At 69.2% G+C, this 56,344-nt stretch carries 51 protein-coding genes and 7 pseudogenes (1 of these 58 cut by a window edge); 26 read left to right on the top strand and 32 right to left on the bottom strand.

Annotated elements, in window-relative coordinates:
• Positions 1-415, top strand: partial view of a helicase associated domain-containing protein gene (locus tag ACZ7FF_RS40455; protein WP_470819162.1) — the end only. It extends 2,249 nt beyond the left edge of the window; 415 of the gene's 2,664 nt are visible here — the last part of the coding sequence; the start codon falls outside the window, past its left edge; it ends in the stop codon at positions 413-415.
• An 87-nt stretch (positions 416-502) separates the two neighbouring features.
• Here the strand turns inward: ACZ7FF_RS40455 and ACZ7FF_RS40450 are convergent, their stop codons facing one another.
• The 8 genes from ACZ7FF_RS40450 to ACZ7FF_RS40415 all read right to left on the bottom strand — a co-directional run bounded on the left by ACZ7FF_RS40450 (position 503) and on the right by ACZ7FF_RS40415 (position 11,420).
• Positions 503-1,060 (bottom strand): hypothetical protein, encoded by a 558-nt coding sequence (locus ACZ7FF_RS40450; protein WP_470819160.1) that lies wholly within the window; start codon positions 1,058-1,060, stop codon positions 503-505.
• Positions 1,057-1,611 (bottom strand): hypothetical protein, encoded by a 555-nt coding sequence (locus ACZ7FF_RS40445; protein ID WP_470819158.1) that lies wholly within the window; start codon positions 1,609-1,611, stop codon positions 1,057-1,059. Before ACZ7FF_RS40445 ends, ACZ7FF_RS40450 begins: the two co-directional genes overlap by 4 nt.
• Positions 1,596-3,287 (bottom strand): tyrosine-type recombinase/integrase, encoded by a 1,692-nt coding sequence (locus tag ACZ7FF_RS40440; RefSeq protein WP_470819156.1) that lies wholly within the window; start codon positions 3,285-3,287, stop codon positions 1,596-1,598. Before ACZ7FF_RS40440 ends, ACZ7FF_RS40445 begins: the two co-directional genes overlap by 16 nt.
• Before the next feature lie 272 nt (positions 3,288-3,559).
• Entirely contained in the window at positions 3,560-4,717 is a 1,158-nt protein-coding gene (locus tag ACZ7FF_RS40435) for a tyrosine-type recombinase/integrase (RefSeq protein ID WP_470819154.1), read from the bottom strand.
• 146 nt (positions 4,718-4,863) lie between these two features.
• Positions 4,864-5,226 carry a hypothetical protein gene (locus ACZ7FF_RS40430; protein WP_470819153.1) on the bottom strand — a complete coding sequence of 121 codons (363 nt, stop codon included), beginning with the start codon at positions 5,224-5,226 and terminating at the stop codon, positions 4,864-4,866.
• Between the two features lie 112 nt (positions 5,227-5,338).
• A complete protein-coding gene (locus ACZ7FF_RS40425) occupies positions 5,339-7,462 on the bottom strand; it encodes an NACHT domain-containing protein (RefSeq protein ID WP_470819151.1) in 2,124 nt (707 codons plus the stop codon).
• 431 nt (positions 7,463-7,893) lie between these two features.
• The gene (locus ACZ7FF_RS40420) at positions 7,894-9,288 is read right to left on the bottom strand and encodes a protein kinase domain-containing protein (RefSeq protein ID WP_470819150.1); all 1,395 of its coding nucleotides are present in this window, start codon (positions 9,286-9,288) and stop codon (positions 7,894-7,896) included.
• A gap of 11 nt (positions 9,289-9,299) precedes the next feature.
• Positions 9,300-11,420 carry an AIPR family protein gene (locus ACZ7FF_RS40415; RefSeq protein WP_470819148.1) on the bottom strand — a complete coding sequence of 707 codons (2,121 nt, stop codon included), beginning with the start codon at positions 11,418-11,420 and terminating at the stop codon, positions 9,300-9,302.
• A 388-nt stretch (positions 11,421-11,808) separates the two neighbouring features.
• Here ACZ7FF_RS40415 and ACZ7FF_RS40410 point away from each other — a divergent pair, with 388 nt between their 5' ends.
• The gene (locus ACZ7FF_RS40410) at positions 11,809-13,725 is read left to right on the top strand and encodes a hypothetical protein (protein ID WP_470819146.1); all 1,917 of its coding nucleotides are present in this window, start codon (positions 11,809-11,811) and stop codon (positions 13,723-13,725) included.
• 239 nt (positions 13,726-13,964) lie between these two features.
• A pseudogene (locus tag ACZ7FF_RS40405) lies at positions 13,965-15,182 on the top strand (helicase associated domain-containing protein); the annotation flags it as partial.
• 159 nt (positions 15,183-15,341) lie between these two features.
• On the opposite strand, the gene ACZ7FF_RS40400 reads toward ACZ7FF_RS40405, so the two are convergent.
• Positions 15,342-15,827: a DUF427 domain-containing protein gene (locus ACZ7FF_RS40400; protein WP_470819144.1), complete on the bottom strand. Its 486-nt coding sequence runs from the start codon at positions 15,825-15,827 to the stop codon at positions 15,342-15,344.
• Between the two features lie 297 nt (positions 15,828-16,124).
• On the opposite strand from ACZ7FF_RS40400, the gene ACZ7FF_RS40395 reads away from it, so the two are divergent.
• The 4 genes from ACZ7FF_RS40395 to ACZ7FF_RS40380 all read left to right on the top strand — a co-directional run bounded on the left by ACZ7FF_RS40395 (position 16,125) and on the right by ACZ7FF_RS40380 (position 18,248).
• Positions 16,125-16,400, top strand: a complete 276-nt coding sequence (locus ACZ7FF_RS40395) for a hypothetical protein (RefSeq protein ID WP_061926294.1) — start codon at positions 16,125-16,127, stop codon at positions 16,398-16,400.
• Entirely contained in the window at positions 16,400-16,798 is a 399-nt protein-coding gene (locus ACZ7FF_RS40390) for a PIN domain-containing protein (protein ID WP_470819141.1), read from the top strand. The genes ACZ7FF_RS40395 and ACZ7FF_RS40390 overlap by 1 nt, the downstream gene beginning before the upstream one ends.
• Positions 16,799-17,200: 402 nt before the next feature.
• Positions 17,201-17,659, top strand: a complete 459-nt coding sequence (locus tag ACZ7FF_RS40385; protein WP_470819139.1) for a cupin domain-containing protein — start codon at positions 17,201-17,203, stop codon at positions 17,657-17,659.
• Between the two features lie 106 nt (positions 17,660-17,765).
• A complete protein-coding gene (locus ACZ7FF_RS40380) occupies positions 17,766-18,248 on the top strand; it encodes a MarR family winged helix-turn-helix transcriptional regulator (protein WP_470819137.1) in 483 nt (160 codons plus the stop codon).
• Positions 18,249-18,636: 388 nt separating this feature from the next.
• On the opposite strand, the gene ACZ7FF_RS40375 is transcribed toward ACZ7FF_RS40380, so the two are convergent.
• Positions 18,637-19,287, bottom strand: a complete 651-nt coding sequence (locus tag ACZ7FF_RS40375) for an FMN-dependent NADH-azoreductase (RefSeq protein WP_470819135.1) — start codon at positions 19,285-19,287, stop codon at positions 18,637-18,639.
• Positions 19,288-19,432: 145 nt separating this feature from the next.
• Here ACZ7FF_RS40375 and ACZ7FF_RS40370 point away from each other — a divergent pair, with 145 nt between their 5' ends.
• The 3 genes from ACZ7FF_RS40370 (at position 19,433) to ACZ7FF_RS40360 (ending at position 21,694) form a co-directional block, all read left to right on the top strand.
• Positions 19,433-20,101, top strand: a complete 669-nt coding sequence (locus tag ACZ7FF_RS40370; protein WP_470819133.1) for a nitroreductase — start codon at positions 19,433-19,435, stop codon at positions 20,099-20,101.
• Between the two features lie 98 nt (positions 20,102-20,199).
• Entirely contained in the window at positions 20,200-20,928 is a 729-nt protein-coding gene (locus tag ACZ7FF_RS40365) for an SDR family oxidoreductase (protein ID WP_470819131.1), read from the top strand.
• Positions 20,929-21,028: 100 nt separating this feature from the next.
• Positions 21,029-21,694 carry a nitroreductase gene (locus tag ACZ7FF_RS40360; RefSeq protein WP_470819173.1) on the top strand — a complete coding sequence of 222 codons (666 nt, stop codon included), beginning with the start codon at positions 21,029-21,031 and terminating at the stop codon, positions 21,692-21,694.
• A 328-nt stretch (positions 21,695-22,022) separates the two neighbouring features.
• Here the strand turns inward: ACZ7FF_RS40360 and ACZ7FF_RS40355 are convergent, their stop codons facing one another.
• From ACZ7FF_RS40355 to dapA, 3 genes are all read right to left on the bottom strand, one after another.
• The gene (locus tag ACZ7FF_RS40355; protein WP_470819129.1) at positions 22,023-22,991 is read right to left on the bottom strand and encodes an alpha/beta hydrolase; all 969 of its coding nucleotides are present in this window, start codon (positions 22,989-22,991) and stop codon (positions 22,023-22,025) included.
• A 326-nt stretch (positions 22,992-23,317) separates the two neighbouring features.
• Positions 23,318-23,812: a hypothetical protein gene (locus ACZ7FF_RS40350; RefSeq protein ID WP_470819171.1), complete on the bottom strand. Its 495-nt coding sequence runs from the start codon at positions 23,810-23,812 to the stop codon at positions 23,318-23,320.
• 357 nt (positions 23,813-24,169) lie between these two features.
• Complete coding sequence (gene dapA / locus ACZ7FF_RS40345; protein ID WP_470819127.1) at positions 24,170-25,096, bottom strand: 4-hydroxy-tetrahydrodipicolinate synthase; 927 nt, start codon at positions 25,094-25,096, stop codon at positions 24,170-24,172.
• 71 nt (positions 25,097-25,167) lie between these two features.
• Between dapA and ACZ7FF_RS40340 the strand changes: the two genes are divergently transcribed.
• Positions 25,168-25,926: a LysR substrate-binding domain-containing protein gene (locus tag ACZ7FF_RS40340; protein WP_470819125.1), complete on the top strand. Its 759-nt coding sequence runs from the start codon at positions 25,168-25,170 to the stop codon at positions 25,924-25,926.
• A gap of 535 nt (positions 25,927-26,461) precedes the next feature.
• Here ACZ7FF_RS40340 and ACZ7FF_RS40335 read toward each other — a convergent pair.
• Positions 26,462-26,725, bottom strand: a complete 264-nt coding sequence (locus ACZ7FF_RS40335; protein ID WP_470819123.1) for a hypothetical protein — start codon at positions 26,723-26,725, stop codon at positions 26,462-26,464.
• Between the two features lie 50 nt (positions 26,726-26,775).
• Entirely contained in the window at positions 26,776-27,612 is an 837-nt protein-coding gene (locus ACZ7FF_RS40330) for a helix-turn-helix domain-containing protein (protein WP_470819121.1), read from the bottom strand.
• Between the two features lie 318 nt (positions 27,613-27,930).
• On the opposite strand from ACZ7FF_RS40330, the gene ACZ7FF_RS40325 reads away from it, so the two are divergent.
• Both ACZ7FF_RS40325 and ACZ7FF_RS40320 read left to right on the top strand, forming a co-directional pair.
• Positions 27,931-29,100, top strand: a complete 1,170-nt coding sequence (locus tag ACZ7FF_RS40325; protein WP_470819119.1) for an MFS transporter — start codon at positions 27,931-27,933, stop codon at positions 29,098-29,100.
• Between the two features lie 443 nt (positions 29,101-29,543).
• Positions 29,544-30,415: pseudogene (locus ACZ7FF_RS40320) on the top strand (IS701 family transposase); the annotation flags it as partial.
• A 233-nt stretch (positions 30,416-30,648) separates the two neighbouring features.
• Here ACZ7FF_RS40320 and ACZ7FF_RS40315 read toward each other — a convergent pair.
• Positions 30,649-31,158, bottom strand: a complete 510-nt coding sequence (locus tag ACZ7FF_RS40315; RefSeq protein ID WP_470819117.1) for a LytR C-terminal domain-containing protein — start codon at positions 31,156-31,158, stop codon at positions 30,649-30,651.
• Between the two features lie 601 nt (positions 31,159-31,759).
• Here ACZ7FF_RS40315 and ACZ7FF_RS40310 point away from each other — a divergent pair.
• Entirely contained in the window at positions 31,760-33,049 is a 1,290-nt protein-coding gene (locus ACZ7FF_RS40310; protein ID WP_470819115.1) for a M48 family metallopeptidase, read from the top strand.
• Positions 33,050-33,193: 144 nt separating this feature from the next.
• Here ACZ7FF_RS40310 and ACZ7FF_RS40305 read toward each other — a convergent pair whose 3' ends face one another.
• The gene (locus ACZ7FF_RS40305; RefSeq protein ID WP_470819113.1) at positions 33,194-34,246 is read right to left on the bottom strand and encodes an Lrp/AsnC family transcriptional regulator; all 1,053 of its coding nucleotides are present in this window, start codon (positions 34,244-34,246) and stop codon (positions 33,194-33,196) included.
• Positions 34,247-34,419: 173 nt separating this feature from the next.
• On the opposite strand from ACZ7FF_RS40305, the gene ACZ7FF_RS40300 reads away from it, so the two are divergent.
• Entirely contained in the window at positions 34,420-35,136 is a 717-nt protein-coding gene (locus tag ACZ7FF_RS40300) for an SDR family NAD(P)-dependent oxidoreductase (protein WP_470819111.1), read from the top strand.
• Positions 35,137-35,508: 372 nt separating this feature from the next.
• Entirely contained in the window at positions 35,509-36,753 is a 1,245-nt protein-coding gene (locus ACZ7FF_RS40295) for an FAD-dependent oxidoreductase (RefSeq protein ID WP_470819109.1), read from the top strand.
• A gap of 694 nt (positions 36,754-37,447) precedes the next feature.
• Here ACZ7FF_RS40295 and ACZ7FF_RS40290 read toward each other — a convergent pair.
• Positions 37,448-38,506 carry a PP2C family protein-serine/threonine phosphatase gene (locus ACZ7FF_RS40290; RefSeq protein WP_470819107.1) on the bottom strand — a complete coding sequence of 353 codons (1,059 nt, stop codon included), beginning with the start codon at positions 38,504-38,506 and terminating at the stop codon, positions 37,448-37,450.
• Between ACZ7FF_RS40290 and ACZ7FF_RS40285 the strand changes: the two genes are divergently transcribed.
• The 3 genes from ACZ7FF_RS40285 to ACZ7FF_RS40275 all read left to right on the top strand — a co-directional run bounded on the left by ACZ7FF_RS40285 (position 38,478) and on the right by ACZ7FF_RS40275 (position 40,820).
• Positions 38,478-39,047 (top strand): hypothetical protein, encoded by a 570-nt coding sequence (locus tag ACZ7FF_RS40285; RefSeq protein WP_470819105.1) that lies wholly within the window; start codon positions 38,478-38,480, stop codon positions 39,045-39,047. The genes ACZ7FF_RS40290 and ACZ7FF_RS40285 overlap by 29 nt on opposite strands.
• A gap of 44 nt (positions 39,048-39,091) precedes the next feature.
• Entirely contained in the window at positions 39,092-39,355 is a 264-nt protein-coding gene (locus ACZ7FF_RS40280) for a hypothetical protein (RefSeq protein WP_470819103.1), read from the top strand.
• Positions 39,356-40,328: 973 nt separating this feature from the next.
• On the top strand, positions 40,329-40,820 hold the full coding sequence (locus ACZ7FF_RS40275) for a hemerythrin domain-containing protein (RefSeq protein ID WP_470819101.1): 492 nt from the start codon (positions 40,329-40,331) through the stop codon (positions 40,818-40,820).
• Positions 40,821-41,112: 292 nt separating this feature from the next.
• On the opposite strand, the gene ACZ7FF_RS40270 is transcribed toward ACZ7FF_RS40275, so the two are convergent.
• Both ACZ7FF_RS40270 and ACZ7FF_RS40265 read right to left on the bottom strand, forming a co-directional pair.
• A complete protein-coding gene (locus ACZ7FF_RS40270; protein ID WP_470819099.1) occupies positions 41,113-41,457 on the bottom strand; it encodes a MerR family transcriptional regulator in 345 nt (114 codons plus the stop codon).
• A 984-nt stretch (positions 41,458-42,441) separates the two neighbouring features.
• Positions 42,442-43,101 (bottom strand): type III effector protein, encoded by a 660-nt coding sequence (locus ACZ7FF_RS40265; RefSeq protein ID WP_470819097.1) that lies wholly within the window; start codon positions 43,099-43,101, stop codon positions 42,442-42,444.
• Positions 43,102-43,228: 127 nt separating this feature from the next.
• Between ACZ7FF_RS40265 and ACZ7FF_RS40260 the strand changes: the two genes are divergently transcribed.
• From ACZ7FF_RS40260 to ACZ7FF_RS40250, 3 genes and pseudogenes are all read left to right on the top strand, one after another.
• Positions 43,229-43,660, top strand: a complete 432-nt coding sequence (locus ACZ7FF_RS40260; protein ID WP_470819095.1) for an Hsp20/alpha crystallin family protein — start codon at positions 43,229-43,231, stop codon at positions 43,658-43,660.
• A 108-nt stretch (positions 43,661-43,768) separates the two neighbouring features.
• A pseudogene (locus ACZ7FF_RS40255) lies at positions 43,769-44,130 on the top strand (DUF2267 domain-containing protein); the annotation flags it as partial.
• A pseudogene (locus ACZ7FF_RS40250) lies at positions 44,126-45,222 on the top strand (transposase); the annotation flags it as partial. The pseudogenes ACZ7FF_RS40255 and ACZ7FF_RS40250, both read left to right, overlap by 5 nt.
• 48 nt (positions 45,223-45,270) lie before the next feature.
• On the opposite strand, the gene ACZ7FF_RS40245 reads toward ACZ7FF_RS40250, so the two are convergent.
• Entirely contained in the window at positions 45,271-45,723 is a 453-nt protein-coding gene (locus ACZ7FF_RS40245; protein WP_470819170.1) for an ATP-binding protein, read from the bottom strand.
• A 400-nt stretch (positions 45,724-46,123) separates the two neighbouring features.
• Between ACZ7FF_RS40245 and ACZ7FF_RS40240 the strand changes: the two genes are divergently transcribed.
• Genes ACZ7FF_RS40240 through ACZ7FF_RS40230 form a run of 3 tightly spaced genes read left to right on the top strand, consistent with a single transcriptional unit; the run spans position 46,124 to position 48,548 of the window.
• Positions 46,124-46,927, top strand: a complete 804-nt coding sequence (locus ACZ7FF_RS40240; protein WP_470819093.1) for an alpha/beta fold hydrolase — start codon at positions 46,124-46,126, stop codon at positions 46,925-46,927.
• Complete coding sequence (locus tag ACZ7FF_RS40235) at positions 46,927-48,216, top strand: PP2C family protein-serine/threonine phosphatase (RefSeq protein ID WP_470819091.1); 1,290 nt, start codon at positions 46,927-46,929, stop codon at positions 48,214-48,216. Before ACZ7FF_RS40240 ends, ACZ7FF_RS40235 begins: the two co-directional genes overlap by 1 nt.
• Entirely contained in the window at positions 48,213-48,548 is a 336-nt protein-coding gene (locus ACZ7FF_RS40230) for an STAS domain-containing protein (protein WP_470819089.1), read from the top strand. The genes ACZ7FF_RS40235 and ACZ7FF_RS40230 overlap by 4 nt, the downstream gene beginning before the upstream one ends.
• Positions 48,549-48,845: 297 nt before the next feature.
• Here ACZ7FF_RS40230 and ACZ7FF_RS40225 read toward each other — a convergent pair whose 3' ends face one another.
• The 10 genes and pseudogenes from ACZ7FF_RS40225 to ACZ7FF_RS40180 all read right to left on the bottom strand — a co-directional run.
• Positions 48,846-49,691 carry an RNA polymerase sigma factor SigF gene (locus ACZ7FF_RS40225; protein WP_470819087.1) on the bottom strand — a complete coding sequence of 282 codons (846 nt, stop codon included), beginning with the start codon at positions 49,689-49,691 and terminating at the stop codon, positions 48,846-48,848.
• A gap of 166 nt (positions 49,692-49,857) precedes the next feature.
• Positions 49,858-50,502: a DinB/UmuC family translesion DNA polymerase gene (locus tag ACZ7FF_RS40220; RefSeq protein WP_470819085.1), complete on the bottom strand. Its 645-nt coding sequence runs from the start codon at positions 50,500-50,502 to the stop codon at positions 49,858-49,860.
• 444 nt (positions 50,503-50,946) lie between these two features.
• Positions 50,947-51,087 carry a hypothetical protein gene (locus tag ACZ7FF_RS40215; protein WP_470819083.1) on the bottom strand — a complete coding sequence of 47 codons (141 nt, stop codon included), beginning with the start codon at positions 51,085-51,087 and terminating at the stop codon, positions 50,947-50,949.
• The gene (locus tag ACZ7FF_RS40210) at positions 51,084-51,620 is read right to left on the bottom strand and encodes a hypothetical protein (RefSeq protein ID WP_470819081.1); all 537 of its coding nucleotides are present in this window, start codon (positions 51,618-51,620) and stop codon (positions 51,084-51,086) included. Before ACZ7FF_RS40210 ends, ACZ7FF_RS40215 begins: the two co-directional genes overlap by 4 nt.
• Complete coding sequence (locus tag ACZ7FF_RS40205; RefSeq protein ID WP_470819079.1) at positions 51,598-52,881, bottom strand: WXG100 family type VII secretion target; 1,284 nt, start codon at positions 52,879-52,881, stop codon at positions 51,598-51,600. Before ACZ7FF_RS40205 ends, ACZ7FF_RS40210 begins: the two co-directional genes overlap by 23 nt.
• 6 nt (positions 52,882-52,887) lie before the next feature.
• Positions 52,888-53,178 (bottom strand): DUF6317 family protein, encoded by a 291-nt coding sequence (locus ACZ7FF_RS40200; RefSeq protein WP_400133719.1) that lies wholly within the window; start codon positions 53,176-53,178, stop codon positions 52,888-52,890.
• The gene (locus tag ACZ7FF_RS40195; protein WP_470819077.1) at positions 53,175-53,426 is read right to left on the bottom strand and encodes an SAV_915 family protein; all 252 of its coding nucleotides are present in this window, start codon (positions 53,424-53,426) and stop codon (positions 53,175-53,177) included. Before ACZ7FF_RS40195 ends, ACZ7FF_RS40200 begins: the two co-directional genes overlap by 4 nt.
• A 442-nt stretch (positions 53,427-53,868) precedes the next feature.
• Complete coding sequence (locus ACZ7FF_RS40190) at positions 53,869-54,303, bottom strand: lipoate--protein ligase family protein (protein ID WP_470819075.1); 435 nt, start codon at positions 54,301-54,303, stop codon at positions 53,869-53,871.
• On the bottom strand, positions 54,294-55,307 hold the full coding sequence (locus ACZ7FF_RS40185; protein ID WP_470819168.1) for an aldo/keto reductase: 1,014 nt from the start codon (positions 55,305-55,307) through the stop codon (positions 54,294-54,296). The genes ACZ7FF_RS40190 and ACZ7FF_RS40185 overlap by 10 nt, the downstream gene beginning before the upstream one ends.
• 59 nt (positions 55,308-55,366) lie before the next feature.
• Positions 55,367-55,513, bottom strand: a pseudogene (locus tag ACZ7FF_RS40180) (sugar kinase); the annotation flags it as partial.
• A gap of 216 nt (positions 55,514-55,729) precedes the next feature.
• Between ACZ7FF_RS40180 and ACZ7FF_RS40175 the strand changes: the two are divergent.
• Positions 55,730-55,849: pseudogene (locus tag ACZ7FF_RS40175) on the top strand (serine hydrolase); the annotation flags it as partial.
• Between the two features lie 45 nt (positions 55,850-55,894).
• Here the strand turns inward: ACZ7FF_RS40175 and ACZ7FF_RS40170 are convergent.
• Positions 55,895-56,344, bottom strand: a pseudogene (locus ACZ7FF_RS40170) (transglycosylase domain-containing protein); the annotation flags it as partial.

Genomic DNA, 56,344 nt, shown 5'->3' with positions numbered 1-56,344 from the left:
CCCCCACATTGCCCCTGGCGTGCAATTCGAAGGCGACGACCTCGGGAAATGGCTCCAGCGGCAACGCCGCGACTGGGCCCAGCTGTCCGATGAACAGCAGCGGCGGCTGTCCCAGCTGGGCGTGAAGCCCGCCGAACGGTCTACCCTGGCACCGGCGTCCAAGGCTGCCGGGAAGACGGCGGGAAAGGCGTCAGCAGGCTTCCAGCGAGGCATTCAAGCTCTCGCCCAATACATCGCCCGTGAGGCCCACCACCGGATTCCCAGGGACCACGCAGAAGAGATCACGGTCGACGGTGAGGCGGAGCCAGTCTCCGTAAGGCTGGGAGTGTGGATCTCGAACATCCGCGCGAGACGCGAGAAGCTCACCCCCGAGCAGCGCGCTGCACTCGCCCAACTCGGCATCGAATGGGCATAGCAGCAGCGTGCCCTTGAGGCGCTGATCAGCGACTGCGTGTGAGTCACAGTCGTGTGCCGCGCGGAACTGTGGCCCCGGGAGCCCGATTCAGCGGCTTGTGTTCTCCTCTCGGATCATTCGTCGGAGGCTGGTCCGTGCTGCGGCCAGGTCAGCTTCCAGAGTCGTGAGACGGGACTGGAGAGCATGGTTGTCCTCGGTTGCCTGCTGGAGCCTGTCTTTAAGTCGTTGGTTGTCCCGGGTGAGCTCGTCGACCCGTTGGGTCAGGTGCGCGGTGCCGAGGACGTCGAGTTGCTGTCCGAGCTGATGCTGGATGGCCTGCCGCATCCGGTCTCTGTCTTTCCGCAGGGTCCGGATCTCCTGCCTTGCCAGCTCGAGGTCTGTGCGCAGCGCTGCGGTCGTGCGCCGTGTGTCGGCGGGTGGGGGGATGGTGGGCTGGCGTTGCTGAGCGGCTTGAATGTGCTCGCGGATGCCTTCGGCGTAGGTGAGCCATGTGGAGACACCGGCGGTGCGGGCGACCGCGGTGTGGGTGATCTTCTTGCCTTGCTGCTCCAGAGCCGTGAGCGCGGTCAGGACACGCTGGCGTTTGTCGAGGCTGGCGCGGCGGCGGGCCTGGGCGAGGGTGTGCGGGTTGCCTCGGGGGTTCATGCCGGGTCGGTCCTGGAGACGGGTGTGAGCGGCAGGAGGGTGTGGGCGTTGCCAGCGCGGGCTTTGCGCAGGACGGTGCTGGCTTCCTCGAGCTGCTGGCGCTCTTCGGCGGGGAGGGCGGCGAGACGGCGGCGCATGCGGTTGGTGACCTGCTCGAATGCGGTGATCTGTGCGGTGAGGGCGGTGATGACGAATTCGGCGGCGTCCATGGCCTGGGCTGTTTCGCGGTCGGCGCGTAGTTCGTTGATGTGCTGTTCGATCGCCGGAAGGTAGGAGGGGTCGGGGCGGTAGAAGCCGCAGCCGGCGCACTGGAAGCGGATCGGACAGGAGCTCCCTCCGGCTTTGACGTTGCTCGGTTCGGTGCATCCGCCGTAGGGGACGGCGACGGAACGCAGTTCGTAGGCGGTGTCGGAGCACGGGCTGGGACGGCCGTTGTTATCGACGACGTGGGCGGCGAGCTTCGTGACCGCGTCACGTTTTCGTTTGAGGGAGACGGTGTAGTAGCGCTGGGTGGTGCTGACGGACTTGTGGTCCATCAGTTCGCGCAGCACGTCCAGGGGGTTCCGGCGTCGGCGTGGCGTTGTGCGTAGGAGTGGCGGAAGGCATAGGCGTAGATGAGGGTGCGGTCGAAGGGCAGCGGATTGCCCTGTGCGTCTGCGCCTTCTGCGTGCAAGTGCGGGATGGAGTCGACCCAGTGGCGGAGGGTCTCGCTGAGGTAGCTGGTGTGTAGGTAGGGGCGGGTGGCGAGGTGGGTCAGGGCGGGGAAGAGGTAGTCGGCACCGCCGGACGGGAGGCTGTGCTGAAGCTGATCGCGGCGGGTTCTCCAGTCGTGGATGGCCTGGGCCGTGGAGGCGGTGATGGGCAGGCGGCGGCGGTGGCGGCGGGCCTTGTGGTTGTGCCAGACCAGTGAGGTCTGGTCGTGGCGGGTCTCCAGGCAATCACGGGGCAGGGAGAGGGCTTCCAGAGGCCGCCGTCCGGTGTCTCTGAGAACGATGTACAGCGTGCGGTACATCAGCTGCAGGTCCGCAGAGCCGAGGGTGCGCCGGCCACGGGCGCGGCCCTGGCCCAGGAGGTGAAGGTGGGCATCGAGCTGGCGGATCACCGGTTCGGGGATCGCCTTGCCGATCTCGTCCTCGTTGGCTTCTTCCTGGGGGATGCGGTGGGCGGCGGGATCGCGGACGAAGGCGGCTGAGAGATCATCCGCGGCTCCGGAACGGCGGCCGTAGTCGATCAGAGCGAAGAAGTGGCCGGCGATGGACATGCGGTAGTTCCAGCCGGCTGGTTCGCCATCCAGCTTGAGGGCGGTGCGGAACGCGTCGACCACGGCGGTGACATCGTCGTAGCGCAGCCGCGTCGGATCATTGGTTCCCGGGCGTGGTGCAAGGGCGCGGGAGGCGAGCTCGACGCCGCGCAGGGTGCGGCCGAACTCGTCTGCGTCGGGGCGCTGCTGGATGGTCCAGGTGCGCAGCAGGTCGCGGAGCCACCGTTGCTTGATGGTGCGCAGGTCGACGGTCTTGGGAGTTCTGATGCCGGCTGGTGTGCGAGAGCGCTGCCCCAGGGCACGCAGGTCCAGGATGTCGTGCTGTGCTGGAGCGGTGCCGGTGTATTGGGCGTGTCCCGTCTTCACTGCGGTGCGCACGCGGCCGAGCATCCTCAGCACGTCGCGGGTGGAACGCGGGCACAGCTGCTGGTCTGTGATGTCACTGATGAACGTGGTGACGCCATTGAGGTCGCGCACCATACGGCGAACTTGCGGAGGGTCGAAGATGCGCAGCCACGGGTCCGCCTGCTGCAGGCCGTAGAGGACTTCTTCACGCAGCGGCTCGGGCAGAGGAAGAAGGCTGAACTGGTGCGGGGCGAGATAGGGGTGCTGCTGGGCGGCCCACGGTGCCACCGAGGCGTCCGGGTGGGTGCGGCGGTGTTCGCGGAAGCGCTGCGCGTGGTGCCGGCACAGGCCCCGGACCTGAAAGCTGGGCAGTGGGCAGGCGGGGACCGGGCAGGCAGGGGTGTCGGTGAAGGCGACGGCGGTGTCTTCCCACCGGCCGGCGAGCTTGCGGGTGGTGTGGGTCTTGAACTGGGTGTAGTGCATGACGCACAGCCCTTTGCAGTGGCGGGGCCGGACGCAGCGCTGCGCGTTCTTTGTGAAGCTGCATTGCTCCGGAATGCCCCCGAAGGGCACGCGGGTGCGCGCCGGTACGAAGGTCCGCGCGAACTCTGCGGCGGGCATCGGCGATCTCTTGTGCTCCTCCCGGCAGAAGGGGCAGAAGATGTTGGCCGGGGAAACCACGGTGTCGCACGCCTCCGTACGGCACAGAGACACCGAGCTGCGCGGCTCGTGAACACTGCCGGTGAACAGCCAGCAGTCCTGCCGCCACTCACTCGTCCGCCAGGCGGGATCGAGATGGTCCCGCAGCCACCGCACCCATCCCCGGTCACCGAGAGCTCCTGCATCTTCGATGCGCGGTGCGGGCAGCCGAGCGAGAGCGGACGGCGGCATCCTCATGGGCGCCCCTGCAGGGAGTCCACGCGCTCGACCGCCGCCCGTGCTTCGGCCTCGTCGACGTGCCGGTAGCGCTCCATCGACAGCGGGGAGACGTGGCCCAGCAGCCGCTGCACCACATCCCGGTCGACGCCGTCGCGCAGCCAGCGCGTCGCCGCCGAGTGACGCAGCATGTGCGGGCGGCACGCATGCCCCACCGTGCGGGCCAGCCGATCGAACATCTCCTTGGCGTTCGGGTACGACACGGCACGCCCCAGCGGCGGGCGGAACAGATTCACGAACACCATCTCCGACTCCGCAGCCTCAGCTACCTGGTCGCGTTCGTACTGGTAGTCGGTGTAGAGCGCGACGAGGTCGGCGGTGACCGGCACAAAACGATGATGCCGGGATTTCGCCAGGGCGCGGTTGGGATTGTCGGTACGGCGGCGGACATGCACGTGCGGGCCCTCGATGCCGCAGCCCACGGCGCGGGAGGAGGCCAGCAGGTGCATGTCACTGCGGTGCAGCCCGATCGCCTCGCCGATCCGCAGCCCGGTACACGCCAGTAACGCGATCAGGGAACGGTCCCGGGCTCTGGGCGCACGAGCGATCATGCGGCGGATCTGCTCATCGCTGAGGTCCTCATAGCCGGGCTCGGTGACCTGGAAGCGGAACGCAGCCGCCTCGATGCGGCGCCGCCGGCCCGACTCGCCGGTGTCGAAGCCGGGCGGGGTGAAGCGCAGCAACTTCGGCTGGGACAGCAATGCCGTCGTGGCGGCCGGCACCCAGTCGTGCGCAGCGCCGAACCGCAGGAACTCCCCCACCACTGTCATGATCGCGTTCGCCGTTTCCCGCGACCGGTAGCGGGCAGGACCGGGCCGCACCCGGCCGGTCCGGGGCGGAAGGGGAGTCTCGATCAGCCACTGCTGCAGACCGGCCAGATCCAGGAAGCCGGGAGTCCGCCAGTCCAGCCGCCGCATCCGGCAGTAGTTCAAGTACAGAGCGACCCGCCCGGCATACGCGCGCTCGGTGTTCGGCGAACACCCCCGCGCCCGCAACGAAGCCAGGAACGCTACCGCCTCCGGCTGCAGATCAAACGAACCGGCGTCGACCACCACCCACCGCACCACACCGGTCGCCGGAGAAAAAGCACGCTCCGCCATAAAATCGGCATCCACGTGACAAACACAACCACCACGCGCAGCGACGCGTACGGCACTCACTCGCAGGCCATCCCTGCAGGCGACAACCCAAACAAACATCCCTCACCCCTGGCACGCCCCGAGATAACTCTCGGCGGGGCCAGGGCCAGGGTTCAGTGTGGTCAGCGCTCGTTTTCCAAGGCAGCGGTCAATCCGTAGGCGCCTGCTTGCGAGAGCCTGTCGATGATGTCCAGGCACCGGATCCGTTCGGGTTGCGGGCTTTGCCGATAGAGACGGAGGACTGCCGAGACCAGGTGGTGGCCGTCCGCCGCGCGATGGGTTCTGAGGTCGCCGAGCTCCCTGCCCGCGTGCTGGACGATGCGTTCGCAGGCATCAATAGCGACAGTGGGAAGGGGGCCAGCGTGGTCGTAGAGAGCGAAGGTGAGCTGTTCGAGGTGGTCGGGGAACGCCTTGCTGTCGAGGAATGCTCTGACGAGTTCGCCGGCTTGTGCAGATAGGAGTCCGAACACCTGCCGCATGCCCAAGGAGGCGTTCTTACGGACCTCGGGGTCGCCATCGCTGAACAGCGGGACAAGGTGAGAGTAGCGGTCGACGTTGCGGGCGAAGACTGCTGCCGCGCCGCGGCGGGCGCTGTCACTAAGTTCTCGCGCGGTTTGGGGTAGGTCTGGGGTGAGACACCCTTGAATGGCGGCAACCGCCCAGGTCTCTCCTGCGAGTTCGGCCGTGCCTGCGGGTCCTTGTAGCGCGCGGGCCCAGCCAGCGTTCCCACCTCTGATCGTGATCGGAGGCGTCGAACCACTGCGGCAGGGCGAGCAGACCGCGTACCTTGCCCGCCACAGGCGCCTGGCCCCAGGCGATAGGTTCGATGGCCTTCCAGTCAGGCAGAGCGGCATCGAGCTGCCCGAGGACAGCAATGATCACATCATGCAGGTGCGGGCGGATCCGGTCAGAGCCCAGGAGCCGGGCAACCGTGGTGCGGAAACGTTCGGGGTCCGTGCCGGCGAGGTGCTCGAGGATCTGCCGGGTTTGGGCGCGGCGGAAAAGGTACTGACCCGAATCGGCCAGAAAATCGTGGATGTCCTCTCCGGTGGAGATGAAGGACCGGGCGAAGAGGAAATCAAAGTACGTCTCGTGGAAGAACCCGATCTGTTCCCCGTCGCGCACCAGCACACCGTGCGACTCGAGCACCTTGACGTGCTGGCGGGCGAAACCATCGAGGAGAGCCACGGGCGCCTGGAGGGTTTCACGTTCACTCATGGAGGCACACAGCGTGCCTGTGATACCCCGCCAGTCCAGGGCGGTGACCTGCCGCTCGATCTCCTCGCGCCGTTCATCGGTGTAGCGCGCGTACAGCTCCTGCAAAGTCCGGTAGGAAGCGGCGCGTGCGGAGGGCGACAGGCGGCTGAAGATCGACAGGTGCAACGGAGTCCGCAGCAGCTCAAGCGTCACCGGTTCCAAGCCGTCGGGATTCGTCCCGTTGGCGGACAGGACAGACCTCACCTGTTCCAGGTCCAGCACGCTGAGGGGGAACCGGACTGTCCGAGCACGGTCGGCGACCAGCCCGGACAGCCTCCGGTCGTTTTCGATGTCGGCGGTGCGTACTACGAGGATCACCTTGACGTTCGGGGCGATGACCAGCTGCGCGAGTACGTCTTCTACGGCCTCGTAAGCGTCGGACATCCTGCCGTTGTAGGTGCTGACCGCATCCAGCTGGTCAATCACCAACAGTGCCGGCGCTTCGTCCGCGACCCCAGTCAGCAGCAGCGCCGGTGAGTCCGGCAGGGTCATCTTGATCCCCAGGTCCTTGGCCGTCTGCACGCTCGCGTCGGCGCCGTCCATCCGGACCGCGGCCGCCGGCCATCCCTGCTCGGTCAGCCGGACCAGGACATCGGTGACGACGGCTGACTTGCCCAAGCCAGCGCCGCCTTCGCAGACCACGATCTGTGGACCGTCCGCAGCTACCAGGCGCTCGTACAGCTGCTCCACGTGCGGCCGAGCGGCCATACCGAACGCAGGCCTTTCCCGCCGCACGCGCCGCACAAAGCGCTCAACGGTCCCGGCCAGCGCCGTAAGCGTTCCGGTGTCACCGGCCAGCAGCCGTGGGCGTACTCCCGGCACGGTCAAAAGGTGGCTGCGGATCTGGGAACTGGTGAGGCGCTGGTGCAGGTGCTCATCGAGATAGCCGCTCAACTGCCTGACGATCACTTCCGGATCGCCGATGAACAGCAGCTCATACTCGGAGACCACCAGGCGGCGCAGTGCCTCCGGTGAGTAGTGCTCCACGTGCACAGCCTGCAGATACCGCCAGCCGACCTCCCGGTCGACCGGCACCCCGTTCACAGACCAGTTCCCAAGTACCTGTACGAACTGGGGAATCTGAGCCTTGGTGATGATGCTTTCAAACTCGGCGAGCGTTTCGGCGGCACGGGCTCGCTGAGAAAGATCATGCAGTTCAGGGGCCCCTGTGGACAGCACGAGGCGCACCTTCTTGCCCTCCGCGAGATGACCCGTGACCGCCTTGAGGATCTTCCCCGCAGCGTCCAAGGTCCACGCCCCCTTAGACGGGACGTCCTTCACCTGCTCGCGCCACGTCGCGTCGGCCGCCTCGAGTTCGAACTCGATCCCGGCGCCCGCCGGCCCCGGGGGCTCCAGGCGGATCCGCGACGCCCGTCCTCGCAGCAACTCTGCCACCCGCAACGCGGTCCACCAGTCCTCGTACCGGTTACCCGCCTTGTCCGCAGCCCCACCCGCCAGCCCCACCCAGCCTCACTCCCCCGGGACATCACATCGGCCCCCACCCATCGGGAACCGCGCCACGCGACCCTACTCCCACACACCGACAACCACGCAGACCAGCACAACAGAACCAAACCGTGATCATCTACGACTGCAGGCTCCAGCAGGCCGCACCACAACAAACATGCCTGCCGGATGGCCCTCCCTGAGATAAAGGCGCGAACGTGGCGACCTCCTTCACCCGCTGGTGATACGTCGTGACCGTCTAACCCGGCGAGGATGCCCCGCTCGATCGCCTCGCTCGGCCATCCACGGCCCACATATCCCGTCTGGATCGTCGGCCATGCTCGCGATCTCCAGCTCGCGTCCGTCCTTGCTCTTCTGCGGCCGAGGAGCGGCCAGGCCCCGCGCGGCGCGGGCGCCGTCTCCTCTCCTGGGGAGCGGCGCTCGCGCCGTCATTCGCCTGGCCGCAGCTGTCGTCGCAGCCGGTTCAACGCTGCGCGTACGCGACCGGTCTCCGGCGACTCCGCCCCTACGGTGCGGAGCAGGTCGGGGTAGAGGGCGACCAGCACGTGGAAGGCCTCCGACAGCCGACCGGCCGAGTGCAGCAGCAGCCCGTGGCGGCGACGAGCGGTGAGGAGGAACGGGTCGGTCGGCGAGAAGGTCTCTCCCGCCGCCTTCAGCACGGCTTCGAACGCTTCCAGTGCCTGCGTCACCTCGCCCAACTTCATCAGGCAGTAGGCGATCTGTCCACGGAGCTTGAGACCCTCCTCGCCGTCCTCCGCCCTCTGGGCGGCGAGCTCGGCCACGCGCTTCTGGTACAGCGCCAGTGCCCGCCCGTACTCCTCCTCCTCGAACAGCGCGTCCGCCTCCCGGAGACGGTCCGCGTCCAAGGCAGGGATCCCGCCACCCGCGGAGGGCGCAGTGAACCACGCGGAACCCGGATGCACGAGGGGACTGAGCCCCTGTGGCCACCCTTCCGTCGCCCCCGCGTCGACCGACCGGTGCCCCTGCTTCGGAAGGAACGGGACGAGTCGTCCGAGGACCTCCTGAGCGGACGCGGGCCGGTCCTCCGGGCGCTTGGCGAGCAGGTCCCGTACCAGGCGGCCCAGCTCACGCCCGGCCTCCGGGCGCCGCTCCCACAACGGAGCGGGAAGCTCGTGCACATGGTGGTAGAGGAGGCTGGGGACGTTGTCCTGCGTGAAGGGCGGCTGACCTGTGAGGAGTTCGTACAGAACGCAGCCCAGCGCGTAGAGATCGCTGCGCGGTGTTACCTCGCCCGCCAGGGCCTGTTCGGGGGACATGTACCGGGGTGTACCGACGGGACGGCCCGTCGGGGTCAGGGTGGTGTGGTCGCCGTCGAGCAGCGCAGCGATGCCGAAATCCAGCACCATCGGGAGACCGTCCTCCGTGACCATGATGTTGGCGGGCTTCAGATCGCGGTGAACGAGTGGCACGCTCCCGGTGTAGGTCAGCACCGAGCACAGGTGGACCCCCAGGCACGCCGTCCATGAGACGGGCAGGCGGCCGAAGGCGCCGCAGATGTCCTTGAGTGAGGAGCCGTACAGCCGCTGCATGACGATGTAGAGGCGCTCACCGCCCGTGGGATCGGGGACGACGTCGTAGACCTGCGGGACGCCCGGGTGGGCCAACCGCGCCATGATCTGGGCCTCGCGGCGGAAACGGGCGATCCTGATTCCGGACTCGGAGCGGGTGGAGCCCTCTCGGGGTTGGATGAGCTTGATGGCGACGTGTCGGCCCAGTTCGGGGTCGCGTCCCGCCCAGACCTGCCCCATCCCGCCCCTGCCGATGAGCTCTCCGAGTTCGTAGCGCCCCACGTGACGGAGCACGCCCGGCGCGCTCACTCGCCCGTGTCCCGGAGGGCCTTGGCATCCCAGAGCGCTTCGGCGAGGTCCGCGAGGCTGCCTTCGCCCGGGATGATCCAATACCGAGGACCTTGGACGGCGCTCCATGCCTCACGCCACTCGGCGCTCTGCCAGATGTGCCGGATCAGTCCGTTGACCGAGTACAGGTGTCCGTCGGCGGCCCAGCGCAGCGGATGCCGGGCGTCGTTGCTCCAAGTCGCGAGGTAACGACGGGGGTCCTCGTCGAGCCAGCGGCCGATGGCCCGTTCTTCAACGCGCCCCGGCTGGTACAGCACCTGCGTTCCGTCCGGGATCCGCCGGTGTTCGACGAGGAGCCGGGCCGAACTGGGCTTCCGCGGTTGTTGCGGCGGGGACACGACCACGAGTTGCGGGGTCCGCTCCGCGTCCGTGAGGGTTCGTACGGCCGTCTCCGCGAGCAGCCGGCACCGCCCAGCCTCCCGGAAGATCGTCGCCACGAACGAGTTGCTACCGAAGAGGTCGTCCACCAGCGGAATCAGCACTGCCAGCACCTGGCGTACGTGGCCATGCACGTCGCCCAGCGCGTGCTCCCACTCGGCGTCGGGATCGTCGATCCCTGCGGCTCCGTCGAGCCGGAATACCAGGTGAGCGACGAGCAGTGCTCCGCGCTCCGCGATGGCAGCCGCGCGCCCGGTCAGGCCTGGCTTCAGCTCGTGGAGGGCCTCTCGGACGGCACGGAGCAGGAGGACGGAGCGCCAGATCTGCAGGGCGCTCGGCCGGCGGCCGAACAGGCGGGTGTACGTCCCCTCCGGCGTCGCCTCCCACAGGTGCTCGGTTGAGGCATTGGCCAAGGCGCTGAGGGACGCGTCGGGGTGGCCGCAGGCGAGCGCCACGGCCGCCTCCTCGAGCGAGCAGCCCGCCGCGGGCGTGGGGACCAACTCGCCCCGTCTGAAGACGTACTCCTTGTCGAGGGTGGCCCGGAAGTCCTCGCGGATGAGGCTCTGGACCTCGTCGAGTGCGACGAAGTCGCGAGATCCCATGGGATGTTGGGTATGGGTGGCGGCGACGACGGACCTGGCGAAGCCCTCGGGTGCGTTCGCTATGGAGATGAATCGCACCGGGACAGCGGCCAGCGAGACCTTCTCGGGATGCTTCTCGTACGCGTAGTAGACGGAGGCGACGGTCTGGGCGCCGTTCACGACGGCAGCCCCTTTGAGCCTCAGCCGCACCGGGGCGCCTACGACGGGGCGGGAGAAGAACTCGGTCTCGACGGAGTCGCACAGCACCGTGATGCCGTTGTGCAGGTACGAAAAGGTCTCGGGGGTAGTCCGCAGCGTCTCCACGAGACCGAGGTTGAGCGCTGTCACGCCGAGGTGACTCCGGAGGTTCCGGTCGAACAGACGGGCCCCGTGCTCCTGGTACCAGAGCGCGACCTCGTCGGCCCCGACCAGCCCACTGAACGTCCGGTGCGGGATGTCCTGCGTGTACCAGCTGCCGGGCAGGGTGGCGACAAGTTCGACGTTCTGGGGCAGGCCACCTCGGTGGGCGGCGGCGTGGAAGTCGGGGAGCGCCAGGACGTGGCACTCGACCGCGGCGCCGAAGTCCGCGGCGGCCTGCTCGATCACCTGGCGGGCCTGGTCCTTCGACGCCTGTTCGCCCATGACCGCTACGACGAGGTGCACCCGGCACTCCGGTGATTCGAGGATGTCGCGCACTCGATCGGCGTGCTGTCGCACCCGGTGGTTGAACCGGTCGAAGTCGCGGTTGTCCAGCTGCCGCAGACCGTGCAGCAGTTTCAGGGCGCCTTCCACACCGAAGCGTGCCTTGCCCTGCTCACTCCACTTGGCCTGGACGAGCCACAGTTCCGGCGCCGAGGGAGAGCAACCGATGGCGTCGATCCCCTGATCGTCCCGGCCGTCGGTGACCGAAGCCGCGGCCTCCGCCGACGGGAAGCCGGTGAGCAGTTGGAGTGACATGGCGGCCAACGCGCGGGTGGTGAAGACCAGTTCGGTCTCGCTAACACTCCGCCCCTCCAGGTCTCCGAGGTCGATGAGGCCGTCGTACTCCCGCCTCAGGGCGTCCCGGATGATCCCGACCGCCTGAGCACGCGTCGCCTCCGCGTCCTCGCCCTCACTCATAAATGCCCCCCGCATCGTCCGATCGCCCCCATCGTACGTTCGCGGGAAACGGCCTCTAGGTCAGCGGGCGACGGCAGCGGAGAGTGCGTGGAGGCGCAGGGCCAGCTGGACCTCCAGGACACCTGCGGAGCTGTCAGCCCGGGCTGAAAAGGCGGCCGATCCGACGGACTTCGACCAGCGTTCCCACCCAATCGATGACCGCTAATATAAGCGGCGGTTCCGCGTGGTACGTCCCGTACGGTGCGGGGCCGTTGCGCCCGCTCAGGGCCGCTGACACCACAGGCGGTTGGTCACGATTGCCACCTGAACAGCGCACTGCAGGACCGGTCCAGATTCCACTCCGGATGCCCGTGCGCCTGGAGGTGCGGCGGATCACGAAGGTGGGGAGATGGCTGATCAGTCGTCGGACGCCGCGGGACTCTTCCTTCCTGCGAAGATGTCCAGCGATCCTCCGTTGAGCTCGGGGCTGGTCCGTCCGGATCTGTCCTGGGCCGCCCGGCAGCTCGGGCTGACCCCGGTGACCGCCGAACGGACCTGGATGGATCTGACTGGCGTCTACGTCATCGCCCGCGAATATCTGGAAGAGGCGGAACGCGCCCGTGGCCGCACCTTGGACTGCGCGGCCTGGATGGACGTCCTGCTTGCCAAGTACTCGCGCGAGCAGTACCTGTGCGCGTTGGCGGCGCTCAATCACGCGACCACCCGCGACGACCTGTTGCAGTCCTACCTCAAGCGTTTCCTCATACGGTTGGCGCCTGACGCCGGGCTCCGGCTTCAGGCAGCGCTGGCCGGCAGCGTCGACGGTCAGCGCCGCCGGTTCCTGGCCCGGCAGATCGTGCTCCGAGCCATGCGGGCGGTGATACTCGCCGATCGCACCGCGGGCGTCGCAACCCCGGACGCGGAGATCTCCACCGCCCTGGCGCCACTCGACCTGGAGACGAGCGCGGTGCTGCTGATCCACCTCGTCGCCGACAGCCTGAGCAGCCGGCGTCCGCCAAACGAGCCGCTACTGGGCGGCATCGCGCAGTCTCTCGCGATGGAAATGATCGCGAACAATCTGTTCAACGAGGCGGAGGACCCTGGCGATCTCCTGGCACGCCACCGACTGCTGTGGACCCGCTACAGCGACAACATTCCCACGGCACGCAAGCATCCGCTGGAGATGCTCGAGGAGGCCACCGGCCTGACCCTGAACGACATCACCGCGCTCGGGTTCGCCTACAACTCGGGCATCATGACGCACATGCCCGATGCGCCCGTGGCCATACAGGCGTTCACGGGCATCGGCATCGACCACGCGGTGGTAGAGCGGTTCCTCGGGCGCTTCGCCATCGAAGCGGACGATCTCGCCACGCAGCTGCGGGACTGCCCCCTGCCGTGGCAAATGCTCCCGATCCAGAACCGCCCCCTGCTACGCCTGGGCGAACACATCGTCGTCCTGGACGAGCGCTATCTTCACGAGCGGGTGACCCAGGGCCTGTTCTGGCTGGTCCACGACCACGAGCGGGACCAGTACGGGGAGCGGGCCCGGCTTCACTGGACGCAGGCCTACGCCGAGATGGTCGAGCGGCGAGTCAAGGACCAACTGCGCCGCCTCGCTCCGCACGTGCTGGGTGGCGGGAGCAGCTTCTTTACTGAAGTGGACCTCGCTAGGGCGTTTCCCGGCTCCAAGTCCGCGGACGTCGGCCTCGACTTCGGTTCGAGCATCGTCCTGGTCGAGGTTGTCAGCGCCACGGTCGGCATCGCCGCCCGGGAGCAGGGGGACATCGCCGCGTTCCGCAGGGACACGGAGAAGGTGGTGGTGAAGAAGGCGCGCCAGCTGTCGCAGTCTGCCCTTAACCTCCTCGCTGACCCCCAACCGACAGGCTCGCCGCTGGGCAAGGTCTCGGCAAAAGAGGTGTTCCCGGTGGCGGTCCGAGGCGGGCACTACCCGGTCAACCCGATCACGCGGCGCTACCTGGAGGAGGAGTGGTTCACGACGGAGGGCTTGTTCGCGCACCCGAGAATCCGCAACCTTGCGCTGCTGGGCCTGGAAGAGTTGGAAGCCTGCGAGGCCCTGAACCGCCACCGACATCTGACCCTGCCCCAGATCCTCGCCGACTGGCAGACCTCCCCCTACCGCGACGGCTCGCTGCGGAGCCATCTGGTCCTTACCTACGGTGGGCAAGAAATCGGCCGCCCCCAGGACATCGAGGACGCGCTCCACGAAACCACCACGATGATCGCGCAGCTCCTGGGCTTCAGCACCACCGCTGACAACAGCCAGCCAGAAGGAAGCCAGGACGAGAGCGGTGAACTTGCCTGAACCGTCCCTCTTCCCGGTGCCGACCCGGGACGGCCGGAGCCACACTAAGCAGGAACCAGGACGGCCGGTGCGGCCCAGGCCGGCCAGGCCCGGGGGCACGGCGGGGCGAGATGCGTAGAAGTGCACGATCCCGGCCCCGAAGACCGCGTCAGCAGTAGCGCACGGCGCCAGCCATAACGAGGCCCGTCCACGCACGTAACAAGCTGAGCAAACGTCCCCCACACTCCCCCCGCCTCTAGATAAAGGGCCTGCGCTCCCACTCCGAACACCTCACCGAACAACTCGCCAACCGCGCCCACACCCGAGGAACGCGTAAGATCCACATCCGGCGCGGCGACGACGGACACATCATCACCGGCGCCACCGCCAACACCGGCCCGGAAGGGCCACAGGCCGAGAGCGGCGCAGCAGAGTCGGAGCTGCTGCAGTTCTCCAGCCCCCGCGACCCGGCCACCATCGCCGCGTTCCTGCGCACCCGCGTCTACCGGCCCGAGTCCCTGGTCTGGCTGGAGGGTTACCAGGCGCTGCTGCGGTGGCGGAAGGAGAACGAGATCACCGGCCTGTACGCCGTCCCCTATGACGTAGAGGTCGAAGTCGGGGCGACGAAGACGTTTCCGCTTGGCCGGTGGGTCCACCAGCAGCGCAAGGCACTGCGGGCCGGGGAGCTGGAGGACCGGCGCAAGGAGCTCCTGGACGCGCCCGAGGCCGGGATGGTGTGGGAACCCGGCGAGGAAGCCTGGGAGAACAAACTCGCCGCACTCCGCTCCTACCACCGAGCCACCGGACACCTCGCCCCCCGCCAGAACGCCCTCTGGGACGACCCCGACGGACAACCCGTCGCGATCGGACAACTACTCGCCAACCTCCGCCGCCCCCACGGCCTCGGCAAGAACCCCGACCGGGCGGAGCAACGCGCAGGACAGCTGACCGCGATCGACCCCGACTGGAACTGCCCCTGGCCACTCAACTGGCAACGCCACCAGCGCCACCTCGCCGACCTCGCCGCCGACGAACCAGACGGCCGACTCCCCGACATCGCCCCAGGAGTACTCCTCGACGGCGACGATCTCGGACAATGGCTCCAACGACAGAAACAGCCGGCCACCTGGTCGCAGCTCACAGGCGAGCAGCAGAAACGGCTCACCCGGCTGGGCGTGACACCGAACGAGGCGCCGTCCCCGGCACCAGCCGCCACGAGCGCGACGAAAGGCCCGGGAAAGGCCGGGAGCAAGACACAGCAGGCATTCCAGAGGGGCCTGGCGGCCCTGACGCAATGGGCCGAGCGGGAAGGCGCCCACCGGCCCGTGCCGAGGGGACACGTCGAACGCGTCGTCCTCGACGGCCAGGAGCACCACCACAAGCTCGGCATATGGACATCGAACGTCCGCGCGAGACGCGACAAACTCACCCCCGAACAACTCACCGCACTACGAGAACTCGGCATCGACTGGGCCTAGACACGCGCCCGGGCCGCCTCGCCCGCGGCGTCTTTGCGGCGCCGATGTACTCCGGACCGATTGAGGCACGGCGAGGCCGCGCGGAGAGGGGGCAGGCCGTGCCGGCTCTCCGCGCGAGCGGTGCGTGGGTTACGGCTCCAGGACCATCTCCTGGTCCGGTCACCAGCCGTGGGTTTTGACTCCTCCCTTGAAAGGCCCGCTGACCTCGGGAGTGATCCAGCCTCCGTAGAAGTCACCCTCCTGTGGCTGCACCGTGCAGCCGTCGACGGTGCAGCGGTCGACCCTCCCGGCATAGAAGGCGACGTGGTCTTTAAGTTCTGCGTAGGGCGGCCGCGGATCGGGGTAGCTCCACGCAGCGAGGGCGCGGATGTCGGACCCCACCAGGACGTCCCAGTAGTCAGAGACGCCCTTCCACTCGCACCAGGTGTGGCGGGAGGCAGACCGCAGAAGGTCCATACGGACATCGGCCGGAGGCACGTAGAACACCGGCGGGTGGCTGGTCTCCATGATCTTCCAAGCGCCGGTCGTACGGGCGAGCACCTCGCCGGCACACTCGACAACGATCAACCGCGCATCTCGGCGCAGAGCGGGCGGACGCGGATAGTCCCACACCGACTCCATCGCAATGGTCTCGTGTGACGGCATCGAGGCACCTCTCCACCTTACGCAGTCCCTACACCCACCCTTCGCCTCAAACGTCCGCCGCGGATGCGGTCCCCACGAACCCACGCAACGCGTCTCATCGCCCCAGCGCTCACCCGACCGGACCGGAGTCATCCGATGACCAGCGTCTTCACCGACCGAGCGCCGCCCTCACCCCCACACCGCCCCTGCCCACACCGCCCCACATCCCAGCCCCGCAGGCGCGCGAGCGCGCCGACCGCGGACCTGCGACCCTTCGGATCCTCTACTTCCAGTAGAGGGGGGCGGCAGTGTCGGGGTATGGCAGCAGACGAGACGAGCATCAAGGTGAGCACGGCAGCGCGGGACCGGCTCGCCCAGCTCGCGGCCGAGCACGGCACCACCATCCGCAGCCTGGTCGAGGACCTCGCGCAGAGCACGCCCACGCAGGCCGAGTACGCCGAGCGGGCCGAGCTGGCCCGCGCCGAGCTCGCCTCCGCCCTCGGCAGCGCGCCGAGCCCGGAGGCCGAGGCGAAGGCCCGGGCACTGCTGGAGCGTCTGGGCGGCGCCGCGCACGGTCCGCGGGCGGCCGCGTAGTGGCGGCGACCGCGGTCGTCCTGGACCACACGACGGCGGGTGCGTTGTACGACCCGAAGGATCCGTTCAACGAGGCGGTGGCCGCGTTCTACGTCCAGGCCTCCGGCGGGCTCGGCGACCTGTACGCGCCGGTGCTCTCCCTGACGGCCGGGGACGCAGAGCGGCCCGGGCTGCTCGGCTACCTCAAGGGGCTGCGGTTCATCCGCATCGAGGCGTTCGACACCGACGCCGCGGTCACCGCCACCGAACTGCTGCGCTACGGGCACTCCTGGGCCGCCGTCCACGCCATCAACGCCGCCCGCCCCTGCGCCGCCCACCCCGCCGGCCGGTACCTGCTCACCCTGACCCCCAAGGCCTACGCGGGCACCGGCGTCCAAGCCGTCCACCCCGACCAGTAACCGGACAGCCGCCCGGCCGCAGAAGACGGTCACCTCCGCCTGCCCTGCCGTCAGCAGAGACGTGGCTGGGGAGACGGTGCCGTGGATCCACCACACCCTGGTCACCGCCCCGTTCACCGACTTCACCTGGCAGCACGCCATGCGGTCTCGAGACCGCCGGCTCCCGAATTGTGGCGGCCGCCGACGGGAGGCAGGGTGGTCTCGAGACCGGTCGGGCGAAGCGGAACATGCAGCACGACCCGTCACGGATGCGGGCTGTGGCCTGTCCTCACGGAGCGAGTGGTGTGAGTCGGGAACCGGCAGACTGAATCATCGCTGGGCGAGTGCGTCTGTAGACCGGTCGGGAATGCGATGGCCGACGCAGGATCATCCGTACGGGGCTGGCCTACGGAGGTGTGGTGCATGTCAGAGAAGAACCCAGTGCACGGGACAACCGAGGTCTCTTTGCCGCCCGAAGTCAAGTTGCTGCAGGAGGTCACTCCGCCCTTCTTTCCCGAAGGTGGTTCGGGCATGACCATTCTCGTCGATTGGCCTCCCGGTCACCCCGGGCTCCCTCCCCATCGCCACTCGGGCCCGTCGTTCGGCTACGTCATGGAGGGCGCGCTCCGGTTCGAACTCGAGGGCGAGCCCGAGCGTGTCGTCGAGGCCGGTGGGACGTTCTGGGAACCAGGCGGTGACGTGATCCACTACCAGGACGGCAACGCACTCCCCGACGCACCGACCAAGTTCGTGGTGACCATGCTCTGCGCGCCGGGCCGGCCGATGCTCACGTTGGTGGACGAGGAGGAACTGAAGGGACGGGCGCACCTGCGTGCCCCACGCCCCTCCGGAGCCTGGCCTGCGGGGTCGACGACGGTGTAGGGCCCGGGAACACCGATCCCGGTGCCAGGCGGAGGACACGCCGGACGAGCATACTTAGTTTCATTTGATACCATATCGAACGAGCGGATGGCGTAATGTTGGCCGCATGACCGCCGACGCCCCTTTGCGAACCCCCGCTCGTGTGACCGACCGCCCCGGGGACACCTCGCCCTTCGCTCTCGGCTTGCTGCTGCGCCGGGCGCACTGGCGTGCGGCCGCCTTGATGGAGGAGGCGCTTCGGCCGCTCGGCATCGAACTGCGGCACTTTGCCGTGCTGATGGTGCTTGTCGACCGTGGGCCTACGGTGCAGCGGGACTTGGTGGCGGCGACAGGGTCTGACAAGGCGGGTGTCGTGAGGATTGTGGACGATCTCGAGCGCAGGGGGCTGGCGGTACGCAGGAGCGTTCCTGGGGACCGGCGGGTGCGGGCGGTGGAAATCACGCCTCAGGGGGTGGAACTTTTCGATGCGGCCCATGTGGCGGCGGATCCTCTGGCCGAACGTCTGGTTGCCGAGTTGAGTCCCGGCGAGCCGGAGAAGCTGACGGATCTGCTCGCTCGAATCGCCTATCCCGCAGACGGTGAGGCGTAAGCCCTGCACACAGGGTGCCCTGCCGCGTGGGCAGGGCATCGCCCCCATGCGGCTTTCGCGACGACCAGGCTTGCGGGTCGCGAACACAGTCGCCGCGCCCCGGCTCTGACTGCCGGCTCCCCGACCGCCGGCCGCGGTCGGGGAGCCGGCCGCTCGCCGTTCGCACCGCCGTCGCGTGGCATACCCGCCTGGCGGTCCACCGTTCACCCCCTCACGCAGCGCCGTCGTCTCGGGGCGCGCCGCACCGGCAGCCGGGACCCCAGCCGCCCCCAGTGCGGGGCCACCGGCCGCCAGCGGTTGAACGCCACTGTTCCTGCCAGAGAGAGCACCACCGACGAGGATGCCGTGCGGCGCCCCGGCCCAGGACGTCAGCTCTGACGCCACGGGGTTACACGGTCAGGTGCTGTGCGAGTTCCTCGGCCTTGGTGGTCGCGTCCTCGAAGGCGCGCTTGCGGGAGGCCTCGTAGAGGGGGACCAGTTCGGACATGGCCGGATTGCGGGGAGCCATGGTGAGTTCCGGGACGATGAAGTCGAGGTCCAGGCCGAGGATGCCCTCGAGGACAGCCTGGAGGTAGTTCCGTACGAACTCGTAGCCCTCGCGCGGGGTCCCCGGCACGTAGGAGCCGCCGCGGCTGGCAACGACGACCACCGGGGTTCCCTGGGCGGAGGGATCCTCGCCGGCAGTGCGGCCGAGCAGGAGGACACTGTCCAGCCACGCCTTGAGGGTCGACGGGATCGAGAAGTTGTACATGGGGGCACCGATCAGCACGGCGTCCGCCTGCTCCAGCTCCTCGATGAGCTCCACACGCGCCGCGAATGCAGAGGACTGCTCCGGGGTGCGGTCGGCGGGGGCGGCGTATCCGGCGGACCAGGCGTCGGCAGTGATGTGCGGGACAGGGGCGGCGGCGAGGTCACGGTAGATCACCGTGCCCTCCGGGTGCTCCTCCTCCCACGCCCTGCGGAAAGCGGCCGTGATCGAACGCGACGAGGACGCCTCGTGAGGAAACACGGACGAGTCGATGTGCAGCAGCGTGGCCATGGTCCATCTCCAAAGTGCAGTGCCCGGGGCGGGGAGACAGGGGCAGGGATTCGTGCCCGGCGGTAGTCAAACACGAGATAGTATTGAGTGATACTATCTCGCTTGTAACGATAGTGGCGACATCGAGTGCACGAGGAGTCGGACGATGGACGTCTACGAAGCGGTCACGAGCCGACGAGCGGTGCGCGGCTTCACGGACCGGGAGGTCCCGAGAGAGGCGCTGGAGCGCGTGGCGTCCGCCGCGGCCTGGGCGCCGTCCGGATCGAACCTCCAGCCGTGGCACACCTATGTGGTGACCGGCGTGCCGCTGGCCGAGATCAAGAAGCGTGCCGGCGAGCGCCTCGCCTCGGGCGACCCGTGGGACGAGCCCGAGTACGAGCAGTACCCACCGGCACTGAAGTCTCCCTACCGCGAGCGCCGATCCACCTTCGGTGAACAGCGCTACGGCGCACTCGGCATCGCTCGTGAGGACTGGGAGGCGCGTCAGCGGGCCGCTTCCGCGAACTGGGACTGTTTCGGCGCGCCCGCCGCCCTGTTCTGCTACATCGACCGCGACATGGGGCGGCCGCAGTGGTCCGACGTCGGTATGTACCTGCAGACCGTCATGCTGCTGCTCCGCTCCGAAGGACTGCACAGCTGTACACAGATGGCCTGGGCGAAGTTCCACAGGACCGTTGCGGAGGTCCTGTCACCCCCGGATGAACTCGTCCTCTTCTGCGGCATGTCGATCGGGTTCGAAGACGCCACGGCACGTGGCGCACGCACGGGCCGGGCCCCGCTCGGCGAGACGGTCACCTTCGTCGACGGTCTCTGACGGCACCGCTCCTCAGCCGATCGAGGCGCATGTTGCCGCACTCACACAGTGCCCCCACATGTCATATTTGCCCAGATATTCCCGAAGAAAGGCACTCAATGAAGATCGCAGTCATCGGCGGTACCGGGCTGATCGGATCGCAGGTCGTCGCGGACCTGAACGCCGCCGGGCACGAGGCGGTACCTCACTCGAAGTCCACCGGGATCGACGTCATCAGCGGACAGGGACTGGACGACGCGGTGGCGGGCGCCGATGTCGTCGTCAACCTGACGAACTCCCCGACCTTCGACGAAGCCTCCCCGGCGTTCTTCCAGACCTCGATGGACAACCTGCTGGCCTCGTCCCGGAGGGGCGGCGTCGGCCACTTCGTCATCCTCTCGATCGTCGGGACGGACCAGGTACCCGAGCTGGACTACTACAAGGCCAAGCTGCTGCAGGAGCAGATCCTCGCGGCCGGCCCGATCCCCTACTCGATCGTCCGGGCCACGCAGTTCATGGACTTCATGGACGCCGTCCTGTCCTGGACCGCCGACGGCGACACCGTCCGGCTGCCCGCCACACCGATCCAGCCCATCGCCTCCAAGGACGTCGCCCAGGCGGTGGCGGATGTCGCCGTCGGCGCACCGCTGAACGGCATCCACAACATTGCCGGCCCCGAGATCTTCCCCCTGGACGAACTGGGCCGCATCACCCTGTCCCACAAGGGTGACAACCGCACCGTCGTCACCGACCCCACCGCCGGCATGTTCGCCGCCGTCCAGGGCGACGTCCTCACCGACAAGAACGCCCACCTCGCCCCCACCCGCTACACCGACTGGCTCTCCTGACCCGCTCCCACCCCGTGAGGTGTGCAGACCGCAGCGAGCCACTTGTGCCCACGCCTGGCCACGAGGGGTCACCCGGAGCAGACGAGGGAGGCGGATGATCCTGGACGTCTACGAGGCGGTCACGAGCCGACGAGCCGTTCGCGGATTCACCGACCGGGAGGTCCCGAGGGCTGTGCTGGAGCGTGTGCTCTCCGCCGCGGCCTGGGCGCCGTCCGGATCGAACCTGCAGCCGTGGCGTGCCTACGTGCTGACCGGCCGGCCGCTGGCCGAGCTCAAGAGGCGCGCCGGTGAGCGCGTGGCCGCAGGCGACCCCTGGGACGAGCGGGAGTACGAGATGTACCCGGCCGCACTGAAGTCCCCGTACCACGAACGCCGATCAGCCTTCGGCCATGAGCGCTACAGCGCCCTCGGCATCGAGCGCGAGGACTGGGAGGCGCGTCAGCGGGCCGCTTCCGCGAACTGGGACTGTTTCGGCGCGCCCGCCGCCCTGTTCTGCTACATCGACCGCGACATGGGCCGGCCCCAATGGTCCGACCTCGGCATGTACCTGCAGACCGTCATGCTGCTGCTCCGCTCCGAAGGACTGCACAGTTGCCCGCAGATGGCGTGGTCGGTGTACCGCAGGACCGTTGCGGAGATTCTGGCGCCCCCGGACGAGCTCATCCTCTTCTGTGGCATGTCGATCGGGTTCGAGGACGACACGGTGGGCTACAGGCATACGGGCCGGGCCCCGCTCGGCGAGACCGTCACCTTCGTCGAAGACTAGGATCAGCGCTCTCCGGCATGCGGGATCGGTCACCCATGGGCGTTGGGTTGACCGCCCACGTCCAGATGACACCACTCACGGCACGCACACCAGGGCACAAGGGGCGAAAAGCGGCCGGAGCGGTGGTCAAAGGTGCCGGACCTTGCCTAGGCGCCATGTACGCCAGAGTGCCGATCAGGCGCGTACCCGACACGCTACGCCCGGACAACGACCTTCGAACATGTCGATGTGCCACTGCCGAACATCGGGTCCAATCGGGCAGGAGATGTTGCAGAAACTCGCACCTCTTGGGGCCGGTTCGAACGTAAAGCTTCCGCGGCCGCAGCATTTAGGCCTGGTCGGTTCCGAGGGCGTTGCGCAGGAACACCGTGGCCTGGTCGATGGCTCCGCGGGCGGCTTCAGACTGACTGAGGGAGTTGAGCATCATGAAGTCGTGGACCGTGCCGTCGTAGCGCACTGTGGTGACCGGGACGCCGGCTGCTCGGAGCTTGGCGGCGTACGCCTCACCTTCGTCGCGCAGCACGTCGGCCTCGTCGACAATGAGCAGGGCGGGCGGCAGGCCGGAGAGCTGCTCGATGGTTGCCTGGTTGGGAGACGCGGTGATCTCAGCGCGCTGCTTCGCATCGGTCGTGTAAGCGTCCCAGAACCACTCCATCAGCTTGCGGCTCAGGTAGTAACCGGTGGCGAACTGGTCGTAGGAACCGGTGTTCATGGCTGCGTCCGTGACCGGGTAGTACATGGACTGCTGTATGAACTTGACGTCACCGCGCTCTTTGGCCATGAGGGCGAGTGCAGCGGTCATGTTCCCGCCAACTGATTCCCCGGCCACCGACATGCGTCGTGCATCCAGCCCCTTGGACGCTCCCTCGCGGATGATCCACTGCGCAGTGGCGTAGCCCTGCTCGATGGCCACGGGGTAGTGGGCCTCGGGTGACGGCGTGTACTCCACGAAGGCCACTGCCGCGCGTGCGCCAACCGCCAACTCCCGCACCAGGCGGTCGTGGGTGCCGGCATTGCCCAGCACCCAGCCACCGCCATGCATGTACAACACGACGGGCAGCATTCCGGTGGAGCCCTGCGGTTTGACGATACGGACCCGTACGTCGCCTACGGCGGCTGATACGGTGACCCACTCCTCGTCAACCGACAGCTTGTCGACCGGCGCGGCCTGGAGGTCGTCGAGGACCTTGCGCGCTGCGGTCGGATTCAGCTCGTACAGGAACGGATGGTGCGAGGTTGCTTCGGCAAGCTCCTGGGCCTCGGGTTCAAGAACGATGGAGGCAGTCTGAGCAGCCATGAGAAAACTTCCTGGAAGTTCGAAAAGCGCATGGCGACGAGCGCCACGACGCTTGAGAAGGTCGCGGTGCACTCAGGTCTTGGGGCGGCCAGTGGAGCTGAAGCCCTGGCTCAAGCCCGCATGAAGCTTGTTCCAGCATAGCCACGCATTCTCCGTCGCTGCATTTCCAGGAGCGGCCCTCGACATTCCGCAGCTGGGTGCACAGCTCTGTGACCGAGCGGGACACAGGGGGGGTCGCGTTCTACTTTCGGTTGAAAGGCTTTGGCCATCGCTCACCACGGAGACGGCTGCAAACGGCGGGGAAACGCCACGCCAAGGGGGTGCCGTCACGACCAGGGGGCGATGCCGACCATTACAGACCAACCGCATACCTGGGGGAAATCGACATGCACAAGCGCATCGCCTCGCGCATCGCCGCGTCCGCGGCCGCCGCCGGCGAGAAGGGGCCCCGACCAATCTAGTGCTACCACAGCACCGTCTGGAGCGCGGTAGCCCTCCAGCACACGCAACGCCTGGCCAACGTCACGCTCACGCCTGGCGAGCGCATGCAGCACGGCTTGGTCGCCGTGCCGGTCCCGGGCGGCGGCAACGAGCACATCCACCGCGATGGCAGGCGCAGCATCGGGCACCCGGCAGGGCGCCTCGACACTGAGCGCGAGGTCATCGAGGTGCACCGCCAGCTCGACGCAACGGGTCTGCAGGTATCCGTCGAGGAACATCTCTTCTCCCGGCCGGTGAAGGACAGCCACCCGCCGATCGTCCGACTCCATGCCCAGCCGCTGGGACAGTCGCACCCATGCTGCCCGAGCCTGCTCGGCCACAACGGCTGGGCCGGCCGCGGCAGTTTCCTCACTGCGGGCACGCAAGGTGGCCAGCCAGCCCACCCACTGACATGCCGGGGAGCACGGACTCGGTCCCCCAGCGCCCGGGCTACCTGCTCTGTGGCCAGTAGGTGCACCGCCTTCTCGGCAGCCTGCAGGTATGTCTTCCGGATCTCATCAGTCATGTGCGCATCGTCCCGACTTCATCATCACAGCCCGCCGACAGGTCCACGTGATGGACCGACCCGCCCGCCTGGAGACTCGCCCCTGTGGGGGTGTGGTGGCGTGGAAGTAGGCGGGCGTAGTCGGCCTGCATCGACGTCCGCGGGTTCCCTGTCGGGGGACCCTGTGCCTGTGTCAGGCCGCGGCCTCTTGGTGGGCTTGATGGGTCCGGGTGGTGGACAGGTCCGTCGCCCGCCGGACCGATTCGGCGGAGGCGGCCAGCAACGGCAGCCGGACGGCCGGGCTGGGGATGCGGCCCTGGGCGTGCAACACCCCCTTGACAACGGTCGGGTTGGGTTCTGCAAAGAGAGCGGCGGACAGCCGGGCCAGTTCGGCTCCCAGCCTGCGGGCCGGTCCGGCATCGTTGCGCTGCCACAGCGAGATCAGCTCGGCGTAGTCAGCGGTGCGGACATTGGCCGACGCCAGGATGGCTCCGCGGGCGCCGGCCGCGAGCAGCGGCGAGATGACGGCGTCATCACCGCCGAGCACCGCGAAGCCCGGCGGCGACGAGCCGAGCAGTTCCATCGTGGCTGCGTCGATCGCGCCGGTCGCGTACTTGACGCCGACGACCTCCGGTAGGCGCCCGAGCGCGTTGAGGGTTTCCGTGCTGAGGGGCTGCGCGGTGCGGTACGGGATGTCGTAGACGACCAGTGGCAGGCCCCCGTGTTCGGCGAGTGCCGAGAAGTGTGCCAGCGTTCCCGCCTCACCGGGCCGGGTGTAGGGCGGCGCGGGAACCAGCGCCGCGGTGACGTCACCGCTCTGGGCGAGCTCCCGCAGTGTCGTGATGGCCGCGGCGGTGTCGTTGGTGCCGACGCCGACGATCAGCGGAGCTCCGTGTGCCTGGCAGGCGGCCGAGCAGATGCGGACCACGGCCTGCTTCTCCTCGGCGGTCAGCGTGGCCGCCTCCGCGGTGGTGCCCAGGGCAACGATTCCGCGAGCCCCGCCGACTGACAGCGCCTCATGGGCGAGCCGGGCGAGCGCGTCCGGGGCAAGGCGCAGGTCGTCGGTGAACGGGGTGACCAGGGGGACGAACAGGCCGCTGAGGTTGGCTTCGGGCTTCATGCGCCCAGCCTGACCGACGCAAACCCAGTAGATCCAGTTCATATTTCTTCGCCTATACGTAAGCTCACCTTATGCTTGATGTCCGACGTCTTCACCTGCTGCGCGAACTGGACCGACGCGGCACCATCGCGGCCGTGGCCGAGACGCTGGCCTTCACCGCCTCGGCCGTGTCCCAACAGCTGAGCGTGCTTGAGCGCGAGGCGGGCGTGCCCTTGCTGGAACGAAGTGGCAGACGGGTGGTGCTCACCCCCGCGGGCCGCACCCTCGTCACCCACGCTGACGCGGTCCTCGAACGCCTCGAACTGGCGGTCTCCGAGCTGGCCGAGGCGCGCGAGGGCATCGGGGGACCGCTGCGGATCGGGACGTTCCCCTCCGGCGCCCACGCGATCGTGCCCGCCGCGCTGGCCGAGCTGGCCAGGCGGTATCCCGCGCTGGAGCCGATGGTGCAGGAGATCGACTCTGCGCGGGTCTCTGACGGCCTGCGCGCCGGCGAACTCGATGTGGCCCTCGTCCACGACTACGACTTCGTGCCCGCGTCCCCGGACACCACGGTCGACCAGGTGCCCCTGTTGGAGGAGCCGATGTACCTGGCCACAGGCGGCCCCACGGACAGGGCTCTCGCGACCGGTCCTGCCCTCTGCGGCGACACGCTGACCGAACTGCTGGGACCGTGGGCCACGTCGCCATGGATCACGGCCCGGGACGGTACCACCGGTCACGCGATGGCCGTACGTGCCTGTCAGGCGGCCAATTTCCAGCCGCGCATCCGCCACCAGGTCAACGACTTCCGTACGGTCCTGGCACTGGCCGCCATCGGGCAAGGTGCCTGATTCGTACCGGAGATGGCCACCGCACACGCCCCCGACGGCGTGGTACTGACCCGGCTGCCCCTCTTCCGTCGCTCGAAAGTCGCCTTCCGCGCGGGCGGCGGCACGCACCCGGCGATCGCGGCATTCGTGGCGGCGGCACGAACAGCGGTGGGCACCACGGGCGGTGCTACCTAGCCAGGGACGCAGACCGGAGAAACCTATGCGGTCTCAGCAGGAGCCGGCTTCGAGGGAGGACTTCTCGCACTCAGTGCAGCGGGTCGCTGCGGCGCCCTCCGAGCGTACGCGGTCACCCGGCCGAGCATCTCTCCGTGCGCCGGCGCCTGGAGGAATTCCTTCAGGCCCTTTTCGCGCGCTACGCCTGAAGCCGGATCGGCGGCGTGCGAGCAGGGGGCACCGGCCGGCGGACCTGTCGTGCTGCGAGCGCGGCGCCGCCGGGTCCCTGCTCTCCGGCCCCCAGAGAGAGGCCGATCAGGCCGAGGACGACGACCAGCGCGTTATTGAGGAAGATCGATCCTCAGGAGAAGTGGTTGAGCAGTCATCCGGCGAGCAGCGGACCCAGCGGCAGCCTGAACATGATGCCCATCGCGGTGACGGCGACGGCCCGCCCTCGTTCGGCGTCCTGCGGGAAGAGTACCGGGAGCACTGCCAGCGCCATCGGCGTGATCATCGCCCCGCCGGCCCCCATCAGCACACGCATCGCGATGAGTCGGAGGCCGTGGCCACCATGACTGGCCATGGCCATGCGGTCGACGGAGTCCCAAGGACCCAGTTGGACGCCGCTCCCCAGAATCTGGACCACCAGTTTGCAGGACCGCGGTCCGCGTCGTGGAACGACCGAGCCGACGGGGCTCATCCGCCTGCCTGAAGGCGGCGCAGGGCATCCTCGGAGTCCCGGTCGTCGGGCAGATAGGCGAGGAAGTGGTGACCGGGCTCGTCCACGGCGGCCAACTTCACGTAGCGCAGGCGCAGTTCGCCCACGGTCGGGTGGCGGAAACGGCGGACCGAGGGCTGAAATCCGGCGGTCTCCCGGCGTTCGTACCAGCGGGACGCCTCGCCGTCGGACAGGAGCTCGCCGATGAGTTCGGCGAACCGCGGATCGTTCGGCCGGCGAGCCGCCCGGGACCGGAACTGCCCGAGCAGGGCCCGGGCCTCGTGTTCCCAGTCGACGAGCAGGGTGCGGGCCGGAGGCCAGCGATACACCAGCCACAGGAGGTTGCGCTGCTTGGGGTGCAGCCGTGCCGGATCGGTCAGCAGCGCGGCGTACCCGGCGTTCCATGCCAGCAGGTCCCAGTGCGGGTCGAGCACCACGGCGGGGTGCGGTGTCATGGTCTGCACCAGAGTGAGCAGGTTGCGTGACACCCAGGTGGGGGCGTCTGCGGGCGGCCTGTCGGCGTCCACGAACGACAGGACGTGCGCGGTTTCCGCGGCGTCCAGCCGCAGCGCCCGCGACACCGCGCTCAGCACTTGCTCCGTGGTGCGCACCCGGCCCTGCTCCAGCCAGGTGTACCAGGAGACGCTGATACCGGCGATCTCGGCGACTTCGGCCCGCCGCAGCCCCGGTGTCCGGCGGCCCGGTGCGTCCGGCAGGCCTACGTCCCCCGGCCTGAGCCGTTCACGGCGGGACCGCAGGAAGGCGCCCAGTTCCCGGCGAGGGGACTCGCCCGGAGGTGCGGATGCGGTAATCACCGGCCACCACACCGGCGGCCGGCTATCGCGGGCGAGGAACCGTGGTCCGCCGTCGACGGTGCGCAGCTGCCCGGGGTCGACAGTCTGCCGCGCGTCATGGTGCCTCTCCTCCGCATGGCGGGCGTCCGCCCGGCCGCGGGCGCCCACGTGTAATGCTGCCGTCACCAGCCACGATGCCGAATCGGCAGGCTATGAGTGATGGTAATAGCCAGCGGGCTACGCCCCCAGGGGCCCGGTGCTGAACTGGTCGCGGACCGCATCCCCCAGGGTCGGTCGTCTCAGTCTCCGCGAACTGCCTCGGAAGGGAGCGTCCACCCCGTGACCACCACCACGTCGGCTCCGCCGGCAGCCTTGCCCGCGTCCGCCTTGCGGCTGTTGCGCACCGCCGGCTTCGTCAGCAACTTCGACCGCTTCTGCATCGCGCCCATGCTGGTTCTCATCGGCCCGAGGCTCGGGGCCCCGCTCCCCACCGTGGTGCTGGCCGCAAGTGGCTACTACCTCACCTACGGGCTGATGCAGCCGGTGTGGGGAGTGGCCAGCGACCGGTGGGGCCGCGTGTGGGTGATGCGGGTGTCGCTCACCGGCGCGGCACTGGCAGCCCTGGCCTCAGCCCTCGCCTTCGACGCCCCCGTCCTGATCGGAGCCCGCGCCGTGGCCGGCGCGTTCTTCGCCGCCTCCATCGCCGCCTCCTTGACGTACGTGGGCGACACGGTGCCCGCCGCGATTCGGCAGCGCCCGCTCAGCGAGCTGATGACCGCGTTCGCGCTGGGCACCGCCGTGGCCACGGTCGTCGCCGGAGCGCTGGCACACTACCTGACCTGGCGGCTGGTGTTCGCGTTGCCCGGCGTCCTCGCCGCCTACCTGGCGGTGGCCCTGCGCCGTCTGCCCGAGCCCGAGCGAGCCCCGTCCGTATCACTCCTGGCACCGTTCCGCGTGGTGCTGTCGTCTCCCTGGCAGTGGTACGTGATGGCGGTGGCAATGCTGGAAGGAGCGGTGCTCCTCGGCTTCCTGACCTACCTGGCCCCGGCCTTGGAGGCGCATGGAGTTCCCACCACCCTGGCAGGCGCGGTGGCGGCCCTGTACGGGGTCGGTTCCATGGCGGCGGCACAGGTGGTCAAGCGGCTCGTCGGGCGGTGGTCTCCCGTCGGCCTCATCGTGGCCGGCGGGGTGCAGATGGCCGTGGCGTATCTGCTCGCCGGGTACAGCCGGTCCACCGGGACGCTCGTCCCGGTCGCCCTGCTCCTCGGGGGCGGGTGGTCCTTCATGCACTCCACGATCCAGTCGTGGGCCACGGCGCTGTCCCCGACGGCCCGCGCAACGGGCGTGGCCATGTTCGGCGTCGCCCTGTACGTCGGCAGCGCCGCCGCCAGCGCCCTGGTCGCCTCAACCGCTCAGACACACGACTACCGGCCCCTGTTCTGGACCGCGGCTTTCCTGACCATCCCCCTGACCGTAGCCGCGGCAGTGGGGCGGGCACGCTATCGCTGAAGCGCGATCCGGTGCCGGAGCATCTGTCCCGGGGGCCGGCTTCCCGGATGCTCCACGCAACCCCGCCTCTGCACTAGTCAGAACAGCAGTGGCCCGGCCGACCAGTTCAAGCGCCTGCGCATTGGCTACGAGATAAGCTCCGACCTCCACTAGAGGGTCCTCCAACTCGTCTGTGTCATCGTCTACTTGAGGCTGAACGAGGGATGTGTCGCGAGGTGCCGATCCGTTGCAGGTGGCGAACGTGGCCGCGGCGCATGCCATTGCCGCTGTAGCGGCGCAACGCGCGTCGCAGCACCCGCCGCTGCCGGCACCGTTCGTCGCACGCGGGGTCAGTTCGCCGAGATCGTGTCCCACCTGACCATTGCTGACGGCCAGGACGATGCAGTTCTGGATGAGATTGAGGCTGACCTGCTCGGCAGACTCCCCCTCACGGCGCGCGTCGTGATGCGGCGTCCTGTCCGCTGCAGTGGCGGCTGTTCCTGCCCGAGGAGTGGGCCTCGGACACCGCTCGCCGGGCCTTGGCCCGCGTTCCGGCGGATGTCACACACCGCGAGAACTGGCGCCTTGCCCTGGACATGCTCGACACGCTGGCAGGCTGGGGCATGAGGCCTCCGGCCGTGGTGGCCGGCGCCCCTACGGCACCAACGCACAGCTGCGGGCGGCATTGTCCGAGCGCGGGCTTGCCTACGTCCTGGCCATCCGGTCGGATGTGAGCGCCCATCCCTTCGAGGCGGAACCCGTGGCCCCGGACCGCAACGGGGAGGTCGGCTGCTGGCCCCAGCCCCGCTACCGGCAGAAAGCACCATCGGTGGCGGACCTGGCCGCCGGCCCAGGACCGCAGGCATTCGCACCGCTCACCTGGCGGCACGGCTTGAAAGGTGAGTTGCGTTCCCGCTCTGCCGCCGTGCGCGTGCGTCCGGCCGGCAAAGCAGTCGAGCGCCCCATCAAAGCGGCTGCCTCGGCCAAACAGGGCTGGTGGGACGGTGTCCTGCCCGACTGCTGGCTGCTGGTCGAATGGCCCGCCGATGCCGAGGCGCCGACCGATTACTGGCTGTCCGACCTGCCGGCCGACACCCCGATCGCCGGCCCGGTCCGTCTGGCCAGGGTCCGCCGGCGCATCGAGCACGACTACCGCGAACTCAAGCACGGCCGGGGCCTGGACCACTGCGAGGGGCGTTCCTGGCCGGACTGGCACCATCACGTCACCCTCGTGACCGCCGCCCACGCCTTCCTCACCGAAGAGCGCCTGGCCCCAAAAGTGCCCGGACCGGTCTCTCCCCCTACCAAGTCCTCGACGCCCTACAGGACGTCTTGAGGTGCTGGACCGGTGTCTGCACCACCTGCCGGCAACCCCTGCCCAGCAGGACACACACAAGGCCGCGATCGAGACAGCCCTAACGGAGTCCCACCAAGAGTTCTGGAGGCGGCCAGAACCAGCGGACCCTCGCCATCGTCTGGTTCGGCAACCGTCTCGGGAACATCTTCGGCCAGGAGTTCTTTGAAGCCACGACGGGGGTCTTTCCGCGAGCGCTGCCCCCTGCAGCTCGATCACTTGTGCTTGTCCGAATCTCGGATGCCGTTCTTGGTGGCTTTCGCGTAGGCCTGCGCGACGGTGAGGCCCTGATAGGCCGCGGCGGAGTGTGGGAGGCCGCCAAGGGGCCAGGGGCTGGCCGGGGCACATTTGACCGTGTCGCCTGCGTTCTCGGTGTGGGCGTCGGTCGTCGCCGCACCGGTGTTCGCCTGGGGCTTGGGGGCCGACGGGCCGCCGTTGGGTTTCAGGTCGGGGCCGACCACCACGTGGATCGAGGTGATGCCGGAGGCAGTGGCGAGCGAGGAGGACGGCAGGCCCAGGGCGCTGGCCACCTGCAGGGCCTCACGTTTGTAGATCGGGTCGGAGGTCGAGTACTCCACCTTGCTCGCGGTCATGCTCGGCGTCGGGTCCCGGTTGACGACGGAATGGGAGAATCCCTTGTCGGCCAGCTCGTTCTGTACTGCGGTCGCGCGACCGGTGGTGCCGGTGCCGTTTTGTACGTGGATCTCGATTGTCGACGAGTACACCGGTTGGTTGGTGGCAGCGGTGGCGTCCGGCGGCGGCTTCGACGTCGAGGTGTCGGCGTCAGCGACTGGTCGTTCGCGATCGCGTTGAAGAGCTGATGCGCGTTCGGCCCCGGCACCAGCCAGGAGGTTGGGTTGTAGGGGTCCTGGGCGACTTGCATGGTCGTGAAGGTGATGCGGTCGGTCGACGTTCGACTGACGGGGGGCAACTCGCTTGGCAGACCTGGGTCATGGCCCTCCGCACGGGGCCGGATCGAGCTCCGTGACCGCTACCGGTGCACTGTCCAGCTAGAGCTTGCTGTTCCAGAGACTGAGGCCGGTGACCGTCCGGATCGCACGGACCGCCTCCGTTTTTCGGTCTCCTGCCCCCTCTCAGCAGGACACGGAAGTCTCGCTCGAGGTCCTGACCTGCGATCGCGAGCGAGGCGACGGGCGCGAACGCACGCGCCGGAAGCAGGGTGTGCGCGGCATGCATCTACCAGGCGTGTCGACGGCTTGAGCTGTTGACGGCCAGGTCCCGTCCCGCTCTTGACATAAGGAAAAGGAATGTAAACCTTCGGTGGCCGCCGGCTGCTGCGCCTTCCTCCAGAGTCATGATCCCTTCGTGTATCAGGACGCAGACCCAACCTGTCCTCAGTGCCAAGTGGCGCTGCCGGCCGCAGACCCCCGATTCAGTGTGTGGTGCCCGGCCTGCGACTGGAACCTCGACCCCGGCGGCGGCGATGGCGACGGGAAGGGCCGGGCTCGTGCGCTGGCCCGGCAGGAGCGGATATTCCATCGAATACTGGCGGACGGAACGGGGGCAGCGGCGCCGAACGCCGCTTGGTACGGCGCGATTGCGCTGGCTACCGCCGTCAACCTGCTCACCGTCGCCCTCGTAGGGACGGGCGTGTGGCTGCTGGTGGCCGGTACCTGGCCCGAGCGGATCCTGGGCGCCGTCGAATTGCTGCTCGCCCTCGTGCTGCGTCCGCGTCTCGGGCAGATGCCCAAGCACACCATCGACCGCGCCGCCGCCTCCACTTTGTATGCGGTCACCGAGAGAATCGCCTCCTGCCTCGGCAGCCGTTCGGTTGATTTGATCGCTGTCGATTCGCAGTACGGCTCCCGCTGCACGACTGTGGGACTGCGCCGGCGTCGGATACTCGTGCTGGGCTTGCCATTGTGGGAGAGCCTTACGGCGGACCAGCGGCTGGCTCTCCTTGCTCACGAAGTCAGCCGTGCCGCAAGGGGAGGCTCCCGCGGCGCCCGTTGGATTCAGACCGCTCTGGACGGGCTGAGCGTCTGGGCCGACGTGCTCAGACCCGGCCCAGACAGGCAGACCGACAGGCAGAACGTCTTTGACGCGCAAGCATTCAGGGCACCCGGCGGCGGCACTCGCCAGGGCAACAGCACCTCGATGGCCAACATGGGCGCGATGCTCGCCAGACCGCTCCAGGAGCTCCTCGCGTACGGCGCACGTCAGACCCATAGCCTGCTGGGCCGTCTGAGTGATCGCTCCGGGGGGCAGGCAGAGTACCGAGCGGACGAGGCAGCCGCCCGAGTCGCCTCCGCTCACTCGGTGGAGGGACTGCTGCGAGCCCTGCTGCTGCGTGAGACAGCGGTCTTCGCACTCGAACGGTCCGCCCGAGGAGAATATGACATTTGGGAAGGTTTGTCTGCCTACTTGGCGTCGGTGCCGGACTCGGAGCGGGAGCGGCGGCTGCGCCTTTCCGGCCTGCGGGGGGACGCGGCCGGCAACGGCTATCCCCCCACCTACCTGCGGATTCAGTACGTCAACAGACTCGCCTACCACGAACCGGGTGTAACGGTGAGCAGCGCTGAGGCCCAGGCGATCGATGCGGAACTACTGCCCGCCCGGGCCTCGATAACCGAGGAACTTCAGGCCAAGGCCTGACGAGACCGCCATCGAAGGCGATCGCCTACGCGCTGCCGGGACTATCACGGCCACCCTTGGGTCGCGGCGCGCCTCTTCCGACTCGCGCGGAAGGGGCTTCAGCGGGTTCGGCACCCGCTGAGCGGCTGGTCGCGGCACAGTCTCTCAGCGTCGCGCGCGAGCGCTGGACGGCTTGACGAGGCGATCGTCGGAGAGACGGGTGCCAGCCTGCTTGACGTACTTCAGCACGGGCGAGACCTCCATGTTCTGCAGCCCGGTCAGGGACCCGGCGCGATCCGAAGTGAACTCGAACAGTTCGTCGAGGTCTCGGCAGTGTGCGACGGCGTGGATGTTCCAGGGGCCGGAGATGGCTGCGGCGAAGGCGATCTCGGGTTCCTGCGCGAGTGTGCGGCCCGCGCTCTTCACCGCCGACGGGTGCACGCGAAGCCAGAGGTGCGCGCGAGCGTGATAGCCCAGGGCCGCTGCGGCGATCTCGACGTCGATGTGGACGACGCGATGTCGGAGCAGAGCCTCAAGGCGTCGCGAGGCGCGTCCCGGAGTGAGGCCGGCGGCTGCGGCGAGATCGACGAGACTGGCGCGGCCGTCCGCAGCAAGCGCATCGAGCAACTTCTCGTCCTGGGGTGTGAGGCGCAGTGGCTCGCGCGTGACGACCGGGGACTCGGTGAAAGGGGGTCCGCCGCTCCCCAGCGCTGCTTCCTCCTGCGGGGACAGTGTGCCCTGCAGGGCGGACCAGTAGTGGCCGCGGCCTCCGAGGAACTGGCGGAGCATGGCGAAGGCGTTGATGTCGATCACCGCCGCGGTGCGGGGAAGCCGCTGCCCCAGGAGGTCCTCGCGTTGTTCCCGCGTCCGGGATTGCGTCGCGCAGGTGACCTCGCAGCCCGCCGCACCCAGGGCCACCCAGTTGATGTCGTCACGCTGGGCGAGCGCGTCGGCGATCGCCGCGACACTGCCGGGACGGCAGCGTAGCCGCACCAGCCACCTGCTCTGCCCCAGGGCACCCGGGTTCACCACGCCGGCCACGCGGATGACGCCGTCGGCGCGCAGGCGGCGATACCGGCGGTTGACGGCGCCCTCCGTCAGGCCGAGGGCCGTCGCGATCGCGGCGAACGAAGCCCGCGGAGCGATCTGCAACGCACGAATGATTCGCACATCATCGGGCTGAATCGAAGCGGATTCCGTCATGAGCACCCGTGCCATGTCGCCAATCCTACAAACGAGCCCGCGTAGCTCGCCTGTGATGCGCTGCGGACGAAACAGTTGAACCGCACGGGTTGAAGGGCCGCGGCAGCGGGCACCGCCTTGCGCCGATCCCGGGGCCTCGACCGATGCCCGTACGGAGTCCAACGCTCGAAGAACGGAGATGACGCTGTATGTCATCGACCTCCACCGAACAACACCCACCGACCGCTCTCATCGTCGGGGCCTCGCGCGGCCTCGGTCACGCGATGGCGGCGGAGTTCCTCGACCGGGGCTGGAACGTCGTCGGCACCGTTCGCGACACCACTGCCCGAACGCCGCTGCACGATCTCGCGGGCCACGCCGACGGGAGGGTGGCCATCGAGCATCTCGACATCAACGACCCGGGCCTCCTGCCCCCGCTGCACGAACGTCTGGCGCACCGTCGACTCGACGTGCTCTTCGTCAATGCGGGCACGACCAACAGTGAGCAGACGCCCATCGGCGCGGTTGCGACGGCCGACTTCATCGATGTGATGGTCACCAACGCGCTCGGCCCCATGCGCGTCATCGAAGCCCTCGAAGACCTGGTGTCCCCTGCGGGACTCATCGGGGCGATGTCCTCCGGACAGGGCAGCATCACGAACAACAGGACGGGAGGCCGCGAGGTTTACCGCGGGAGCAAAGCAGCCCTGAACATGTTCCTGCGGAGCTTCGCGGCCCGGCAAGGTGAGACGCAGCGCTCCTTCGTGCTCATGGCGCCGGGCTGGATACGCACCGCCCTGGGGGGTCCGGACGCGCCGTTCACCATCGAGGAGACCGTCCCCTTGCTGGTCGACGTCCTGCTCTCCCGACTGGGCACGCCCGGCCTGGCGTATCTGGACCGCTTCGGCCAGACCGTCCCCTGGTAGCCGCTGCGGCCCACCCCAGCTCGCCGCTCACCGGCTGGGAGCGGCCTCAAGGAGGAGATCGTGCCGATCATCGCCATCGAAGAACACTGGAGCATGCCGGATCTGACGGCTGCCCTCCGGGCCCTGCCGCACCCGGCTCCCCCCCCCGTGTGCCAGCCCCCGCGGGCAGGCACATGGAGGCGGCATCGGGGCAACAGGTATCGCCTCGGTTCGGGGGTTGACGGGGCCAACTTGTCTGTTACGGTCATTGACGGACGTACGAAAGTCACGGTCCGGTAGGTAGTCCGGATGGCGGTCACTCGCTCGTACGGTGCCCGTTGAGGCACGTCCGGTGCGTCCCTTTTCGTTTCATGATCGAGAAGGGACACAACTGTGTCGGATCTGCATGTCATCATCGCCGGGGGCGGCCTGGGCGGCCTTGCTCTCGCACAGGGGCTCCAGCGGACAGGGATCGGCGTCGCCGTCCACGAGAAGGACCCCGGCCCCGACTTCCGCAACCAGGGCTATCGCGTCCGCATCAATCCGGACGGCATCACCGCACTCAAGGCGCTGCTGACGCCGCAGGCGTTCGAGGTGTTCGCCGCCACCGCCGGAACCCCCGGGGCGCGGATGGACTCCTTCGACCACCGGCTGGGCCTGCTGCACGCGCAGGAGCTGCTGGGGGTGAAGGACCTGCCGGGCGGCGGGCACCTGGCGGTCAACCGCTGGACGCTGCGTCAGATCCTGCTGGCCGGACTGGAGAAGTCCGTGCACTACGGCTCCGCGCTGACCCGCTACGAGACCAATCGGTCGGGCACGGTGACCGCGCACTTCGCGGACGGGACCAGCGCCACCGGGGACGTGCTGATCGGTGCCGACGGGGTCAACTCGGCAACCCGAAGGCAGCGTCTGCCCCAGGCCCAGGTCGTCGACGCGGGGCTGCGGCTGCTGTACGGCAAGGTCCCGCTCACCGGCGATGCGGCCCGGGAGCTGGTCCCCTCCGAGCTGTTGGGCCTGTGGACCACCGTGATCGGCCCGCAGCGGCGCTTCCTCGGGCTCGCACCGGTGCAGTATCGCGAGCCGCAGCACGCGGTGGCCGCGAGGCTGGCTCCCGGGATCGAGCTCAGCGACGACAGCGACTACCTCGCCTGCGTCTTCGGCGGCCGCCGCGAGCAACTACCCTGCACCGATGAGCAGTTGTTCGCCATGAGCGGCGCCGAGCTCCAGGCGACGACCCTGTCGCTGCTGGAGGGCTGGCACCCCAGGCTGGCCGAGATCGTCTCCCACCAGGACCCGGCCTCTATCTTCCCCGTCTCGGTCCGCTCCAGTGTGCCCGTCACCGCCTGGGAAACGAACGCGGTCACGCTCCTCGGCGACGCCATCCACGTCATGAGCCCCGCCATCGGCGTGGGCGCGAACACCGCGCTGCGCGACGCCCGCGTTCTCACGTCCCGCCTCGTCGAGGTCACCGCCGGGCGACCGCTCACCGACGCCCTACGGGCCTACGAGGACGAGATGCGTGACTACGGCTTCGACGCCGTCCGCGAATCGGCCGAGCGTGGTCACCGCCTGGTCGGCCAGGAACGGCTGCCCGCACCGCAGTCGCCACCGACAGACAACGCCCACCAGCAACACTGACCGGACCGCCCAGGCCCAGCCTCAGCCGGTGCAGGACCCCTGGCTGCTGTCGGGCCCCCTCCGAACCTGACAGCAGCCCGGACATCGCCGGAACCACTCACCCACCGTGGGCGCTACCAGGCCCCTGCCGCGCCGGCCTCCCGCTCGCAGTCACGCCGGTCGGGATGCGGGTCGGTTCCCGGCAGTTCCGCATGTCCCAACGCCTGAACCGGAGAACTCATGCCCGTCCGCACGGCGGGACGGGCGTCTATCGGGCCCGGCGCGGGATGATGAAGCCGCTCACGGGTTTGGGCTCCTGGTCACCGGGCTTATGCTGCTGAGCGCGCTTCCAGCCCGCCCACCAGGCGGACGTCCCGCGGGTCGATCCACTCGGTCATGCTGCTTCCCTTCGCTCCTCTACCGGCGTTACGCGTGCCGGGCGCTCGCCTCGGTGAGGCGGATGCGACAGCGCTCTGTGCGCGCAGTTCAGCCAGCCGACGCTGATAGACCGGGCCGGCGGCGTGCGCTCCCCTGGCCTCGCTCGGTGTGGCCTGCTCGATGAGGTGGTGGGAGAGCGCCTCGAAGTGGGCCGGCCAAGCGGTAGGCGGCCGTGCTGGTGCGACCATCGCGTGGCCCGGGCCCGAGAAGCCGACCACCTTCGCTGGGGCCCGGACCGGTGGGCCTTCATGGCCCCCTGGGCAGAGGCGGTCGCAGATCAGACTGCCAGGCGCCGGATGGCGACTACGGCCGCATCGTCGCCGAGGTGCCCCTGGACATGGGCCAGTAGGTCATCTCGAAGAAAGCGCAGGAGTTCGTCCGGGTCGTCCTTGGTCCACTCGGCCGCACGTTCGGTGAACGGATAGAAGAGCCCGCCCGGATCGCGTGCCTCGATGACGCCGTCTGTGTAGAGAAGCAGCAGGTCGCCGGCCTCGAACGGGAACGTCTGGACCTCGTAGGCGGCGCTGCCGAAGGAACCGCCGAATCCGATCGGAAGATGGGTCGGGTCGGGCGTGAGCGGGGTGATGCGAGTCCCTCGCAGGAGCAGCGGCGGCGGGTGCCCGCAGTTGATGAGGTGAACGACCGGATCGTGGTCGGGGATGTCGAGCAGGATCGCGGTGGCGAAGTCCTCATTGGTGTCCTGCTCTTCCTCCGCCCGCCACTGGCTGGTGTCCCAGCACAGCGCGGCGTCCAGATGGATGGCGAGTCGAGACAGGGTGGCCTGCCGGTGGGCGGCGGCGCGAAAGGCGCCGAGCAGCAGGGCGGCGTTGTTGATCGCGGCGAGTCCGTTGCCGCGCACGTCGCCGATGAGGAGCCGGGTGCTGCGGTGGTCGGTCCGCGCGGCCGCGTACAGGTCTCCGCCCAGATCGGCTTCTTCCTCGGCGGGCATGTACAGGCTGGCGATCCGCAGCGGGCCGGTGCGGGCGGGCAGTGGCTGCAGCAGCACGCTCTGCGCCGCCTCGGCGACGGACTGAACCCGGCGCAGCTGGCGTTCGCGCCGGTCCCGCATCACGCAGATGCCGACACAGACGGCCGAAACCACGATCAGAGCGATGATCTGCGCCTGGATGTTGGCGGTGGACAGGCCCTCTCTCAGCACGCCGATCAGCACCTGGGCCGCCACCGCCAGCGCTCCCATCAGCGCCGTCACCCGGGCCCCGGCGAACGCCACGGTGATCGCCGGCGCCGCAACCAGCAGTGGCCCGAGGTGGATGTGCGGCGGAGCCAACACGTCCACCACACAGACCGTGACGATCAACCCGATCGGGATCACCATCAGCGCGGGTGCGAGCCCCGGTTGCCACACGCGCCGGAGATCCACCCAGGTTCGAAAGGCCATCCACCAAGCCTTCCACTCGCCCCCGCATCCGGAGATCCGCCGCTCCGCAGGTACGGGGTTCCGGCCGCTGGAGCCGCGAACCCGCCAGCTGCCCGAGGGCGCGCCTTGGGAGGCGTCCCGGCCGCTGGCCCATCGGGTGCTCGCTCAGTACCTGGCGTGGGCGCCGGCCCTGGCGGACCGTTGCGTCTTCGCGGCGCCGGTGGTGGACGACGGGGCCCGGCTCGTCACCGGCGAAGTGCTGCGCGGCGTGCAGCAGCAGCGCGCGCACCACGCCGGGGTTCTGGTCCGGCTGCGGACGCCGGACGACGTGCCCCAGGCGCTGGGCGGACCGCTGCTCGGCGGGCTCGGGTGCCGGATCACCTGCGCCGGGATGAGCCCTGCCGACACCGCCGACCTCGCGTCCGTGTGGGACACGGAACGGGTCGAGACACGCATCACACCAAATGTTCTGTTATCAGGTGAATGGTGCGAAAGGTAGCTGGTTACTCCGACAGAAGACCCCCAAAGAATGGAGACCGTCCCATGGTGATCAAGAAAATGCACGACATGGGCATCCGCAGCGAGCACGCCTACATCGCCGGCCTGGCCTCGATCGGCCTGAGTTTCGTCTCCTGGTGCACAAGCCTCAAGGCCGAGAAGGCCGGGGTCGAGCGTGCCGACCGGTGGGGCATCTTCGTCGGCGAATGGGCGCCGACGTTCATCGGCCTCGGCCTCGCGCTCTCCCACTACGAACAGCAGGAAGGCACCCTCAGCGGCTCCCTGCACGCGGTGAAGAACGCCAGCTGACGAAGGCGCCGGACCGCGCCCGCCATCGACCGTGCGGCGGGCGCTCGGCCGCTCAGGGCCCGGGATGGGAGGCAGCTGCCTTCAGCTTCCAGCCGCTGCCACTGCAGGCCCGCGCAGGGGCGGGAACCGGCGCCCCGGCCGCTCTCTCGACGACTCCTCCGCCCGTCGAACAACGCCCGAAGGCACCCGAACGGCGGCCAACCGCGGTGGAAGGCATCGACGGTGACCTGGAGCCTGCTGCCCGCCGGGGCGGCGGCGCAGCCTGGGCCGGCTTCCGCGCCCAGCTCGCCGTCCGCGAGAACGGGCGGGTGCTGCTGCGCTCACGCCAGGCCACCGACATGGCGGACGCCTTCACCGAGATCCGGGCGGCCGCGCTCGCGCAGCTGCCCGCGGGCACCGACCTCGACGGCGAGCTGATCCGTGTGGAAGGACGGCCGGCTGGCGCTCGAGCGGCTGCAGCTGCGCCCCGCGGCGCGCCCGCTCCGGCCGAGGGGGGCACACCCCCGACCCGCGCCGCCAGGTCGCTCCGTCGCCGGAAGCGAACGTGTCCACGGACGCAGCGGTGGTGTCCAGGCGCCGGTCCGGCACGGCGCACCGGCCGTCGCTCAGCGGATGGGCCAGCACCCGCGGCGCGTGGCCATGCTCATCCAGCCGGAGCGCGGACAGGATGGGAGAGGGCGGCGCCAGCCAACGAACCATCGTGTGTGGCATCCGCGGTCCCGTCAGTGGCCGTGAAACGGGTACCCAGGTGCCCTCGGCAGGCGCCGGGGCAGAGCCGAAGGGGGTGTACGCGGCCTTCAGGGGCCCTCGACCGTCGGCCGCGTGCTCGCGTCCCCTTCCGGCCAGGGTGAGGACGGCGCGGCCAGCCCGGCACCGACGGGATGCTGTGGGTGCGGAGCCGAAAGTCATCAACGCGGAGGGTGAGGGTAAACGACAGTGGCCCCAACCGATCGCACGGAAGTGATGCCCTGCCATGGTCGAAACCCAGGACGTCGTCGAACTCATCCTTCAGGACCACCGGCGCATGGAGGACCTGTTCCGGCTGATGCGCAGCGTCGAGGCCGACCGGGCCGCGGCGCTTCAGGAGTTCGCGGACCTCTTGATCGCCCACGCGCTGGCTGAGGAAGCCAAGGTCTATCCCGCCCTGAAGAGGTACAAGAACATCGACGACGAAGAGGTGGAACACGGCGAGCACGAACACAACGAGGGCAATCAGGCCCTCCTGGACCTCCTGGAGGTGAAGGAGGTCGGCTCGGATGAGTGGGACTCCAAGCTGGAGGAACTGGTGGAGGCCGTTACCCACCACGCCGACGAGGAGGAACGCACCATTCTCAACAGCGCGCGTGAGAACGTGGCGATGGAACGACGCGAGGAGCTGGGCGCGGCGTTCTGGGAGGAGCGCGAGCGTCAATTGAAGGCCGGCTGCGGCTCGGCCGACCACGTGCGCCGCATCGTCAACTCCTGACCTCGCCCCAGCGAAGGGCGCCCCACGCCTGCCTCGGCCCCCAGGACTCGCTTCACTGCCCGGCCGAGGCTGGCTGGCGACGTCGGCGCGATCCCCAGGCGCTCGCCGACCTCGTCGACCGGCAACGGCCCATCGTGGTGGGCCGTGTACTGGTTGCGTCGGCCGACCCGGTCCTTGGCAGATAGCCGCGCGTGGTTGGTCAAAAGGTCCACCGCCGGCTCTGGTGGTCCATGGTGATCGAAGCCCTTACCTCCTCAGTGCCTGTCAGTGCCCGGCTCGGGCCCGGGTCCGGTCAGGCTGAGGTTTTCGACTGCGGCTCGGGGCCTTGGGTGCGCAGTTGCTCGTTGATGCGCTGGGCTTCTTCGAGCTGGTCTTCGAGGACGATGATGCGGCAGGCAGCGTCGATGGGGGTGCCCTGGTCGACGAGTTCGCGGGCGCGGGCGGCGATGCGCAGTTGGTAGCGGGAGTAGCGGCGGTGGCCGCCTTCGGAGCGCAGAGGTGTGATCAGGCGGTGTTCGCCGAGGGCACGCAGGAAGGCGGGGGTGGTGCCGAGCATGTCGGCGGCCCGGCCCATGGTGTAGGCGGGGTAGTCGTCATCGTCGAGGTGGTCGGCGGGACGGGCTGCGGCTGGGGGCATAGACCTCTTCTTCCGGGGACGCATCGGGGGGCCCGGGTGCCGTGCTGGCACCCGGGCCCCGAGCTTGCAACACCATCTACCGGCTCATCGTGCCGGTCTTGTAGGTCCGCAGGTTCCGCCTGGGAGGGCGGGGCTGCGGGGATCGTGAATGCGTGACCGGGGACCACCTTCCAATCCGGGGCCTGCGTAGCCGGGCGGACGGCTTCCTCGCCCGGGCGATCCTGATGGCGTCTCGCTCCTAACCTTCGGTTACTTGGCGTGTACTGCTGGATATCGCGGGTACTGCTCACGGCCCCCTGCGGGGCCGCGTCCTGCTCGACCTGCTTGCACGGCAGTTCGTGTCTGCCGTGCCCTCTCGACTTCCTGGGTACGACCACAACAGTAACTCCGCGACCAGCCAATGTCTACTGCTGTGATGACAGGTTTTCTCAAGGGCTGATGCGCACACACTTGTCTCAGGTACACCCGAAAGAGTGCTGTCCCGGGTTGCTTCCCGGCTCGGGGGGGGCATGTGCTGAGCCGGGAGGCGCAACCGATCCAGGGTGGGGTGGCAGCGCATGACCGATATGAAGACGACCCGCATCGCAGGCCGCCGGGGCCCCTGCCGGGATTGAGGGCGATAACCCCGCCGGTGTCGCTCGCGCCCGGAACGTCGCCCGCGCCTTTACGGAAGGCCTGGATCCGCCTCCGGCCTCTGAGACGGCGGAATCCCTCGCTCTCTCGCCACCAACGCCCTCGCCACGGCGGCGACCGCTACACCCTCCGACTCGGCGCCTCCGGGGAGGCGGTGCACGTCGCCGCCCCGACCCCAACCCGTCACCCCCGCAAGAACGTGCTCCCGACCTCAACGGTCGCGCCGGCGGGTTCGGTTGGCCCATGGTCCGCCGCCTCACCCGCGAGGCGACCATCACTCCTGGCACCGGGCGAAGCAAGTTGGGTTCCGACGTCGCCCGTTCCGGCGTCGCGCGTGAAGCGGCACATCGGTCAGTAGGGGGCGGCACCCGTGGGGCCGGCGAAGTCCGTAAGGGCGTCGAGCCGGGCGGCGAGGCCGGGGTGGCCGGTGGTCAGGTGGGGGCGGGTGGCACTCAGGGGGCGAAGGAGGGCGGCGGGGTCGTCGTCGGCGAGGGCTGCATTCAGCTGCCTGAGCGGGGAGAGCGCGGCGGCCGGAAGGTCGGTGAGAGCGGTGATCTGGCCGGCGATGCGGCGCAGGTCGGCGGCGTTGCGGCGGGCCCAGGTGACCGCGCTGCGTTCGGCGGCGCGGTGGTCGCGGGTGGCCTGGACGCGTTGCTCGGCGGTGGTGCCTGCGGGTCCGGGCCGGCCTCGCAGGTAGCGGCGTTCGGCGGCCTGGCGGCTGGCGACGCCGAGGGGGTGGGCGAGGTCGGCCCAGCTTGCGCCTGCGTGTCGGGCGGTTTCGATCAGGCCGGTTTCCCATCCGGCGAGCTGCTCGCGCACCTGTCGTAGCAGCAGCAGGGAGGCCAGGGCCTGCTCCGGGCCGGCGTCGGGGACATCGGGAGAGCTGGGGGCCTCGTGCCGGGCGGCGCGCAGGGCGTCGTCTATGGCGTGCAGGGCCGCCGCAGCGGCGAGAAACGATGCCGGGCCACGAGGGCGAGGACTGGATGGGGTCGGCCGGTCGGCTGCTGTCACGGGCACCTCCCTCGGATGGTCATCTTTCGGATGACGCTCTTGTTTGTCATCCATTGGATGACATGTTACAACGGTTTCAGTGAAGCGCATTGGCAGCAACTGCCCGAACCTTCTGGAGGTGTTCTCGATGTTGATGCGCACCGACCCCTTCCGTGAGCTCGACCGGCTGGCCCAGCAGCTGATGGGCCCGGGCACCTGGTCGCGGCCGTCCGCGATGGCGATGGACGCCTACCGCGAGGGTCACGAGTACGTGGTGGCCTTCGACCTGCCCGGTGTCAGCGCGGACGCGATCGACATCGACGTCGAACGCAACATGCTGACCGTCAAGGCCGAACGCCGGCCCGTGGCCAAGGGCGACGACGTGCAGATGGAACTCTCCGAGCGGCCGCTGGGCGTCTTCTCCCGCCAGATCGTGCTCGCGGACACGCTGGACACCGAGCAGATCAAGGCCGACTACGACGCTGGGGTGCTCACGCTGCGCATCCCGATCGCCGAGCGCGCCAAGCCCCGCAAGATCGCCGTCGGCTCGGGATCCGACCGCAAGGAGATCTCCGGCTGAGCCGGACGATGCCGACCGAACGGCGGCGGAGGACGGGCGCCTGATCTCCCCTCACCCGTCCTCCGCCATCCACGGGAGCGGACTCGAAGAAGGGTGGCGACGGACGTGATCCGGCCACAGGAAGCGTTCGTGGAACATGTGAGGGAACGCGGGGAGTACGACAGCCTGCCAGAAGCAGAACGCGCGGCCCGCATGATGCTCGCCTGTTCGGCGCACACCTGGTCGGGGAGGTGCGCGCCGAGCCGGCCGCGCGCCTGCCGGAAGACGTCGCCCTGATCCTCCTCCACCCGCTGCGAGGCAGAGAACCCCTGCCACCGGAGCGGTTCCTGCGCGCGACCGCCGTCTGGACCGAAGGGGCCGCCGAGCAGACCGCCGCCCGGGACGTCAGCGCCGTCCTCAGCACGGTCGCCGACGCTGCCGGCGACGGCCTGCTGGGCCAGATCCTGGTCCAGCTCCCCGCCGGCCACGACCCGGTTGTTCCGCCATGTCTACGGCCGGGCGAAGTCCGCCACCCAGTTCATCCCGGGCTGGCCGTACTCCTTCGTCGCCGTCCTGGAGCCCGGCGCGACCTCGTGGACCGGGATTTTGGACGTGGTCCGGCTCGGACCCGAGGACGATGCGACCGCGGTCATCCCCGCCCAGCTCCGTGCTGTGGTGGAACGGCTTATCGTGGCCGGGCAGTGGACGCCTGGGGACCCGGACATCTGGATCGTCATGGACGCCGGTTATGACGTCACCCGTCTGGCCTGGGTATTACGCGATCTCCCGGTCGAGCTGGTCGGCCGAATCCGCGGCGACCGGGTGATGCGGCTGCCGAAGCCGCCCCGCGTCTGCAACCCCAAGGGCGGACATCCCCCCAAGCACGGGCCGGAGTTCCGCTTCGACAAACCCGAGACCTGGCCCGAACCGGCGATCACCACGGCCACCGACACCCCCAACTACGGCAAGGCCGAAGCTCAGGCGTGGGACCGGGTCCACCCACGGCTGACCCACCGCTCGGCCTGGCTGGAGCACGACGGCGAACTCCCCATCATCGAAGGAACCTTGGTCCGCCTCAAAGTCGAGCACCTCTCCAAGGAGCGGGAGGCGCCGCCAGTCTGGCTGTGGTCATCGAAGACCGGGGCCGCCCCGGCGGACGTGGACCGCTGGTGGCAGGAGTTTCTGAGGAGATTCGACCTGGAGCACACTTTCACGTTCGGAAAACAGACGCTCGGCTGGACCACCCCGAAAGTGCGTACCCCGAGGCAGCAGACCGCCGGACCTGGCTCTTGGTCGTCGCGCATGCCCAGCTCAGGCTCGCCCGGCCGCTGGCCGCCGACCTCCGCCGGCCCTGGGAGAAGCCGGCCAGGCCTGAACGCCTCACCCCGGCCCGGGTCCGCCCGGGGTTCAGGAACATCCGAGCTCACCTGCTCTGCCCGGCCCGTGTTCCCCAACCTCGTGGCGCTGGTCCCGGACGGCCGCCCGGGACCAAGAACCGCCGTCCCGCACCCCGCTACGCCGTGGGCAAGACCGTCAAACGTCCCGAGACCCTCAAGGCCATCGGCAGACCTGGTAGGTCCTGGTACATAAAGAACAAGCTCAGGGGCTGGCGGTCGCGTCAGCGCTGGCGACTAACGGCGGCGCTGGACGACGTGACCGAGGGGATCGTCTGTCAGCGCCAGGCGAGCGGTGATGCGTTTGCCGACCGGTTCCCGCATTGCCTCGAAGCCCTGGCAGACTGCCATGACGATCTCCAGGCCGTGTTGCCCCACCCGGCCCGCCTCCGCGGCGCGCGCCATCGGCAGCTCCGGATCGCAGTCCCACACCTGGATCTCGACCAGCTCACCGGCGACGCGCAGGTCAAGCAGGATGGGGCCGGCGGCGTACTTGCAGGCGTTGGTGACCAATTCGCTCACCACCAGCTGCGTCAGTTCCAGGGCTCGTCGGGAGACTGCGACGCCGTGCTCGGTGCGCATCCGGGTCAAGAACCCGACGGCCAGATCGCGTGCCTCGGCGATGCAGGAGCCCTGCCCCTCGAAGGCTGCCGAGGCGTGCAGGTGGCTATCCATGGGGTGGAATGCCATGGTGTCCTCGCCCAGTAGGGCCCGTTTCATCCGCGTCACCTTCATTCGTCGTTCGTCCAGGACCGCCTACCCGTGATCGACTCGGAAATCCCCTTGGACACACCGGGAGGCTGTTGGCTACGCCACATCTGGTGTCGCTCGTGCGATGCCGGGCAGTGGTTCGAGTGGACACGTCGGGACCCTCACGGATTCCGACGGCCCCAGCATCGCTCCGGCCGCCTACTGCCAGCTCACACCTTTCCCGGTGGCCGCCCGGCCGGCTTGGGGGCAGGGCGCCCCTCGCCTCGTCTCCCCCATGCCGGGGGAAGCCGCGTCGGACCCCTTGTAGAGGTCGGGTGTGGACCCTGGGGCGATTCGATGCGCTACCGGAGCAGTGGCCAGAGCTTGAGAGACTAACGACATGGATACCGTTCGCAGGAACAACGTCACCGTCACCGGCAACCCGCAGGGGCGCCCAGTGGTGCTGGCCCACGGCTTCGGCTGCGACCAGAACATGTGGCGGCTGACCGTCCCTGCGCTGGCCAAGGACTATCGGGTCGTGCTGTTCGACTACGTGGGGTCGGGCCGCTCGGAACCGTCCGCGTTCTCGGAGGACCGTTACTCCTCCCTGGACGGCTACGCCCGTGATGCGGTGGAGGTGTGCGAGGCGCTCGACCTGCGCGACGCGGTGTTCGTGGGGCACTCGGTCAGCGCGATGATCGGAGTGCTGGCCGCCGGCATGGCCCCCGGGCGAATCGGCGCGCTGGTGATGGTCGCCCCCTCCCCGCGCTACATCGACGACGAGGGCTACCGGGGCGGGTTCAGCGCCGAGGACATCGACGAACTGCTCGCCTCGCTGGAGTCCAACTACCTTGGCTGGTCGGCGGCGATGGCCCCGCTCATCATGGGCAACGCCGAGCGGCCCGAACTCGGCGAGGAACTCAGGAACAGCTTCTGCGCCACCGACCCCGACATGGCCCGTGTCTTCGCCCGTACCACCTTCCTGTCCGACTCACGGGACGACCTGAAAAACGTGGCGGTGCCGACCCTGGTGCTGGAATGCACCCAGGACGTCATCGCGCCGCGGGAGGTGGGCGCCTTCGTCCACCAGGCCGTCCCCGGCTCGACGCTGGTCACCCTCGACGCCACCGGGCACTGCCCCCACCTGTCCGCGCCCGAGGCCACCAATGAGGCGATATTGGAGTTCTTGGCGGCTCTGCGGTGATGTGCCGCACCGGGCAGCAGCCCGACCCGCACGAGGCCGAAGACGCGAAGGCGTCGGATGCGGCGTTCGCAGCGCTGCTGGAGGACAGCGCCGAGGAACTGTACGAGTCCGCGCCGTGCGGATACCTGTCCACGCTGATGGACGGCACCATCGCCAAGGTCAACACCACACTGCTGACCTGGCTGGGCCTGGACCGCGAGGCCGTGGTGGGCCGGATGAGGTTCACCGACCTGCTCACCGTCGGCGGCAAGCTGTACCACGAGACCCACTTCGCGCCGCTGCTGCGCATGCAGGGCGAGATCAGCGGCATCGCCCTGGAAATCAAGCAGGCCGGTGGCGGCCGCATGCCCGTGCTGGTCTCCTCGGGGGTCAAGCACGGAAGCATGGGCGAACCTCTGCTGATCCGCACCACCATCTTCGACGCCCGCGACCGCCGCGCCTACGAAGAGGAACTCCTGCGCGGCCGGAAGGCGGCCGAGGAGGCACGCAAGCAGGCGGAGGCCGACCGGGCCCGGCTGCAGGACGCCCTCGCCGTGCTCCAGCAGTCGCTGCTGCCCGACAGCCTGCCGCAGGTCCCGGGCGTGGAGACGTCCGTCTACTACCACACCGCCTCTCCCGACCGGCTCGGCGGAGACTTCTACGACGTCTTCCCCGTCGACGGCAAACGCTTCGCGTTCTTCCTCGGCGACGTGTGCGGCAAGGGTCCCCAGGCCGCCGCGCTGACCTCACTGACCCGCTACACCCTGCGCGCCGCCGCCCTGCACGACCCCGACCCCGTCGCCGCTCTGACCACCCTGAACAAGGTGCTCCACGAGCGCTACTCGGGCAGCGGCGACCCGCGCTACTGCACCGTCATCTTCGGCACCCTTGAGGCCGACCCTGCCACGGGGCAGACAACCGTCCGCCTCGTGTCGGGCGGCCACCCGCCGGCCCTGGTCCTGCGCGCCGACGGCACGGCCGACTACCTGCCGACGCCCGGCGGCCTGCTGGTCGGTGTCCTGCCCGAGGCCCGCTTCGCCACCGCCACCACCACCCTCGGCCCCGGGGACACCCTCCTGCTCTACACCGACGGCCTCACCGAAGCACGCACCGGGACGGACCGCACCAGCCTCTACGGGGACGAGAGCCTGCTCGCCTTCGCGACCAGCCACGCCGGCAAACCACCACACGCCGTCATCCAGGCCCTGACCGACCTGCTCGACAGCTTCGGCGACGGACTCGACGACGACACCGCCCTGCTCGCCCTTGGCATCCCCGCCTCCAACCTCAGGACCAGAAGCGACGAATGAGCCCACTGAAGATCACCACCCGAGACGCCACAACCGGTCCCGTCTGGGAGATCAGCGGCGAACTCGACTACACCACCGCCCCCGAACTGCTTGACCAGCTCACCACCCTGGCGCTCAGGCCGGGCCAGCGCCTCGTCCTGGACCTGGCCGGCATGGACTTCTGCGACTCCAGCGGCATCAGCGCCCTGATCGCCGCCCGCAACCACGCCCACGCCGGACAGGCCGACGTCGCACTCGCCGCGGTCCCCGCGCATACGCTGCGCGTGCTCCGCATCGTCGGCCTCGATCAAATCTTCCCGCTCTACCCCGACAGCGCCACCGCCACCAGGTGACAGGTCGGCCACATCAGGTGAACAGCAGATCTTCGAGCGAACAGCGACTCGTGACTCCTCCCAGGCTGATTCCTCACCAGGCAGGAGCGCCTGCGGCCACGGGGGCCGGTGCGGATGTGCTGGTATGGAAGGGCCCAGTTCCCATCTACCTGCCGTAAGGGAGTTGAGGCCCGACGAACGGCGCTGGTCGCGCCACCGGCAGCCTCCTCTCGGCACGTCCCGACTTTCTGGCTGGCCCCGCGGACAAGGTGAAGCCCGCTGCGCTGCGCAGCGGGCTTCACCGGACGGTGCCAGTGCTCAGTTCGTGGTGAGCAGGCCTTCACGCAGGCGGGTCAGGCAGCGCGACAGCAGCCGGGAGACGTGCATCTGGGAGATGCCCAGGCGTTCGCCGATCTGGGCCTGGGTGAGTTCCTCGACGAACCGCATGTGGATGATCTGCCGGTCCCTCTCGTCGAGTTCGGCGATCAGGGGGGCCAGGGCGTGGAAGTCCTCCACGAGCTCCAGGGCGGTGTCCTCGGTGCCGATGAAGTCCTGCAGCGCGGCCTCGCCGTCCTCGCTGCCGCCGATCGTGGCGTCCAGGGAGGAGGAGTTGTAGCCGTTGGCGGCCAGGCGCGCCTCGCGCACCTCTTCCTCGGGCAGGCTCATCAGCTCCGACAGCTCCTTGACCGTCGGGATGCGGCCCAGGCGGCTGCGGAGTTCCTCCGTCGCCTTCGCGAGCTGGACGCGGGCCTCCTGCAGGCGGCGCGGCACGTGCACGGCCCAGGTGGTGTCGCGGAAGAACCGCTTGATCTCGCCGACGATGTAGGGGATGGCGAAGGAGGTGAACTCCGCCTCCCGGGACAGCTCGAACCGGTCGATGGCCTTGATCAGGCCGATCATGCCGACCTGGACGATGTCCTCCGTCTCCTCCGGCCCACGGCTGCGGAACCGGCCGGCCGCGTAACGGACCAGGGACATGTTCATCTCGATCAGCGTGTTACGGGCGTAGCTGTACTCCGGGGTGCCTTCCTCCAGCACTGCCAACTGCTCGAAGAACAGGCGTGACAGCTCCCGGGCGTCCTTCGGCGCCACCTTGGAGGGGTCGGCAACTTCGGGCAGCTCGGTTATCTGCGTGTCCGTTGCCGGCGTGGTCATGAGCGCCATGAAGATCCCCTCCCAAGGTCGAGTCAGTGCCGCGGCCGGCCGCCAAGCGAGCCGACGAGGCGTCGGTTACCCCCTCATTTTCCATCCATGCCTGTCTTCCCACGAACCGGGGGTTCCGGCTGTGACCTGTGCCGTCGACGGCCGGCAGGCCGTGTTCCTGGGCCAGTCAGGAGACGTGGCGCAGCGGCGCGGTGGCGGCGGGGCCGACCGCGCCGAGACCGAACTTGGCGCGGATGCGGTCCATGGCCGCTTCGGCGAGGAGCCGGGACTCTCGGGCGCGGTCCAGGCTGATCTGCTGAGTGACCTGGTCGGCGGCGATCAGGTCCTCGCCCCGCAAGGTCATGCCGGTCAGCCGGGCCCGCTGGAGGCTGGCAGCGTCCATCAACTGGTAGACGAGGGTGCGCAGGTCGTCGTCGTGAGCCGAGGCCTCCGCCAGGCGGCGGGTCTTGTACGAGGTGGTGCCGCCCGCGAAGCGCAGGGTCAGGGTGAGTGCCCGGGCCACCTGGCCGCGGCGCCGCAGCATGACGGCGAGCTGGATGACGAGGTCGAGCAGGACGGCCCGGACGACGGCCCCGTCCAGGGTGTGGTGGGTGAAGCGGTGCCGCACGGTGGCGGAGGCGGGCAATGCGCGCGGGACGACAGGGCGCGGATCGATGCCACGGGCGCGGTCGGCGGCGAGGCGGCCGACCTTCTTGCCGAGTAGGCGCTGCACGGTCGCCGGCGAGGCGCCGGCGAGCAGCCCGACGCAGTGGATGCCGTAGTCGCTCAGGACGGCGGCCTTACGCGGGCCGATGCCGTGCAGCGCCTCCACCGGGAGCGGCCCGAGCCAGTCGGCGACCTGGTCCGCGGCAATAGCAACCCGAGAGAGACACCCACTGCCCCCGGCAACCGCGGGGCTGCGTGCTTCCTGGAGGACCGAGGTGCCGACCTACGAGGGAGCTGACCTGGGACGGTGACGGCCGCGCCACGTAGTCCCACAGCAGGAGACAGTCCGCGGCGAGGGGCCCGCCATCTGACGGAAGGCGTCCGGCACGGGACTCAGTACCGGGCACCGGCCGGCCTCGGCCCGCTTCGCCGCGCGGCACGCGTCGGGCGCGGGCGGATCCAGCAGTTGTCCGCGGTGGTCCCGGCGCTGCTTGACCCACCCCAGGACCAGGGGCACGCAGGATGCGCCCGCCTGCACGACGTCCCAGACCCGGCGCGCACCGGGCGGCAGGTCGCTGCGGGGGAAGCCCAGGTAGAGAGTGAGCGCGATCTAGCAGAAGAAGGCCAGGAGGCCGAGCAGGAAGAGGGCGCTGAGGGTGCGGCGCAGCCAGTGGCGCGGGCCACGCCGGTACCAAGTGGTGCCGAGACCTTGCAAGGACGGGATCCCGACGGGAGCCACGGTCGTCGTCATGCCCCGGACCTGTGCTTCTCCAGCCAGCGCCGGGCGCCGACTTCGCTGGGGTATTCGCGGACGGTGGTCCAGGCGAGCAGCCAGCCGACGATCCATGCGGCGAACGCCGGCATAACCGGAGCGGCGATCAGAACGAGCCCGCGCCCCAGGGCGATCCGGCCCGGGACGCGCCTGGCCCGGTCGCGTTTCGCCTGGCGGGTCTGGTCCGGAGTGGGGGGATTCAGCATCGCCTCGCGGTGGCTCCTGCGCTGCGCGATCCACCCCCACACCACGGTCACCACGGACGTGGCCACCTGCACGCCGTCGCACACGACACGCGCGGTGGACGGCAGCAGGTCGCGGAACCCCAGGTACAGGCTCACCGCGAAGAGACCGAACATGGCCATGACGATCACGATGAACACCGTGGTCCGGGCGCGGCACAGCCAGTAGGGCACGCCGCGCCGGTACCAGGTGCGTCCCAGCTTCGGCAGGGCGGGGACGGGGACGGAGAATCCGGGGGCCGGTGCCTCAGAAGATGCTTGTGACGCCATGCCAGACATCCTTTGCCAGTCGCTTTCCGTCGTCGACGGTCTCCGAGGCGACGTGCTTGGTGCCCGTCCACACGCCACCGACGACCCCGTGGTCGTGGATGTCCTCGCTCCAGTGCTCGTGGAAGGCGTGGTCGAGGACGGAGGTCGCGACGACCACCGAACCGACCCCCACCGCGGCGACGGCGGCCGCGCCCTCGACGGGCAGGGCCGCCGTGATCGCCGCCCCGGCCGCCAGGCCGCCGAGGGCGACCCCGCCGTCGACGGCGACCGAGTGCTGCCAGGACCAGCCCTTGTCGTGGTCGTCCTTCGCCTCGATCAGACCGCAGGCCGCCGCCGCGGCGACGTCCAGCACCGGAATCTCCCTCAGGGCGTCCGGCAGCGCCTCCAGGCCCTTGCCCAGGCGCAGCGCGTCCGCGGCGTCCGCCAGCTTCACGTTCAGCGCACGGTCGTACGGCAGTTTGGTGCTGCCGTTGTCGGCGCGGGCGATGTCCTCCTCCAGCCCGTCGACCTTGGTGACCGCGTCGCGGTAGGCGCTCTTGGCGGGCAGGTCCTTCGGCAGCGCCTTGCCGGCCTTCTGGAACGCCTTGCGCTCCGCGCGGAGTTCCTTCTTGGCGGCCTGTGCCTCGGCCTTGGCCGCGTCGAGGTGCTTGCGGGCCTCGATGCCCCCGGCGCGGGCGTCCTCGGCGTCGTACGCGTACAGGCCGCGCAACGCGTCGTACAGGGTGACCTTGTCGCCCGGGGAGACCGAGCCGTCCTTCGCCGTCACCTTGTCGTAGAGCCCCTGCAACTGCTGCGCCGCCACCAGCCGCGCGTGCTGGGCGGTGTGCAGGATCTCGTTGCGCGCGGTGGCGTAGTCGTTCATCGCGGAGATGGTCTTCCGGTCGTCCGCGCTCGGCGGATTCGCCGTCATGATCGGCACCGGCGCGCCCTTGGCGTCCGTCGCCACACCCTTGCGGGCCGCGATGTGCTCCGCGTTTTGCAGGGACGTCTCGCACGTGGACAGCGCGCCCGCGAGGGTGTCGAGGATCTCGCCCGCCGCGTGCACCAGTTCGGCGAAGCCGCCGGCCGCCAGCGCGTCCTCGCTCCACTTGGCGCGGAAGCTCTCGGCCGCCTCGCCCTTCCAGTCCGCGTCGCCGACCAGCTTGTCGACGGTGCCGCTGAGCGGTTTGACCACCCCGTCGAGCTTGTCCTTGGCGTTCTTGTACGTCTCGGCCATCGTGCGCAGTCCGCCGATGTCGCCGCCGACCCAGCTGTCACCCATCGGCTCTCACCCCATCAGATCCTCGAAGGCACCGTGGACGTCCACGTCGTGCCGGTGGAAGGAGTCCCGCGCGTACGCGACCTTGTCCCCGTGGTCGTCCATGCGGTCGGCCATGCCGGTGTGCAGGGCGATGATGAGGTCCGCGACCTCCTTGATCGCCGCGTCCAGTCCGGCGTCGCCACCGCTGACCACGGCCGGTGCCACGTCCGGGTGCAGCGTGCGGTAGTGGCCCGCCTGGTCGTGGAACGTCTTCGCCATGGTGGCGAGGTCGTCGTAGACCGCCTTGAAGTCGCTCACGCGCGTACCTCCCGTGCGTAGGCGGCCAGTTCGTCCGGCCGCCAGTGGGGTTCGTCCGGCCGCACCTGCGGGTCGAGGAGCACGGTGACGCCCTGTTCGCGCACACCCTCCACGAGCGCGCCGAGCGAGGCGGCGACCCACGGCTGCGCCTCGCCCAGCGCGTCCGCCAGCTTCCGCGGCGTCGTGAACGCGAAGACCACGGTGCCGTGGACCGGATGGTCGAACAGCTCGAACACGACGAAAGGCACGCGCGCGGGACGGCCGCCTCGGCCCGTGGCCGCGACTGACCTCGGATGCGCCGGCACGCACACCGGCGTGTGGTAGGCGGGCACGCCCGGCCTCGGACCGGGCCTGTCGTCCGCGGTCGGCCGCGGTGGCGGTGCGGCCTCCAGGAAGTCGTGCAGCGCCGAACGGCGCGGCTGCCGGGCCGGGTCCGGGACGTCTCGTCCCGGCGGTTCCGGCTCGACGAGATCGGACAGACGTGAACGTACCGGCGCGCCCACCGCCGTCACCTCTTCCCCGTGTTCGCGTGGCCGACAAGGCCTGACCACGGTAGCCACCGGTCAAGAGAGCAAATCCGGCTATGTCGGGGTGGAGATCCGGCCGTACACGGAACTCATACGACCGCTTGGCCGAGCACAGAGCTGCCCTTGACCCGTTGCTGAACCGGGGCTCCGGCCGGGCCGGCCGCTACGGCACCCGCGCCGTCCACTCCGGGGAGGCGAACTTGGTCCGCGCGAGCTCCTGCGCCCGCGCCAGCTCCCCGTCCGTGATCTCGCCCCGGACGAGGCCGTACCGCGCCCGGAACGAGGCGATCACCCGCTCGATGACCGCCTCGCGCGCCAGCCCCGCCTGCCGCCGCGGCGGATCGACTCGGCTCTTCGCGCTCCTCATGCCCTTGTCGGACAGCTTCTCCCGCCCGATGCGCAGCACCTCGGTCATCTCGTCGGTGTCGATGTCGTACGACATCGTCACGTGGTGCAGCACGGCTCCCGTGCCGTCTCCCCGGGACAGACCCAGCTGGGCGGCGAGGTTCGCCTCCGGTGGGAGCTTCGAGCCCGGAGGGAGGGCACCCGTTGTGATCAGCTCACGGATCTGCGCGATGGCCTTGTCCGTCAGGGACACGATGCACTCCTTCCGGCCCCGTTCGTCGCCGGCACGTCCGACCTGATCAGACCCAGGGCGCGGAGATCGTCCCACAAGGCTTCGGGGATGTGCCGTCCGTGGAGTTCGACGTTGCGCTCAGCCTGTTTCGCGTTCCGCATTCCGAGGGTGACGTTGATGATGCTGGGATGGGTGTGCGGGAAGGCCATCGCGGCGGCTGGCAGGGTGGTCCCGTACGCGGCGCAGACTTCGCCGATCGCCCGTGCGTGGGCGACCAGTTCCGGCGAGGCGTCCTGGTAGTCGTACTTCATGCCCTCGACGGGCCGGGCACGGGAGAGTAGTCCCGAGTTGAACACGCCCACCGCCACCACGCTCTTGCCCAGCTCCAGCGCGGCGGGCAGGACGTCGTCCAGCGCGGACTGGTCGAGGAGGGTGTAGCGGCCTGCGAGCATCACCACGTCGGCGGCGCTCTCGCGCAGGAAGCGAGCGAGCATGGCCGACTGGTTCATGCCCGCGCCGATCGCGCCTATCACGCCTTGGTCGCGCAGGTCCGCGAGCGTGGGCATGGCCTCCTCAACCGCCTGCCGCCAGTGGTCGTCCGGGTCGTGCAGATAGACGACGTCCAGCCGGTTCAGGCCGGTACGCTCCAGCGTGTCCTCGATGGAGCGGAGCACTCCGTCCCGGCTGAAGTCCCACCGTCGGCGCAGATCGTCCCGCACGAGGAAGCCCTCGGTGTCCACGCCGCGCGGTTCCTCGTTCGGCACGAGCAGCCGGCCCACCTTGGAGGAGACGACGTACTCGCTGCGCGGGCGGTCGCGCAGGGCGGCGCCCAGACGGCGTTCGGAGAGGCCGAGGCCGTAGTGCGGTGCGGTGTCGAAGTACCGTATGCCGGCCTCCCAGGCCGCGTTGACGGCAGCTGTCGCGTCGCCGTTCGACGTGACGCGGTACAGGTTGCCGATTGCGGAGGCGCCGAAGCCGAGTTCGGTGAGCGCGACGGACGTGTGCTGGATCTTCCGGCGTTCCATGTGGTGGTGTCTCAACTGTGCTCCTGCGGTGTGCGGGCGGGCGCGGTCGCCCTGGGTCCTCATCTTTTGACGGCGGCCGAGCCGCCTGCAATAAGCTCCTCGACCTCGGCGAGCGAGGCCATGGAGACGTCACCGGGCGTGGTCATGGTGAGTGCGCCGTGGGCCGTCCCGTAGTCCAGAGCGCGTTTCAGGCCGGCGGCGTCGAGGTTCGCCGTGAACCTGTCCGGGGTCGCCGAGAACTGCTCGGAGTGCGGGAGGCCCTGTGGGTGTGCGCCGCCGCCCTGGCGGTCGCACCGCTGGTCCTGCTGGCCTCCCCCCTGCGCCGGATGCGGGAGTTCGAGACCGGCTGACGGACCGGCCGTGATCCGACGCGCGCGGCATAGCTCCCAAGGACTCGAGTGACGATGTCCATGTAGCCGGCTGACGGCGTGCGGTACGCCCTCGCCGTCTTCACCCGTACCGCCCATACCGCCGCGGCCTTCCCGGCCGCCGTGATCGGTACGGCGGCTCGCCTCGCCGTCGACGCGCTGCGGGAACGCTGATCCGTACTCCCCATCCGCACTGTCCGCATGGGGACCACACGTTTCCTACTGCCCGTCCGGGTCGAAGGGATCCTCCGGCTTCGTGTCGTGCGGAGGTCCGCTCGATGAAGTGGAGGGTGAGGGCGACGGGGACGGCGGCGGGGAGTAGGAGTGGCTGGGTGGCGGCGCCAGGGACAGGGACGGCGACGGCGACGGCGACGGCGACGGGGGCGGGGGGTCCTGAGGGGGCGGCGACGACAGGGAGGACGGGGACGGCTTGGGGGACGGGGACGGGGACGGCGTGCTGTCCAGGTCGAACTCGCTGACGTCCCCCATCACGCCGAAGGTGTACGCGGCCCAGATCCTCGCCGGAAAGCTGCCGCCTCCCACGCGGCCGCCACCCACGGCACCGGTCAGGGTGACCTGCGCGTGGGTCTTGGCGTCCTCGCCGAACAGGCCGACCGAGGTGACCAGGCCGGGCGTGTAGCCGGTGAACCAGGCCGACTTGTTGTTGTC

Source organism: Streptomyces sp. NPDC037126 (assembly GCF_055605965.1).
Note: the sequence above shows the minus strand (reverse complement) of the source record. Positions and strands in the feature narration are given on the sequence as shown.

Coding starts and splice junctions, on each gene's coding strand:
- ACZ7FF_RS40300 (WP_470819111.1), top strand. CDS start 34,420: ATGTCATCGACCTCCACCGAACAACACCCACCGACCGCTCTCATCGTC.
- ACZ7FF_RS40290 (WP_470819107.1), bottom strand. CDS start 38,506: ATGGTGATCCCGATCGGGTTGATCGTCACGGTCTGTGTGGTGGACGTG.
- ACZ7FF_RS40205 (WP_470819079.1), bottom strand. CDS start 52,881: ATGGGTGACAGCTGGGTCGGCGGCGACATCGGCGGACTGCGCACGATG.
- ACZ7FF_RS40260 (WP_470819095.1), top strand. CDS start 43,229: ATGTTGATGCGCACCGACCCCTTCCGTGAGCTCGACCGGCTGGCCCAG.
- ACZ7FF_RS40185 (WP_470819168.1), bottom strand. CDS start 55,307: ATGGAACGCCGGAAGATCCAGCACACGTCCGTCGCGCTCACCGAACTC.
- ACZ7FF_RS40415 (WP_470819148.1), bottom strand. CDS start 11,420: ATGAGTGAGGGCGAGGACGCGGAGGCGACGCGTGCTCAGGCGGTCGGG.
- ACZ7FF_RS40410 (WP_470819146.1), top strand. CDS start 11,809: ATGGCTGATCAGTCGTCGGACGCCGCGGGACTCTTCCTTCCTGCGAAG.
- ACZ7FF_RS40235 (WP_470819091.1), top strand. CDS start 46,927: ATGTGCCGCACCGGGCAGCAGCCCGACCCGCACGAGGCCGAAGACGCG.
- ACZ7FF_RS40230 (WP_470819089.1), top strand. CDS start 48,213: ATGAGCCCACTGAAGATCACCACCCGAGACGCCACAACCGGTCCCGTC.
- ACZ7FF_RS40380 (WP_470819137.1), top strand. CDS start 17,766: ATGACCGCCGACGCCCCTTTGCGAACCCCCGCTCGTGTGACCGACCGC.
- ACZ7FF_RS40215 (WP_470819083.1), bottom strand. CDS start 51,087: ATGACGACGACCGTGGCTCCCGTCGGGATCCCGTCCTTGCAAGGTCTC.
- ACZ7FF_RS40280 (WP_470819103.1), top strand. CDS start 39,092: ATGGTGATCAAGAAAATGCACGACATGGGCATCCGCAGCGAGCACGCC.
- ACZ7FF_RS40450 (WP_470819160.1), bottom strand. CDS start 1,060: ATGAACCCCCGAGGCAACCCGCACACCCTCGCCCAGGCCCGCCGCCGC.
- ACZ7FF_RS40355 (WP_470819129.1), bottom strand. CDS start 22,991: ATGGCTGCTCAGACTGCCTCCATCGTTCTTGAACCCGAGGCCCAGGAG.
- ACZ7FF_RS40370 (WP_470819133.1), top strand. CDS start 19,433: ATGGACGTCTACGAAGCGGTCACGAGCCGACGAGCGGTGCGCGGCTTC.
- ACZ7FF_RS40440 (WP_470819156.1), bottom strand. CDS start 3,287: ATGCCCGCCGCAGAGTTCGCGCGGACCTTCGTACCGGCGCGCACCCGC.
- ACZ7FF_RS40400 (WP_470819144.1), bottom strand. CDS start 15,827: ATGCCGTCACACGAGACCATTGCGATGGAGTCGGTGTGGGACTATCCG.
- ACZ7FF_RS40275 (WP_470819101.1), top strand. CDS start 40,329: ATGGTCGAAACCCAGGACGTCGTCGAACTCATCCTTCAGGACCACCGG.
- ACZ7FF_RS40240 (WP_470819093.1), top strand. CDS start 46,124: ATGGATACCGTTCGCAGGAACAACGTCACCGTCACCGGCAACCCGCAG.
- ACZ7FF_RS40225 (WP_470819087.1), bottom strand. CDS start 49,691: ATGGCGCTCATGACCACGCCGGCAACGGACACGCAGATAACCGAGCTG.
- dapA (WP_470819127.1), bottom strand. CDS start 25,096: ATGAAGCCCGAAGCCAACCTCAGCGGCCTGTTCGTCCCCCTGGTCACC.
- ACZ7FF_RS40375 (WP_470819135.1), bottom strand. CDS start 19,287: ATGGCCACGCTGCTGCACATCGACTCGTCCGTGTTTCCTCACGAGGCG.
- ACZ7FF_RS40365 (WP_470819131.1), top strand. CDS start 20,200: ATGAAGATCGCAGTCATCGGCGGTACCGGGCTGATCGGATCGCAGGTC.
- ACZ7FF_RS40385 (WP_470819139.1), top strand. CDS start 17,201: ATGTCAGAGAAGAACCCAGTGCACGGGACAACCGAGGTCTCTTTGCCG.
- ACZ7FF_RS40395 (WP_061926294.1), top strand. CDS start 16,125: ATGGCAGCAGACGAGACGAGCATCAAGGTGAGCACGGCAGCGCGGGAC.
- ACZ7FF_RS40340 (WP_470819125.1), top strand. CDS start 25,168: ATGCTTGATGTCCGACGTCTTCACCTGCTGCGCGAACTGGACCGACGC.
- ACZ7FF_RS40270 (WP_470819099.1), bottom strand. CDS start 41,457: ATGCCCCCAGCCGCAGCCCGTCCCGCCGACCACCTCGACGATGACGAC.
- ACZ7FF_RS40305 (WP_470819113.1), bottom strand. CDS start 34,246: ATGGCACGGGTGCTCATGACGGAATCCGCTTCGATTCAGCCCGATGAT.
- ACZ7FF_RS40245 (WP_470819170.1), bottom strand. CDS start 45,723: ATGGCATTCCACCCCATGGATAGCCACCTGCACGCCTCGGCAGCCTTC.
- ACZ7FF_RS40210 (WP_470819081.1), bottom strand. CDS start 51,620: ATGGCGTCACAAGCATCTTCTGAGGCACCGGCCCCCGGATTCTCCGTC.